Here is a 57,671-nt window from a genome sequence, read left to right as displayed (position 1 = left end):
GAACGGCCGAATCATTTTGCGCTGCGGATGCGGCTTGCGGAGCCTGCCCGCCCGGCGGCGTCCATTCTTTCGGCGTCACTTTTTTCGCCTGCATCATGCCGGCGATAGACATACCGTCCACAATCACTTTGTCGCCCGCTTTCAGGCCGTCTGAAACCAACCAATTGTTGCCATACTGCTGCGCCACCGTTACCTTGCGCGGTTCCATGCCGCCCTGGGCGTTCACAATCATCACAGTATCCTGGTTGCCGCGCGTTACTGCCTGCTGCGGCACCACAAACACATTTTCCATATCGGCCTGCGGCAGGCTCACGCGCACATATAAATTGGGCAGGAGGATATTATCGGGATTGGGCACTTCGGCACGCAGGGTTACTTGGCCGGTGGTTTCATCTACCGTGGGGTCGGCAAACAGCAAACGGCCTTTGTGGCCATAGGTTTGGCCGTTTTCCAGCTTGATATCCACTGCCACCGCGCCGTTTACTGCCTTCATTTTGCCCTCGGCAATATCCTGGCGCAGCTTCATTGCATCGGTTGCGGATTGGGTGAGGTTCACATACATGGGATTGGTTTGCTGGATGGTAGCGAGCTTGGCGGTGCCGCCCGCGCTGACCAGCGCACCTTCCGAAACATAAGATTGGCCGATGTAGCCCGAAATCGGCGCACTGATGCGCGAACGCTCCACATTGATTCGTGCCGATTTAATCGCTGCCTGAGCGGCTTTCACGCCGGCTTCCCCGGAACGTTTGGCCTGCACGGCGGCATCATAATCCTGCCTGCTGATCGCATCGGCCGCCACCAACGGTTTGTAGCGTGCCAAGTCGGCATCGGCTTTGGCCAGTGTTGCCTGCGCTGAAGCCAGCTCGGCGCGCGCACTTTCCAAAGAAGCAAGATAAGCAGCATCGTCCAATTGATAAAGTGCCTGGCCGGCTTTCACATAACTGCCCTCCTGAAACAGGTGCTTTTTAATAATGCCGCCCACCTGCGGCAGAATGTCGGCCGAACGGCGCGACTCCAAGCGGCCGGGCAGATCGGTGCTGACGGTTATCGACTGCGGCTGCACCGTAACCACGCCGACCACAGGCGCAGGTGCCTGTTGCCCTGCCGCCCCCCCGGCCTGCCCGGCCGGCTCCCCGCCCTTGCCGCAGGCAGACAACGCCAACAGCGTGGCAGCGGCCACGGCCGCCAAGCGTAATGTTTTGTTAGTTTTGTTAGAAGGATAGTATTTCATCATCTTAAATCTTTCTGTTAAATGTAATTTCCTTACATATTTTGTATGTTTCAAATCTTTCTCAAACCGTATAGATTTCTTACCGGCATCTGCAAAACCAAGCCATACCGCCCGTATTGCGCCGTAAAGACATCATAAAAACAGGCCGATATTATACATACACACTTGCACGTTAAAAAGTTCTTTCTTATAATTGTGAAACTTTTTTACAAAAAATAACCCGTTTCACAAAATATGCGAAAAACCAAAGCCGAAGCCATGAAAACGCGCGAGTATCTGATACTGGCAGCACTCGACACTTTCTACCAAAAAGGCGTTGCCCGCGCCTCGCTCAACGAAATCGCCCAAAATGCCGGTGTTACACGGGGAGCCTTATACTGGCATTTCAAAAACAAAGAAGATTTGTTCGATGCCCTCTTCCAACGCCTGTGCGATGAGGTTGCCGACAGCTTGGAAGCCGATCTGAACAACGATGATGCCGATATGTGGGAAAATATGCACGTCAGCCTTATCAATATGCTGCACCGCATAGAAAACGACCCCATACACTACAAATTCAGCAGCGTACTGCATTTAAAGTGCGAGCGTACCGATCAAAACCAGGCCATTACCGCCGTTATCGATAAATATGAAAATATGTGGCACGATCTGTTGGATGCCATCTTGAAGCAATGCATCAAACAGCACTCCCTGCCCGCCGACTTAGATACCGCGCTCGCCCGGCTTTATCTGAAATCGGCCATTCACGGCCTGATCTATCAGCGGCTGGTCAATCCCGAGCGCGCCGCCCTGAAGGAAAACGGCCCGCGCTTCGTGCAGGCCGTACTCGGCAGCCTCAGGCAATGCCCCACCCTGCGCAAGCCTCCCGCTTAATCCTGCTTTCAAAAAACTGAAACTTTTATAAAGCTCAAAAACCTATCTGCGGTTGCTCCCACTCCGGCCGCCGCCGGGAAGTTTCAGACGGCCGAACACTGAAAGCCGAGCCTTGTGTTGTTTACAGCATTAAAAAAGCAAAACAACCGGCAATCTCTGTCGCATTCACAAGCACCGCAAAAGTTTCGCTTGCCGTCATTCCCGCGCGGGCAATGCCTGATTCTTCAGCATCCAAACACCTGTTTAACCGGTATTTCAATATTTTCATTCGGATTTCCGCCGGCACGAAACTGATGATACTCAAACCTTTCAGACGGCATTGAAGATACTTTTGCAAAAGTCGGGCCGTCTGAAACAAGGGGACGCGGGCTTTCAGACGGCCTATCATGAATCCGCTTCATTTTCGGCGCAAAACAAAACAAAACCGCAGGCAGCATGAATCATACGGAACAGGTGCTGCTGCCGCTTCACAGGCTAAAAAAACCGCTCTCTCTTTAAGCGGCAGGGGTGGCGCAATGCCTGAACGGAATAGCGGGTTCGCGATACAAAGCGGCGGGCTTGCAGATAGACAAACCGTGTAGCAAAGCTGCCCGATGCTGTCGTTTTAAAGCGGGCAGCCACAACCGCCATTTGCCAAACGGCATTTTCCCAACGCTCTGCCCAAAATACAGTAAAGGCCGTCTGAAACCCTATTTTCAGACGGCCTGGATATTATCCGGCGTTTAACCGCCGATACCGTTTTCTTTCAAGATTTTTTCAATCTGCTCCTGAACTTTCTGCTGCTTAACCTGCTGTGCCAAGAGCGGTTTCACCTGCTCGAACGGCGGGGCTTCGGGATTGCGTTCCAAAGCAGCCAGTTTGAACAGATAAAATTTCCCGTTCATCTCGACAGGCTCGCGGCTGACCTGGCCGCGCGTCATGCCCCCAACCAGTTTCGCCATCTCCGGTGCCAACTGCTGCTGCGGGATAAAATCCGAAAACCCTTGTTCGGAGTTGGGATAACGCTTGATCAACCCGTCAAACGACAAGCCTTTCAGCAATAACTCCTGAGCTTTGCGCGCCTCCTCGGCAGTGGCAAAATACACCTGCTGCAATTTCACTACTCGGGTTTGCCGATCATAGCCTTCGCGCAGCTCTGCCTCGCTGGTTTCAGTGTTCCGCTCCAAGTAAAGTGCATACTGCATGGCATAAAATTGCGCCTCTACATTTTTAAACTGATTCTGCACTTCGGCATCTTTGTGCAAACCTGCTGTGAATGCCTCGTTCTTCAGCACCTCGGCTGTTTGCAGCTGCAAAATCACGTTTTTGCGTATTGCCGCACCATCGGGACGCTGAGTACCGGGCATACCGTCTGCCTGCTGCAACACTTGGGCAACCATACTGTCGATACGCCCCTGGTCGATTTCAGGCACCTTGCCAACAGCCGGCCCGACCGCCGCCAACACCGCCGCAACCGCCAAAGTAGTATATTTTTGTTTCATCTTAGCCGCTCCTTCCACTGTAAACGCACCTGCATACCGTTGTAACGCTGCACCAGCCATGCCTGCAGGCGTTGTTTTTCTTTTTCAGACGGCATTTCTGCCGTTTCCATCGAAACCATCACCACCTGCCTGTTGTTTTCTATGGCGGCTCCATCATTCTTTTCTGCCGTTTCTCCGTCCGCTGCTTCTTTTGCCTGCCCTGCCCTCTCCCACACCATACCGCGTCCGATGATAATGGTGTCGGCCTCCGGATATTGGGCTTGGATTTCTTTCAAAACAGCTTCATCCTCGGAGTGGTTTTTTATTGCTAAAACAGGGTCAATATCTGCCCTGCCCTTCAATTCGGCAATATGATTTTGCGATTTTTCCAATTCCTGTTTCATCTCATTCAAATCAGTATTGCCGCCTGCATACAGAACCTTAATCTGCGGTGATGCCACACCTGCCGCTTCCAGACGCTGCTTAAGCAGTTGGGTAACTCTGTCAGAATTTCCCGTGCCGTTGATAATCAAGCCGACCAGTTTCTCCTTGTGGTTGAATAAACTGCGCAATATATAAAAACCTTCCTGCTGCTGTACTGCCTTAACCGCCGCAGAAGCTTTGGTGTTAAACAGCTCCTGCTTCACCAAACCTGCTGCCAGATAGCCGCTCGGCACCATTACCGCCAATACCACAGCAATCACAATACGGTGCAGCTTTCTCCGGGAATCGGTTACCAGCCCTCTGCGCGGCAGTTTCAGCAATTTGGCAAAAAGCAATGTGGAAAAAGCAATAAACACACAGTTGATGCAAAACAGGTAAAGCGCACCGAAAAAATAATGCCAGTTGCCGTGTGCCAATCCGAAACCGGCAGTGCACAACGGCGGCATCAATGCAGTCGCAATCGCCACGCCCGGAATGGCATTGCCGCCCTCCTTGCGGGTAATCGCCACAATACCCGCACTACCGCCGAAAAAGGCAATCAACACGTCCCAAAGGTTGGGCTGCGTGCGCGCCAACAGCTCGCTTTGCGCTTCTTGCAGGGGCGTAAGCGAAAAATACACGGCGGCCGTAAACAAACTGATGGCCACGAAGATGGCGATATTGCGCAAGGCTTGGCGGATTAATCCCATATCGCCCACTGCCGCACCGTAGCCCATGCCCACAATCGGCCCCATCAGCGGCGAAATCAGCATCGCGCCGATAATCACGGCGGTACTGTTCACATTCAAGCCGATGCTTGCCACCGCGATGGCAAATATCAATACCCACATATTCGTGCCCGACACGCGGACATTGGCACGGATAGCGGCATCGATTTTATCGGGATGCGCCTGATCGTGGCGCAGGCTGAATACGTCTTGCAGCCTAGCCATAGCATTGTCGCCTGGCGGGGTTTCTTGAGTTTCCACTTCTTTACAACCAATTGTTAAATATGAAATTTATTTATATTGTTTAAAAAAAGCGGCAGAAAAAAGGGGATTTCAGCCGCCAAAATTGATGATAGAGATCCCACCGGCTGCTTATCTGACATTCTGAATTTTTGCTTTCCGGTAGAGCGACTCAATCGCACCATCTATACGAACCGCCTGTAATTCGTGTGCAATACCGTTTTTCGCAGCCTCATAACCCGGCACTTTGGCGGCACGTTTGTCATTAATGTAAAACACACCATACAGGCCGTTGCCGTCTTCCAGCGGGGTAGTGGTGTATCCGCCTTTATTCAGGTTTTTCACCGCCGCATAAACAACGGGTGCGCTCTGCTCCAAATCTTTCAGGTTTACATAAGCGGCATTCAAACCGCCGGTTTGTTTGCCGCGCGGATCTACCGTATATTGCCCGGCAACGGCTTTAAAATCTTTCTTGGCTTTTAAATCGGCGATAGCTTTTTGGGCATCTGCCGCATTACGGGTCAAGATTTCGCCCAATTGCACTTCACTGCTGCCCTGATAAAACTTACTGAAATCACCGTAAGCTTTTTTCACATCACTTTCGGCAACAGGATTATTGCGCAACACATAGGCGATATAGGCTTGGTTTTGCAAGGCGGTTTCAAATGCCTGCCACTGCCGGGAAAACCCGGGTTTCTTATCTTCGCCGTTCTGCTTTGCGGCAGCGCGCACCTGCTCCAATGCCTGTTTATATTCGGCAGACTGATCCAATTTCAGACGTTTCGCCTCCTGCGCTGCCAAAGTCATCGTTACCTGGCGTTCGATCAGGCTGCGACGCAACACCTGGTTGTCTTGAACCTGCGGGTTTTGACTCCTCAGCAATTGCACTTGATGGTCGATGTCTTGGCTGTCTATTTTGGTACCGTTTACGGTTACGATAGTTTGCGCCATCAAGCTGCCCGCAGCCAACAACAACGCTGCCGCAGATGCAAAATAAGTTTTCTTCATGATTGCTCTCTGATTATTTTAAAAATAAATCGTTAAATATTAATCGGATTAACCGAAACGTTTTTTAATGAAAATATTCTTCGGGCGTAACTGCTTTAATGCTCAAAGCGTGTATCAGGCCGTCTGAAAACAAATCCTGCAATAAATCTTTAACCATACGCTGGCGGCCGACCCGGCTCACGCCCGCAAACGCCTCTCCTGCCACAACTACAGCATAGTGCCCGCCACCCCGGTTTCCCGCATGGCCGGCATGCAGATGGCTGTCATCGCGAAACGCACACAACTGCAAGCCGAGCTGTTTCAGACGGCCTTCAATGATTGCCTGCATATCCATTATTTAAACACGGCCTTAAACGGTTTGATCAACACTTCCTCATATACACCCGCTTCCACATAAGGATCCTGCTCCGCCCACTCTTGTGCATCATCCAATGATGCAAATTTGGCAACAATCAAACTGCCCGACACCCGTTCGGGATTGTCCGGCAAAGGATTGGGCCCCGCCGTCAGCAAACGGCCTTCTGCCTGCAACGCCTCCAAACGCTTCAAATGGTTCGGACGCGCAGCCATACGCGCATCGTGCATCTCTTGCCCATCCGTAGCCAGCAACATGTAATATTCCATAAAATCAATCCTCCCGAGACAGATGGCGGCTCAAATACACGCCCTGTCCGATAACAAAAAAAACCATCAGGCCCGTTGAACCGAACAATTTATAATTAACCCATTGCGCTTCAGTAAACATATAGGCAACCGCAATATTGGCAATGCCCATAAACACCAAAAAAACTACCCAAATCCAAGCCAGTTTGCGCCATATCCGCCCGTCAAGCTGCAACTCTTTGCCCATCACAGCCTTCAAACCATTTTTACCCAAAAGCTCCCCCAAACCCAAAACCAACGCACCCGCCCAAAACAACACAGTAGGCTTCCACATAATAAAACGCGGATCGCGCAGTAAAATGGTTGCCCCACCGAATACCACAATCAAAACCAAGCCCACCCATTGCATCGTATCGAGCTTTTTATACTTCAGCCAGACAACCCCCGCCTGCAGCACCCCTGCAACCACAGCAGCAGCCGTTGCCCACACAATATTTTTGGTTAATGTGTAAACTGCAAAAAACAGAACCACAGCGATTAAATCGCTTAAAATCTTCATATCTTGCCAAACAAACCTAAGGTAAAATAATGCGCCATGATACAGGCAGACGAACTCTTTTGCATTACTTATGTCAATGGTAACAATAAACCGGCAGGCCGTCTGAAAAACAGGCCGATTATCCGATTTTCCCCCGTTTGCAACAGAAAGTGGTTATAAAGTTGCATACTTTGGTTTATTGTTTACATAAATTATCAATTTTACTTGGCAGAGTAGGCGGTTAGCATATATCATGCTGTCTATAAATATTAGTCTATTTACAGGCAGCTCGGCTGCATACTCGAACAGGGGTCATAATTTGAAGAACAATCACAAAATCAAACTGATTGCTGCCTCTCTCGCGCTAACAACGTCATTTTCGGCAGTTGGCGGGCTGGGCGGCTTGAATGTTCAATCCAATCTAGGCGAACCGTTTTCCGGCACGGTAACGGTAACGGGGGAGGAGGCCCGAATCCTACTGAACGGCGGCCATGCATCGCTTTCAGACAGCAATTTGCGCGCCAGCGTTAGAAAATCCGGCAACAACGCCGTTATCAACATCCGCTCCGGTGCACCGGTAAACAACCCTGTTTTAGTATTCCAGGTAGGTGTCGGCTCACAATCACGCCAATACACCGCCATTATTGACCCTGCCGATTATCCTGCAGAAAGCAGCGGTTCTACCGGCGTGCAACCCGAAAATAGCGTTCAGACGGCCCAAACCCAAACCGATGAAACCGCCGCCCGTGCAGAAATATCCACCTCTGCGGCAACCAAAGCCAAGCTGAAAGCCCAAAAAACACAAGAACAAACCCGCAAGGAGCAACAAAAAGCTGCTGCCGCCGAACGCGGAAAATTGCGCGAACAAGTTGTTGCCGAGCGTAAATCCGAACCGCCCCGGGGCAGTTACAAAGTTACCCGCGGCGAAACACTTACTTCTATCGCCAGCCAAATCCGGCCGGCCGGTTTGAGCATACGCGACACCATTGCCGCCATCATGACGGCCAACCCAGAAATCTTTCCGACCCGCAATGCCAACCAAATTCTTGCCGGTCGTGTATTGAATATTCCTTCACCCGAAGAATTAAAACGCTTGGCCAAACAACCTACCCCCACCCTGAAAGAGCAGGCCGGCCAAGCATCCCAACCTACCGAAGCTTCCACCCCTATCGAAACCGCAGCAGCTTCAGCTCCAGTCTCTCTCCCTTCAACAGACTCAACAACTGCCACAGCATCCGCCCCACAAGCATCGGAACCGGCAATTGCAACTATTGACAGCGTAGTTTCAGAGCCTGCAACTTCTGCAGAATCTACTACTTCTGCATCTATGGCAGCAGCAACAGCCCAACCCACAGAGCCCGCTTCTGAAGAAAACAGCAGCTTATGGCACTGGCTACTATTCGCAGGCTTAGGGGCTATCGCCTTATGGTTGCTACTAAAACTGATAAGCAAGAAAAAAACCACTGCCGGCGGTATAACTGAGAGCGGCAATGATAGCATTGTAACTGACAGCCACACTGATACGGACGGCGAATACAAAGCACCCGACCCCGCACCTGAAACAGAAAACCGTACAGAGCAGCCCAAAACCTACCCCAACGATGAAGCCAAATCATCTGTAGAAACAATCCCAGCAGCCACTACAACAGCTGCCGCAACCCAATCCAAAGCCGAAGATGACAGCTTGGACATGGAAGACGATTTCGATGATATTTTCTTCAGCGAAACCGAAACTGCCCCTGTAGAAAAAACCGAAGGCAACTTCAACTTGGATTTAGGTTCGATTGATCGCGAACAGGCCGGCATTGTATCTGGCGCACTGACTCAAGACGAAGAAACCCAAAAACGAGAATATGCCGATTGGGACAATATTGAATCAACCGAGAGCGTTTATGAGCCTGAAACCGAAAGTGAATACCAACATGTAGCCGTTGAGTTTAATGCCGGCGAAGATGTAACTGAAAACCAGAAAGCCACCACAGCCACAGAGCACGAATCAATCGATTCCGTTATTGAAACAGTTGAAACAACTGTACTAGATACACCGCTTCAGGTTTCTGACGATATCGTTATCGTTACCGACCAAACCGCTGACAACAAAGAACAGCGTTTGGCACCAATCGAAACCATTACAGTTCCAGAATTAGAAGTTAAAACGGCTGGAATTGATGCGTTACCACGCGCAGACAAAACCGATACACCGATATTAGAAGCCCAACTCGAAACCACTACCGAGCAGCTTTCTTCATCCGTTGAAGTTGCAGAGAATAACCAACCTGAGACTATTCATGCTTCTGGGTCTGCTTTCTCCCCAACCAAAGCAGAGCAACCTGAATCTTATACAAGAGAGTCCGCTTGGGCAGCTGTCTCTCTGCAAGAGAATGGTTTTACCTACCAAGACGAAGAAGATTTCGATAACACGGTTAATCTCTCCACCGATGATGAAGAAACTATCGAATGGGAAAGCATCAGTGTAGAAGACAGTTCACGCAGCGATGATGTTTTTATCTCCGAATCGGTTGGCATGACCGCTCCCTTGGAAGCAAAATACGAACTGGCACAAATGTATGTTGAAATCGGCGACCCCGAAGCAGCAAAAGAAACCCTGCAAGAATTGTTAGAAGAATCCAGCGGCATTATTCTGGAAAAAGCTAAAACCATGCTTGCTGAATTAGATAAATAATACCTCCTATTTTAAAATATAGAAAGGCTTACTAGATTATCCCTAAATTTCACACCATTTTCGCAACGTTTTTAGCTGTTTACTTAGTGTAGAATTTAGGGATAATCTAGTACAGATCAAAAATATTTGTCAAACAAAATGATAAACCACGTACACATATTTGCAGGTTTTCAATCCCCTATTAAGAATCACTAGACATTGCTTTTACCATCGCAATGATTTTTTCATTCATTTGCTTTATGATAGACAATAATTGCTATATTGAGGGATTAGCTTATCAAATCGCTCCATAAAAATTCGCCGTTTAGGACGAAACCTGATAAAACTTGCTCACCGTACAAACGATGAATTTTTTCATCTGCTATAACCCAAATTCATCATTTATATCTGTGCTTTGCGCGTGTATATCTGTACTTTGCGCGTGTAGCTTTCTGCTGTTGTCGCTACCGCTCTTCCTGTGGTTTATATCAGCCTCTCCTACCCATGCACTATAGCACACAGGCGGGATAGCCGGCGCCCAAGATACGCGGCCCGTGTGCACCGGTTGCGTGGTAAGGATTGCCGGATACGCGGTTTACCCAAGCGGCGGCCAGCCAACCAAATGCGGCTGCCTCCACCCATTGCGGGTCGAGATTAAGCGCAGCAGTGCTGTGCAAACTAACGCCGGCGGCAGTAAAACGCTTATTCAGGTTTTCCATCAATGCCGTATTGCGGATACCGCCGCCACAAACATAGATATTACGCACAGCTGGCGCGGCAGTGGTTACGGCATTATGAATGCTTTGCACAGTGAATTCAAGTAAGGTTCTCAGCACATCATGCGGGTTGAGGCCGTCTGAAAGCTGTGGCAACAGCCATGGCAGCGAAAACAGCTCGCGGCCGGTGCTTTTCGGATACGGACGGGCAAAATAGGGGTAGGCCAGCCATTGCGCGAGCAAACTGTCCAACACCCTGCCCTGCACGGCTTTTGCGCCGTTTTTATCGAAGGGAAGCTGCCAGATATGGTTTACCCATGCATCCATCAACATATTGCCCGGCCCAGTGTCGAATCCGAAAGCCGCCCCCTGCGGTGGCAGCACGCTGATGTTGGCAATGCCGCCGATATTGAGCACTACGCGGGTTTCGTTCGCGCTGCCGAACACGGTTTCGTGAAAAGCGGGCACCAGTGGCGCCCCCTGCCCGCCCGCCGCCAAATCGCGGCTGCGGAAATTGCCCACGGTCAAGATGCCGCTCTTTTCGGCTAACAAAGCCAAATCGGCCAACTGTATGCTATAACCGCTTTCGGGAGCATGGCGCACAGTTTGACCGTGGCAGCCGAGTGCGGTGATGTTGTGCGGAGGAATACCGGCGCGTTGCAGCAGCTCTGCTGCCGTTTGTGCATACAGAACGGCCAATTCTTGTGCCAGTATTGCGCTTCGGTGCAGCTCGTTGAAACCTATGTTTTGCAGATTGAGCAAATCGTTTTTCAGACGGTCGCTATAGGGAAGAAAAGCATGGGACTCGGCAGCCAGCCAACGGGTTTTATCCATACGCACCAGCACGGCATCCACACCGTCCATGCTGGTGCCGGACATCAGCCCGATATAGAGTTGTTCGTTCATGATTGCTGCAGGCCGTCTGAAAAAATGCCATTGTAACCTATTTGTAGTGCGCCGATAAAACATCTCTGCGCCTGCTTCTGCTGCGCAATACCGCCACACCGAAAAGGGCAGATGCCATGCATCGACATGAATACAACTTCTGAAAACATTTGTTAAGTATTCCATGACGCAGAGTGGCAATGGCTTTATAATGGAATTGAAGATAAAACGCCGCGCCGAAGCACAGCGTTTGGCTTGCCGGCAATCTTTGCAATTTTCCCGTAACCCAAGGTTCAAACAGAATGAACGTATCTTACATTCAAAAAATCAACTTTGCTTTTGCTGCACTGCTCATCGGCATGGTCGGCTATTTTATTTTCTGGGGCTTGGGTTACACCAACCACAACCACGTTATGCTGTTTTTGCTGGCTACGCTGTTTGGGGTGTTTATGGCTTTCAACATCGGCGGCAATGATGTGGCCAATTCGTTCGGCACCAGTGTTGGCGCAGGCACGCTTACCATCCCTCAGGCTCTGTTGATTGCCGCCATCTTCGAAGTGAGCGGCGCGGTGATTGCCGGCGGCGAAGTAACCGACACCATACGCAAAGGAATTGTTGACTTGAGGCAAATGCACCTTGAGCCTATGCAGTTTGTGTATATTATGATGTCGGCACTATTGGCTGCCGCGCTGTGGCTGCTGTTTGCCACCAAAAAAGGTTTCCCTGTATCAACCACCCATGCCATCATTGGCGGCATTGTCGGCAGCGCACTGTGCTTGGGTGCAATCAGCGGCAGCGACACCTTTGCTTTAATCCAATGGGGCAATTTGAGTGAAATTGCAGTTTCTTGGATACTCTCCCCCATGCTCGGCGGCCTGATTTCATATATTTTATTTTCACAAATCAAAAAACACGTTTTAGACTATAACACCGCAGCAGAAGAAAGCCTGAAAACCATCAAGCAGGAGAAAAAAGCCTATAAAGAGCAGCACCGCCAACATTTCGAAAGTCTCGATGAGTCCAGTAAAATCGAACTGGCCTCCGCTATGGCGCGCGATGCCCAGATTTACGGCGAAACCGATTTAGATCCTGCCGAGCTGGAATCTTCCTACTACAAAGGCCTGTATGACATCGATCACCGCAAAAGCAATATCGATGCCTATAAAGCCCTACATTCGTGGGTGCCGATTATTGCCTCACTCGGCGGCATGATGATTGCGGCCATGCTGATTTTCAAAGGCCTGAAAAACCTGCATTTAGGCATGAGCAGCGTCAGCAGCTATCTCACCATCTTCATGATCGGTGCCGCGATTTGGATGGCAACGTTTATCTATGCCAAAACCCTCAAACGCAAAGACTTGGGCAAATCCACTTTTCTGATATTCAGTTGGATGCAGGTGTTTACCGCCGCAGGTTTCGCCTTCAGTCACGGTGCCAATGATATTGCCAATGCTATCGGCCCGTTTGCCGCGATTATGGACGTTTTACGCACCGGCGACATCGGTACCCAAGCTCCCGTCCCGCCCGTGGCCATGCTCACTTTCGGTATTGCCCTGATTGTCGGCCTGTGGTTTATCGGTAAAGAAGTGATTCAAACAGTAGGCACCAGCTTAGCCGAGATGCACCCTTCTTCAGGCTTTGCCGCCGAACTGGCCGCCGCTTCCGTAGTAATGCTGGCTTCGCTAATGGGGCTGCCCGTATCCAGCACACACATTTTGGTTGGAGCCGTTTTAGGCATCGGCCTGGTGAACCGCAACGCCAACTGGGCATTAATGAAACCTATCGGCCTAGCTTGGGTAATTACCCTGCCCGCTTCTGCGGTATTATCTATAGTATGTTTCCTGATTTTGCGCACCCTATTCTGATTTCCGGCACATAAAAAACCGCGTAACCTCATATTTAATCGTTGCGCGGTTTTTTCGGATAACGGTTTTTTTTCAAACAACTGATATACGGCATCAGAATCAGCTCCATACTGTCTATACAGCCTTATCTTGCCTGTATTCCTGTGTTAGCTTTGTCAATGAATCCACTTCATTCCTTTACAGCATTGCTTCAGCCTACTATCTCTATACTCTGTCCTGCACCGAAAACACAGTAGATTCGCCATACAAGAACTTTTATCAGATATAACAAACCCGACCCTCAAACAAGACCCGAACTTGGTATTTGGCAGAGAGGAAGGGATTCGAACCCTCGATACGTTATTCACGTATACACGCTTTCCAGGCGTGCGACTTCAACCACTCATCCACCTCTCTGAGTAAGAAAGAATTATACGGGGTTTGCATTATGCTGGCAATCTCCTGGCGAAGTCTTTTCTCCGGCAGGCCGATACAGGTCTCTGAAAAATACTCTTAAAACTGTCTGAAAGGCTTAAATGCTATTATTTCTACACAGGCGGACATTCTAGATAAAAATATGGAAATATCGATTAAATAAATACCGGGATACTAAATGCTTGGGTTCCGTCCGTGCTGGCATGGCAGAAAATAAACGGGTTGTGTTTTTTGAATTTTGCAAAGATCTCAGGCTCAAGTTTCAGATGGCCGTCTGAAGCTTTAGCCGCCTGAAACTGTGTATGGCCGGCTCAACCTGCGCTGTTTTTCTTGTTTTCCAATATTTCCCAGCGTTCTAGTTTTTCCTGCAGCAGTATTTCGACTGCTTCTGCCCGCGCCTGCAGTAAACCGGCTTTTTCGTAGTTTTTGAACACTTCAGGAGCGGAAAGCTGCTCATTAATTTCGGCCTGTTCGTTTTCCAAAGTGGTGATTTCTTCGGGCAGCGCATCAAGCTCTCGTTGTTCTTTATAGGAAAGTTTTGCCGTACGGTTGGCTTTGCGCCCGTTGTCTATGTTTGCCGGCGGCTTTTCGATTTTGGTATCCGAGGCCGTCTGAAAGCTTTGTTCGCGCTTTTTGGCATCAAGATAATCTTCATAGCCGCCTATATATTCTTTCAGACGGCCTTTACCTTCAAATACAATGCTTTGTGTGATCACATTATCTAAAAACGCTCTGTCGTGGCTAACCAGAAACACTGTGCCCTGATAATCGCGTAAAAGTTCTTCTAAGAGCTCTTGCGTTTCGATGTCCAAATCGTTGGTTGGTTCGTCCAGCACCAGGATGTTGGCGGGCTTGGTGAACAGTTTGGCCAACAGGAGGCGGTTGCGCTCTCCGCCGGAAAGTGAGGAAACGGGGCTTTGTGCGCGGGCCGGATGGAATAAAAAATCTTCGAGATAGCTCATCACGTGCTTTTTCTTGCCGCCGACTTCTACATAATCGTTGCCTTGCCCGAGTGTGTAGAACACGGTGTCGTTTTCGTTGAGTGCGCTTCTGAATTGGTCGAAATAGGCTACTTCCTGTTTGCTGCCGATGCGGATGCGGCCGCAGCTTGGCTGCAATTCGCCCAAAATCAGCCTTAAAAAGGTGGTTTTGCCGATGCCGTTAGGGCCGATTAAACCGATTTTGTCGCCGCGCTGAATCACGGTGGAGAATTTGTCGATGATGATTTTGCCGCCGTATTGAAACGAGGCGTGCTCCAGCTCGGCGATGATTTTGCCGCTTTTTCCGCCGCTGTCGAGCTTGAAATTAACACGCCCCTGCACATTGCGGCGCTCTGCACGCTGGCGGCGCAATTCTTCCAAACGGCGCACGCGGCCTTCGTTGCGGGTGCGGCGCGCTTCGATGCCTTTGCGTATCCAGGCTTCTTCCTGTGCGTGGAATTTGTCGAACAGGCGGTTGTGTTCGGCTTCGACAGCCAATTCTTGCGCTTTCTTCTCGCTGTATTTGGAAAAACTGCCGAAATAGGAACGCAGAATACCGCGGTCGAGTTCGACAATACGCTCTGCAATATTGTCGAGAAAACGGCGGTCGTGTGTGATAACCACGATGCTGCCTTCAAAGGCTTTGAGCAGGTTTTCCAACCATATGATGGCGTTGATGTCGAGATGGTTGGTGGGTTCGTCCAGCAGCAGGATATCGGGCTTCTGCACCCATGCCTGCGCCAGTGCTACACGTTTTTTTTGGCCGCCGGAAAGGTTGCCGATTAATTCGTTTTCAGGCAAACCCAGCTCGCTGACGGCCTGCTTGATGGCGGCATCGAACTGCCAGCCGTTTTGCGCCTCCAGTTCGATCTGCACCTCATGTAGGGCTTTTAATAAAGCATCATTGGTGCCGCTTTCCAGTTCGCGGCTGATGCAGTGGTAGCGGCGCAGAATGCCGCGCAGCCCGCCCAAGCCTTCGGCCACCACATCAAACACACTCTCTGTAGGATTGAAAAACGATTCTTGCGGCACATACACGGTTTTCAGGCCGTTTTGCAGAATCAGCCGCCCCTCATCGGCCTTCTGCACACCTGCCAGAATTTTCAGCAGTGATGATTTGCCTGCTCCGTTGCGGCCGATAAGGCCGACTTTTTCCCCGCTCTCCAGCTGGAACGAGGCTTTATCAAGCAAGGCAACATGGCCAGCGGCGAATGAGAGATTTTCTGCTTGCAGGATGCTCATGGTTTCAAGGTGTGTAAAAAGCCCATATTTTAATAGATGAGGCCGTCTGAAAAAAGCGTTTCAGACGGCCTGACGCCGGGGAGCCGTTATCCGATATAATGGCTGTCTTGATGATTCAAACGTTTTTATTTTATGACCCAACCCGCCGTTTCTATCAAACGCCGCCTGATTGCGCTGCTATACGAAGCACTGCTGGCCGGCGCCGTTGGCGTGCCAGCCATGCTGCTTGCCGGCGTGGCTGCCACTCTGCTTAATACCGTTTCCTATATTTTGGCCAGCTTGGCGGCCATGTTGATTCCGTTAGCGGTGTGGTGGTTTTATTTCAAAGCCAACTGGTATCAAAAAGGACAAACGCTGCCGATGAAAGTATGGGGCATCGGTTTGACCGATGCGGCAGGCGCCCGCCCCCCGCTGCGGCAATTGCGCCTGCGCTTTATGTGGGCGTGTGTGCTGATTATTTTCGTCCCCATGCTGGCTTATTCGGCTTTGCGCCACTTGGGCGGGATACCTCCGAAACCGGCCTTCGGCGCAGCACTGGCTTGGTGGATACTGCCGTGGGGATTCGCTCTGTTCAACCCACAGCGGCAGTTTTTATATGACTATCTGGCCGGAACCCGTTTGGTTGATGCGCGGGGAAAACGCAAAATACAAAATCCCCAAAAATAATATAAAAACAAATCGGTTAAATACGTTATGCCCGGGCTTGATCCGGGCATCTCGCTATCCGGGGCCGAGTTAAATTGGCTCCAATAGAAAAAGCGCACCCAAACAGTACGCTTTTTTAGAAGAAATTTAAATATCTACATCCAAATCAAATGTTACCGCCGGATTGGTTGGCCATATAGGTTACGGCCGCTTTCACTTCATCGTCCGTCAGGCTGGCATTTCCACCTTTTGCCGGCATGAGTGAACCGCTGGGGCCGGTAAAGCCTTCGATTGCGTGCTTGAACAAGATTTCTTTACCCTGCTTGATACGCGGCGCCCATTCATCGTTTTTGGTGATTTTCGGCGCATTGGGAATGGCCGAAGTGGCTCCGTGGCAGGCGGCGCATGAGGTGTCGAACACTTTTTGTCCGTCAGCAGCAGAGACTGCGGTGCCGGCAGAATCCGAAGCGGAGCCTGCGGTATCTTCACCTGATGCAGCAGCACCCGAAGCACCGACTGCAGGCGCCTCCAAGTTGCCCCCCGACTGGTTGGCCATATAGGCGATGGATCGTTTGAGTTCGTCATCGGTCAAATCGGCCTGGCCGCCTTTGGCCGGCATGGCGTTAAAGCCGTTGAGAGCATTATTGAACAGGGTTTCGAAGCCTTTTGCGATACGCGGCGCCCATTCGTTATTATGGGTTACGCGGGGCGCATTGGGAATATTGCCATCGGCAGCGTGGCATTGGATACAGACTTTGTTGAAAATCTGCTCGCCGGTGCGCTGGCCGACAGGCGTGCCGTCTCCCATGGTAACGTTGCCTGCAGGCATGATACGGGTTTGGATGGCAGAGGGCGTTGAAGCCTCCACATCGCTGTAATAGCCGCCGGTAGCCAGCTTGACCAGAAAAAACAATACTGCAAGCAGGATGACGATGCCGCCGATCAGCGGAGTTAACGCAGAGCCTCGGGCTTTGTTGTTGCTTAAGTGGTTCATGTGGTTGAGCCTCGCCGTTTTGGTAGGTTGTGAGGATAAGGGCTTGTAGTGTTTTAAATCTGTTAATTTGCATTAACAATAATTTGCTGGATTATACTGAATTCGCGGCGGCTTTCCAATCGTTAAGTTTAACCTTCCTCAAAAAAATGCCGATTACTACATCAGCCTACACACCCTGCGGGAAAATAGCGCAGCCATTGCAGCTCCTCCCCGCGAAATAATTTTGCCAAATGAGGTGTTTTGCGTTAATCTGTCGGCCTTTACGCACCCATAGCTCAGTTGGAAGAGTGTCAGTTTCCGAAGCTGGAGGTCACAGGTTCGATCCCTGTTGGGTGCGCCAGTTCAACAGTCGGGCAGTGCCGTATTATGCGGTGCTGCCCGATTGGCTTCCAGGCCGTCTGAAAGCAGATTTTCTCTTGATAATGCCGATTTATTCTGTTGTAAATCAAACATTAAACTATATATGAATTTTTTCCGCCCCCACATGAAAGTTTTTGTCTTGATTGGATAGGGTGTTTGGGTTATCTTTTAAGCTCTTTTACTTCGATAAACGCTCAAGCGTCTGAACCAATTGATCGGGCTGCTTGGCTGCTGCTGTTTTTCTGCAGTGCGCGTACCCTAAACCGCTGCCTGCAGAAATTGCATTACAGGTGCTGTGGCGGAGCCGGCTTCCCCTATTGGTTTACACGCAGAAAAAAGAGGCAGATATGCAGTTATCAGGTGCACAAATACTCGTGCAGAGTCTGAAGGCTGAGGGCGTGGAATACGTTTTCGGCTATCCCGGCGGCGCGGTTCTCGAAATCTACGATGCGCTTTTCCAGCTCAATAAATTCAAACATATTTTGGTCCGCCACGAACAGGCGGCAGTTCACGCGGCAGATGCCTATGCGCGCACCAGCGGCAAAGTGGGCGTGGCGCTGGTTACTTCCGGCCCGGGCGCAACCAATGCCCTGACCGGCGTCGCCACTGCTTATTCGGATTCCATTCCCATTGTAGTGATTGCCGGCCAGGTGGCAACACCGGCCATCGGCACCGATGCATTTCAAGAGGTAGACACGGTAGGCATCACCCGCCCCTGCGTGAAACACAATTTTCTGGTAACCGACATCAACGAGCTGACCGTTACCATCAAAAAAGCTTTTCAGATTGCCGCCAGCGGCCGTCCCGGCCCGGTGGTGGTGGATATTCCCAAAGACGTTACCCAGGCGATGGCAAAATTCAGCTATCCGCAGGAAGATATTTTTATCCGCTCCTACCAGCCTGTTACACAGGGCCATACCGGCCAAATCAAAAAAGCCGTGCAGATACTCGCTTCGGCCAAACGCCCGCTGGTGTATTTCGGCGGCGGCGTGGTGCTGGGCAATGCGCATCAAGAGCTTATCGATTTGGTACGTTTAACCGGTGCGCCCTGCACCGGCACGTTGATGGGGCTGGGCGCCTACCCTTCGAGCGACCGCCGGTTTCTCGGCATGCTGGGTATGCACGGCACTTATGAAGCCAATTTGGCGATGCAGAATGCCGATGTGGTGGTAGCCGTGGGCGCACGTTTCGATGACCGCGTGGTATCGGTGCCTGCCAAATTCTTGGAAAAATCCAAAAAAATCATTCATATCGATATCGACCCCTCAAGCATCGCCAAGCGTGTGCGGGTGGATGTACCGATTGTGGGCGATGTGAAAAACGTGCTGTCCGAAATGGTGTGCCTGTGGAAAAAGCAGGAGCTGGCGGTTACGCCCGCTGCCCTTGAAAAATGGTGGCAAACCCTCGAAGCATGGCGCAGCCGCAACTGTTTGTGGTTTGATAACGACTGCGAAATCATCAAACCGCAATATGTGGTGCAGAAACTGGCCGAAGTTACCCGAAATTCGGCCATCATCACTTCGGATGTAGGCCAACACCAAATGTTTACCGCGCAATATTATCCGTTTGAGCGTCCGCGCCAATGGCTCAATTCGGGCGGTTTGGGCACGATGGGCGTGGGGCTGCCCTATGCCATGGGTGCCAAGCTGGCCGCGCCCGATCAAGATGTGTTCTGCATCACCGGCGAAGGCTCTATCCAAATGAATATCCAAGAGCTTTCCACCTGCTTCCAATACCGCATTCCGGTTAACATTGTTACCCTCAACAATGGTTATCTCGGCATGGTGCGCCAATGGCAGGAGCTTTATTACAGCAACCGTGAATCCGAAACCTATTTTGATTCGCTGCCCGACTTTGTCAAACTTTCCGAAGCCTACGGCCATGTGGGTATCCGCGTAGATAAAAAATCCGATGTAGAGGGCGCGCTGCGCGAGGCGGTAAGGCTGAAAGAGCACCTGGTATTTCTCGATTTCATTACCGACAAAAAACAAAACGTGTTCCCGATGGTAGGCAACGGCAAAGGTTTGGACGAAATGGTGCTGCCGCCGCATATGCGCCAAACGCCTGAAGATTCCGATGTAAACGATGTGAGAGACCGTGATTACGACACAAGGAGCGTGCCATAATGCGACATATTTTATCTATCCTGATGGAAAACGAATCAGGCGCGATGAGCCGCGTGGTGGGCTTGTTTTCAGCCCGCGACTACAACATCGATTCATTGGCCGTGGCCGCCACCGAAGACAAAACCCTCTCGCGCATGACCATCGTAACCCACGGCAACGACACTGTTTTGGAGCAGATCACCAAACAGCTCAACAAGCTGGTCGAAGTGGTAAAAGTGGTGGATTTGAACGAAAGCCGCTTCGTAGAGCGCGAGCTGATGCTGGTAAAGCTGCGCGCCTTGGGCAAAGACCGTGATGAATTTCTGCGCCTGGCCGAAATCTACCGCGGCAGCGTGGTGGACGTTACCGACAAAACCTACACAGTCGAAATCACCGGCTCCAGCGACAAATTAGACTCGTTTTTAGAAACCGTAGGCAAAGCCGCGATTCTCGAAACCGTGCGCACCGGTGCCGCAGGCATCGGCAGGGGCGAGCGGATTTTAAGAATTTAAACAGCTTTTTCAGACGGCCTCATGTTCAAAGCAAGGCCGTCTGAAAAACCAAACCCATTTCAAACGGCCGCCAAACCGCGCCGTTTGGAGAGCCGAAAAACTTTTTCAGACGGCCTCTTAAAGCCAATTCAGCCGTCTGAAAAAATAGCGAGGAAACCGCCATGCAGCCCGTTAAAATTGCCGCCACCATTGTGGTCAAACCCGAATACCGCCAAGAGCTTCACGGCGTGTTTGGGCAACTGGTATCGGCCAGCCGCCGAGAAGCGGGCAACCTGCGTTACGACCTGCACCAAGACATCGAAAACCCCGACCGCGTGGTGTTTTTCGAAATCTGGCAATCTCAGGCGGCGGTGGACGAACACGGCCAAAGCGCGCATTTTCAAAATTTTCTCAAAGCCATCGAAGGCAAAACCGAAAGCGTCAGCATTGTGCTGATGAGCGATATTTCCGATAACGCCGACCGATAACTTTTTCAAACATTTATCCCACATTTATCCCAAAGGAAGCAATATGCAAGTTTATTACGACAAAGACGCCGACCTCTCCCTCATCAAAGGCAAAACCGTAGCCGTTATCGGCTACGGCTCGCAAGGCCACGCCCATGCGGCCAACCTGAAAGATTCGGGCGTGAACGTGGTCATCGGCCTGCGCGCAGGCAGCTCATGGAACAAAGCCGTTGCCGCCGGACACGATGTGCGCAGCGTAGCCGATGCCGTCAAAGCCGCCGATGTGGTGATGATTCTGCTGCCGGACGAAACCCAGCCTTTTGTTTATCGAAACGAAATCGCTCCCAACCTGAAAGACGGTGCCGCCCTGGCATTCGCCCACGGCTTCAATATCCACTACAACCAAATCGTGCCGCCCCAAAACATCGATGTGATTATGGTTGCCCCCAAAGGCCCCGGCCACACCGTGCGCAGCGAATACCTCAAAGGCGGCGGCGTGCCCACCCTGATTGCCGTTCACCAAGACCACTCCGGCAAAGCCCGCGACATCGCCCTCTCTTACGCCGCAGCCAACGGCGGCACCAAAGGCGGCGTGATTGAAACCAACTTCCGCGAAGAAACCGAAACCGACCTGTTCGGCGAACAGGCCGTATTGTGCGGCGGCGCGGTAGAGCTGGTGAAATGCGGCTTCGAAACCCTGGTTGAAGCCGGCTATGCCCCCGAAATGGCCTATTTCGAGTGCCTGCACGAGCTGAAACTGATTGTGGATTTGATGTATGAAGGCGGCATTGCCAACATGAACTACTCGATTTCCAACAATGCCGAATACGGCGAATACGTTACCGGCCCCGAAGTGGTTACGCCCGCCACCAAAGAAGCGATGAAAAAAGCACTCTACCGCATCCAAAGCGGCGAATACGCCAAAATGTTCATTCAGGAAGGCGCCGCCAACTACGCCAGCATGACCGCCCGCCGCCGCCTGAATGCCGACCACCCCATCGAAAAAGTGGGCGCGCAACTGCGCAGCATGATGCCGTGGATTGCCAAAAACAAACTGGTGGATCTGGACAAAAACTAAACCGGCATACGGTGCGCCATAACGGTTTTTCCCGCTGCCGCAAAACACAGGCCGTCTGAACCCTTTCAGACGGCCTGAAACTTTCTGCATCATCCAAACAGCCGGTGCCTTCTAAAAATTCTGCCTGAACTGCCTGCCCCCAACCCAACCGCCGGCTTTGCAAAGCTGCCGGGCGGAAACGGCAGTAATGATTTCAGACGGCCTGCGGTTTCTGCAAATTCAAATATGGGCGGCATGTGGATAACGGCCGTTTAGCGAGCCCGTTTTCCCTCCGCCGCAAGAATATAGCCCATCTCTACATTTCCGTTACCGCATGGCTGCACCCCAGCCAGCTCAAAGAAAACAGTTTTATAAGCCCCAGGCGGTACAGAATCAGCTCCGTACTGTCTGCGCGGCCTGCCTTGCACCCAAAGGGTACGATACAGGCCGTCTGAAACCTTTCAGACGGCCTGTATTTGCAATAAGCCAAACCAACATACCATGCTTTTACAGCGGATTCACGATAACGGTTGCAGCAGCGGTATAGATTGAAGGCGAAGCCGCAGGGAGTACACCTGCCCTGCGGCAACCGTTTAGCGGCGGTAGAGCGCCGCCATGGTTTGCGCTGCTTTCACACAGGTTTCCACATCTGCCACCAGCGCGATGCGCACATAGCCTGCACCCGGATTGCCGTGTCCGGTATCCCGCGCCAGAAAGCGGCCGGGCAACACTTGGACGGCGGCCTGCTGCCACAGCGTTTTGGTAAAGGCCAAATCGTCGCCGCCCGGCACTTTCAGCCAAATATAAAACGAAGCATCAGGCAGGCGCACATCAAAAGCGGTTTGCAGGATAGGCAGCACTTTGTCGAATTTTTCCTGATACAGGCGGCGGTTTTCGACAACGTGTGCTTCATCGTTCCAAGCAGCGGTGCTGGCGCGTTGGACGGGAATGCTCATGGCACTGCCGTGATAGGTCCGGTAGAGCAAAAAGGCTTTGAGCAACCCGGCATCGCCCGCCACGAAGCCGGAACGCAGGCCGGGCACGTTGGAGCGTTTGGACAGGCTGGTAAACATCACGATGCCCTTGTTGCTGCGGCCGAGCTGCCGTGCGGCCTGCAAACCACCGATGGGCCGGTTGCCGCCGAAATAGATTTCAGAATAGCATTCGTCAGAAGCAATAACGAAACCGTAGCGCTCCTGCAGGGCGAAGAGTTCCGCCCAATCGCCAAGCTGCATCACGCTGCCGCTTGGGTTGCCGGGCGAACACACAAACACCAGCCTGGTGCGCTGCCAAACGGCTTGCGGCACCTGGCTCCAGTCGGGCAGAAAACGCGGGGCGCGGCAGTTGGCAAAATGAATTTCGCCGCCGCCGAGCAGGGCGGCGCCTTCGTAAATCTGATAAAACGGATTGGGGCAGACCACCACGGGTTTGAGGCCGTCTGAAACATGCTCGAGCACCACTTGGGCAAAGGCAAACAGCGCTTCTCGGCTGCCGAGCACGGGCAGGATTTCGGTTTCGGGGTCGAGCTGCAGGCCGCCGTAGCGGCGTGCCGCCCAATCCGCACAGGCTTGGCGCAGCTCGGGCAGCCCGGCCGACAAAGGGTATTGTTCAAGCTCGGGCAGAGCGGCGGTGAGCGCATCGGTAATCACGGCAGGCGCGGGGTGTTTGGGTTCGCCGATGTGCAGCGGCACGGGCACAACACCGGCGGGAGGATGAATGCCGGCCAGGGCTTCGCGCAAGCGGGCAAACGGGTAAGGTTGCAGGGTGTTAAGTAACGGATTCATAGCATGGGTTTGAACGCATAATATTGAAAATAATGCGTATCTTAACATCAATCACGCAGGGTGTGCGGCTGCAAAAGCGCGGTTTCCACCGCCGTTGCCGGCGCATTACGGCTGCAATAAAGCCCTGCGGTCGGCTGCAGCGTTTGGGCGGTTAATCACGGCACAAACCGCGCAGAACAAGATACCGAGCCTCAGGCACCACCGACGCAATCCGCCTTCTCGGCTTGCCGAACCGGCCTCTTCCGGCTGCCAAAGAGATGCAGCGCTGTATCGCTGCTATCTTTGATGCACTGCATATCTACCTCACCGCGCCCGACACATACCACCCCAACACCGCCAGTGCCGCTGCCAGAAACACCCATGCACTGATTTGCACGATTTCGTGCAGGGCGCGTTTCTGTTTACGGCCAAACAGGCGGTGCACCACCAAAGCAACCAGTGCAATCAAAAACACAATGCGTAAAATGCGGCCTATCATGATATTCCGTTTTCCTGCCAAACTTGCCGCAGCGGCCGTCTGAAAAATCCAGCCCCGCCCTGCCGGGCTGTGTAAAAACAGTGGGCTACCCGCTGCGGCCATACACACACAAACCATAACCAAACCGCTATAATAGCCGCTTTCCCAAACCAGCGCCTGCCGCCATGACCGACAAAACCGATGTTTGGATTGTAACCCCGCAGAAAATCGCGTTTGAAACGCCGCTTGCCCTGCAAAACGGGCAAACCCTGCCGCGCTTCGATCTAATGGTCGAAACCTACGGCACGCTCAATGCAGATAAATCCAACGCCGTATTGGTCTGCCACGCCCTTTCAGGCAACCACCACGTTGCCGGCCGCCACTCGCCCCACGACAAACACCCCGGCTGGTGGGACACCATGGTCGGCCCCGGCAAGCCCATCGATACCGGCCGCTTTTTTGTGGTGGGGGTAAACAACCTCGGCGGCTGCCACGGCAGCACCGGCCCCTTGAGTACCAACCCTGAAACCGGCGGAGAATACGGTGCCGATTTCCCCGTGGTAACGGTAAAAGACTGGGTGCAGAGCCAAGCCCTTTTGGCCGACCGGTTCGGCATCAGGCAATGGGCGGCGGTTGCAGGCGGCAGCTTGGGCGGAATGCAGGCCCTGCAATGGGCGGTAGACTTTCCCCGGCGCGTGCGCCATGCGCTGGTGATTGCCTCGGCTACCCGTCTTTCTGCCCAAAATATCGCCTTCAACGACATCGCCCGCCAAGCCATCATCACTGACCCCGATTTCCACAACGGCCACTACCGCCGCCACGGCACCATTCCCCGCCGCGGCCTGCGCATTGCCCGCATGATGGGGCACATCACCTATCTGGCCGAACAAAGCCTGGGCAGAAAATTCGGCCGCAACATGCACGCCGAAGGCTATCGATACAGCTACGATGTTGAATTCGAAGTCGAATCCTACCTGCGCTATCAGGGCGACAAATTTGCCGAGCGCTTCGATGCCAACACCTATCTGCGCATGACCAAAGCGTTGGACTATTTCGCCCCCGCCGCCGAGTTCGGCAACGATTTGACCGCCGCCCTCAAAACCGTGCAGGCCAAATTTTTCGTGGCCGGCTTCAGCAGCGACTGGCGTTTTGCCCCCGCCCGCTCGCGCGCGCTGGTGAAACATTTGGTGAAGGCCGGCAAAAACGTGCAGTATATCGAAATAGAATCGCACCACGGCCACGATGCCTTTCTGATGGCAGACGAGCCTTATCTTTGCGCCGTGCGCACCTATATGGACAACATAGCCCGGGAGTGCTGCCGTGATTGAACTGCGCGATGATCTGCAATTGATTTACGACTGGATTCCCGCCGGCAGCCGCGTGCTGGATTTGGGCTGCGGCAGCGGCGAGCTGCTTTCTGCGCTGATGCGGCAGAAAAACTGCACCGGCTACGGCGTGGAAATCGACACCGAAGGCGTGATTGCCTCGATGTCGCGCGGCATCAACGTGATACAGGCCGATTTGGAGCAGGGGTTGCGCGATTTCGACAGCGGCAGCTTCGATGTTTTGGTACTGAGCCAAACCATACAGGCCATGCAGAACACCGAAACCATCCTGCAAGACCTCACCCGCGTGGCCCGGCAGGCCATCGTGTCGTTTCCCAATTTCGGCTACTGGAAAAACCGCCTGCAAATCGGCCTATCCGGGCATATGCCGGTGAGCGAACGCATGCCCTACCAATGGTATAACACGCCCAATATCCACTGGTGTACGCTGCACGATTTCGACCGCCTGTGCGCCAAAAACCATATCCGCGTGCTCGAGCGCACAGTGATGACCGCCGGCAGGCGCATCAATATCCTGCCCAACCTGCTCGGCAGCCTGGCGTTTTACCGGGTGGGTTAGTTTATGACAAACAATCAAACAGAGGCCGTCTGAAACATTTCAGACGGCCTGAAGTGTCTTTATCACAGTATGAAACCTTTGCCCCCAGATGTGGATGCAGTTCAAGGCGCAGCAGCGCAGCGGGCGCAAACATATCAGACAGACAGGCAGGCGAGCGGGCAGTAACCCCAAAGGGCAGAAACGCACAACACAGAAATGCGCCGCAGATGGGAGCAGGTGCAAAGGCTCCGGCATGGCTGCGTTCCGTTTTCAGCGGAATAACTGCACCGTTGCCAAGCCCAAAGCGGCCAGCAGCAGCGAGCCGAGCAAATGCAGCAAAACCACTGCCAGCACAGCACCCCACCGCTGCGCTTGCAACATACCGATAATTTCCAGCGAAAACCCAGAAAAAGTAGTGAGACTGCCGAGAAAACCGGTGATCAGCAGCAAACGCCAATTGGGGCTGAGCGCAGGGAAACAGTCCAGCAATGCGGCAATCAGGCCGATTAAATAAGCACCCGTCCAGTTTGCCGCCAGCGTGCCGAACGCAAACCACGAAGCCGTGCCCGCAAACCATAGGCCGAACGCGTAGCGCAGCAATGCGCCGAATGCGGCGCCTGCAACGATGGCGGAAAAATTGGCAAACATGGTGCTATCCTGTCAAACCGAAAAGGCGGCCGGTGCCGGAAAAGGTTTTCAGACGGCCTGAAATCTTGGCAAAACTCATTAAAGCCGTCTGAAATGTTGGATTCCGTCATGCTCGGGCTTGAAAGGTGGATATTTCAGAAGTATCCGGCGCCGGATTGCCGGGTCAAGCCCGGCAATGGCGGGCTGTGCTACCGCAAACCGTGTATCCGCATAAGTTTTCAGATGGCCAGAAGCCAGTGCCGCAAAGGTTTTGGTCTGAAACCTTTACAGTGGATTCAATTAATTTTCAGTAGTAAGGCAACAAGCCGCAGCAACGTTGTAATGGAGTAAGCAGATTCACTATAGCAGGCCGTTTAGGCCGTCTGAACATTATACTCGGATCAAGCCCGGGGGTATGGCGGGAAGCCGACAACCGGCTATCCGGCAAAAGCTACGGCATTTATTCCGCTGCAGGCAGCTCCATCGCCAGCACGGCGGCCTGCTGACGGCGGCGGAAGGCTTCGAGTTGTTCGGCCAGCCCGGGGCTTTCGTTGGCCAGCATGGCCACGGCAAACAAAGCTGCGTTGGCAGCACCGGCCTCACCGATGGCAAACGTGGCCACAGGAATGCCTTTGGGCATCTGCACGATAGACAGCAACGAATCTTTTCCGCTCAGATATCTGCCCGGCACGGGCACACCCAACACCGGCACGGTGGTTTTGGCCGCCACCATGCCGGGCAGATGGGCTGCTCCGCCCGCGCCGGCAATAATGGCTTTGATGCCGCGCGCACGCGCGTTTTCGGCGTATTCAAACATTAAATCGGGAGTGCGGTGCGCGGAAACCACGCGGGCTTCATAAGCTACGCCGAACGCTTCCAAAATCTTTGCGGCCTGCTGCATCACCGGCCAGTCGCTGCTGCTGCCCATGATAATGCCGATTTGAATCATTGCTGCTCCTTAAAATAGGGTTGGGGGGACGGGAAACCGCTGTCTGCCCGGCGCCGCCGGGGGCGCAACGGCAGCAGAACCGGCTTCATTTTTGCTGCGCCGCTGCCGCGCCCTGCCCCGCTGCTTTATGGTTTGTTTATGGTTTGCGGCCGATTACCCTGAGTCGGAAAACGGGCAGCCCATTATACACAAGGGCATGCCCCGAAGCGGGATACAGCCGTCTGAAAAAGCTTTCAGACGGCCTGAGATCTTTGCAAAAATACCTTTAATAATGCCGTCTGAAATGCTTAAATCCGTTATTCCCGCCTACACGGGGGAGCGCACAGCGGACGTGCAAAGCTCATGACGATTATTGAATATTTCAGACGGCCTGAATGAGTTTTGGCAAAGGTTTCGGCCTGTCAGCGTTTTTTCAATTCGGCATAAGCGCGCTTGGCCGCCGGGCTGTCGGGATAGGTTTGAATCAGTTTGCGCCAAGTGTCGCGGGCGATGTCCTGCTGCTGCATACGGTATTGGCACGAGCCGACACCGAACAGGGCTTCAGATGCCTGGGGGCTGTTGCGGAAACGTTTGGCAAAGCGGTTGCCGATATTGATCACCGATTCGCAGTTACCCATGCGCTGGTGGCTTTGCAGCAGCAGATACATTTGCTCGCGGGCATCATCGCTGCCGTTGCCGCCGCTGTCGGCACCGCGCAACAGCGCAATGGCGGCGGCGTAATTGCCGCTGCGGTATTGCCTGAGGGCATGGTCGTATCCGCCGGCAACGGGGCTGGCGGAGTCTGCCGGGGCGGCTGCACCGCTGCCGCTGCGTGTGGCTGTGCGGGCGGCAGGGCGGCGTTCCAATTGACGCACACGGGTTTGCAGGCTTTCTATCTGCTGCTCCAAACGGGCCGTCTGAATGCCCAGTTTATGGATTTGCGCCTGCATATCGGGTTCGGGATAGGGAATACGCGCTTGGGGCGGACGACTTTGGGTTGCCGGAGCCGGAGAAGCGGCCATATCGGCGCAGGCATTGAGCAGAAAAACGCAAAACAGCAGGGCGGGAAATTTGGAAGGCATGATGTTCTCACGGTTATTTTTTCAACAACAGGGTAAGGCCGTCGCCCACGGGCAGCGTGATGGGAATAATGCGGTTATCGTGCGGCAGGTTGCGGTTGAATGCCTGTAAAACGGCATGGGCATCGGGGCTGTCGGCGGTAGCAGGCTGCAGCACGCGTGAACCGAGCAATACATTGTCGATAGCGATGATGCCGCCGCTGCGCACCAGTTGCAGACAACGCTCGTAATATTGCGGGGTGGGCGGTTTGTCGGCATCAATCAAGGCGATGTCGTAGCTGCCGCTGCGGCCTGCGGCGATTAAATCATCGAGCGTGAGCAGCGCGGGTTGCAGGTGCAGGGTGATTTTGTGCGCCACGCCTGCGGCCTGCCAAGTTTCGCGGGCGGTGTCGGTGAAAGTAACGTTGATGTCGCAGGCGGTAACGGTGCCTTCGGGCGGCAGCACCAAAGCCATAGCGGTGCTGCTGTAGCCGGTAAACACGCCCACTTCGAGATAATGTTCGGCGCGAATCAGCCGCGCCAGCCATGTGAGCAGCGCGGCCTGCTCGGGCGCAACGGCCATTTTGCCCAAGCGGTGTCCGGACATGCGGCGGCGCAGGGCGGCCAAAACGGGCGGCTCGGGCTCGCCGATGCTGTTCAGATAGCCGGCAAGCTGCGGGGAAATATGGTGTTTGTGGGTTGCCATGGCTGCAAAGGCCGTCTGAACGGCATCAGTCGGGCTGGTAGGCGTAGGGCTTTTTCGGCAGTTTGGCCGCTTCATAGCCCGCCTGTTCTTCGGGGTTGAGTTCCACATCCCACAAAAGGGCGCGGTTTTTCAGGCGTTGCTGAGCCTCTTGCGGGTGTTTTTCGATGTAGTCGTTAAGAAAACGGGTGGCCTCGGATTGGTAGTGATACATGGGGTGTTCTCTTTCGGTTTGATGCATTTATGTTGCTCAATACGCGCAATTATAGCCGAAAAAACGGCATATGCGGCGCAGTGATGGGGTATAATGCGCCGTTTTGCCGGCAGTGCGGCGGATTTGGCAGACAAGCCTGCCTGTCGGGTAACGCAGGCCGTCTGAAACCTTTTGCAGCAAGGTTTGCATTCAGGTTTTTCTGCAAAGGTTTCGGGTGTCGGAAAAGCCGGGGTGTTGCGCTTTCCATGCGCAAACGGCGTGTGTTTTGCCGCAATCACGGCTTCGTGATTTTTTGGGTATGCTCAAAAACCATGCGGCTCCGCCGTGCCTTTCGGCATCACTCTCTCCGAAAATCCCAAAACGGGCGTTCGGATAAAAGTGATAAAGTGTAAACAACACTAGAATTTTCTACATTTCAGGCATTTCAGACGGCCCGGTATTTGTTTTATGGTTGGATCAATATGTTGAAAAAATGGCTGCGCAAAGTGCTGCCCGGCAAATCGGGCAGGCTGCGTGCGCACAAAGAAACGGTTGCATTTGCCGAACACCGAATCAGCGCCGATATGCTCAGCTTCGCCGCCGAAAAAGTGGTGCGCCGCCTGCACAACGAAGGTTTCGAAGCCTATGTGGTGGGCGGTGCGGTGCGCGATCTGCTGCTGGGCATCGAGCCGAAAGATTTCGATGTGGCCACCGATGCCACGCCCGAGCAGGTGCGCAAAATATTCCGCCGCAGCCGCATCATCGGCCGGCGTTTCCAGATCGTGCACGTGATGGTGGGGCCGGAAACCATCGAAGTTACCACATTCCGCGGCGGCGGCAAGGTGCAGCACAACGAACACGGCCGCATCATGAAAGACAACACCTACGGCAGCATGGAAGAAGATGCCGTGCGCCGCGATTTCACCTGCAATGCGCTGTATTACGACCCGATACGCCAACAGATCATCGATTTCCATCACGGCGTGGCCGACATCCGCGCGCGCAGGCTGGTGATGATCGGCGACCCAGGCTCGCGCTATCAGGAAGACCCTGTGCGCGTGTTGCGCGCCGTGCGCCTGTCGGCCAAGCTCGGCTTTGAAGTGGAGCGGGAAACTGCCGCTCCGATTGCCGAGTATGCCGGCCGTCTGAAACAGGAGCCGGCGGCGCGCCTGTTTGACGAAATCATGAAGCTGCTGTTTTCCGGCCACGCCCTGCAATGCCTGGCACAATTCGAGCGTTTGGGCGTGGCGGCCGGCATCCACCCGATTCTCACCGCCCTGCAACAGGCGGGAAAAAACGGGCAGGGCATGATTACGCACGCCCTGCGCAACACCGATGAGCGTTTGCTCGCCGGCAAATCGGTGTCGGTAGGTTTCGTGCTGGCCGCCGTGATGTGGCCGCAGCTCGAAAGCTGTTGGCAACGCAATCTCGCCGCCGGCCAAAAGCCTGCACCCGCGCTCACCCAAGCCGTTAATGAGCTGCGCGACATCGGAAAAGGCTGGGGTGTGCCGCAGCGGTTTTCCGCCACCATGCGCGAAATCTGGCAGCTCCAACCACAGTTTGCCAACCGCCGGGGCGCACGCCCGCACCGCCTGATTGCCCACCCGCGCTTTCGCGCTGCCTACGATTTTCTGCTGCTGCGCGCCGAAACCGGCAGTGCCGACCCCGGGCTGGCGCAATGGTGGACGGCCTTCCAACACGCCGGTGATGAAACCCGCCTGCTGATGAGTGCAGGGCAGGAAAAGGAAAACGGCGGCGCAGGCGGAGAAAAACGCAAACGCCGCCGCAGGCCGCGCAAAAAGAAAGAAGGAAGCAGCCATGCCGTCTGAAAACCGTTTGGCTTTAACACTGCTGTTCCGCGAATATTGCAGCCTGTGCCGCAAAATGCGCAATGCCCTGCTGCCCTATCAAGCCGAATACGGATTTGATTTGGAAATCATCGATGTGGACAGCCACCCGCAGCTGGAAGAAAAATACAACGAACTCGTGCCCGTTTTGCTGCACGGCCACACCGAAATCTGCCATTGGTTTTTAGACGAACCCAAATTGCAGGCTTTTTTGCACGCCTGCCGCCAGAGTTAAACCACTTATTTGACAACCGCTCCCTGCAAATTTCAGGCCGTCTGAAAACAATTCGTTCAGACGGCCTGATATCTTTGTGCCGCGCCGCAAAAACCCTTACACTACCCGCTTTCACCGCCACAAAAAGCAACCACCATGAGAAGCCGCCGTTTACGCGAACTGCTTGAATTGCTGCAACCCTATTGGTCGAAAGACCCCGAGCTGAACCTCACGCAGGTTTTGCAGAAAATCGCCGCCGAAGCGGGCTTTCACAAACCCCTTGCCGAGCTGACAGACGAAGTGGTTATCTACCACCTGAAAATGAGCAGCCTCGGCAGACACGAACCCGTTCCGGGCGTGCAGAAAGATTATGAAGAAGACTTCAAAACCGCCCTACTCAAAGCGCGCGGCATCATCAAAGAATAAAACAGAGAGCGGAATCCAAAACCATTTGCGTGCGCCCATGCCCGCACACGATACCGGCGCAGCAAACACCGGCATGAATCTGCAAACGCTTCAGGCCGTCTGAATCATCAAAACCGCCCTACTTCCAACCTATTTTCCAACCCGCCATGCACGCACAGCCGTTTGACCCGCTCGCCATTGCCGTTGAAGGCACCAACCTGATTGAAGCCTCGGCCGGCACAGGCAAAACCTACAATATCGCCGCCCTCTTCACCCGCCTGATTGTGCTCGAAAAAATGCCGGTGGAAAGCATATTGGTGGTTACGTTTACCAAAGCTGCCACCGCCGAGCTGAAAACCCGCCTGCGCGCGCGCTTGGACGATGCCTTGTCGGCGTTGGAACACGGCGGCACTTCAGACGGCCTGCAAAACCACTGCCTCAGCCGCCACCCCGGCGACGGCTTTATCCTGCCGCTGCTGCAGCAAGCCCTGCAGCACGAAAGCCGCGAAAGGCTGATGGTTCGCCTGCAGGCCGCCATCAGTCGATTCGACAATGCCTCGATTTACACCATACACGGCTTCTGCCAGCGGCTGCTGCGCGACTATGCCTTTTTGTGCCAAGTGCCGTTCGATGTCTCGCTCACCGGCGACACCCGCGAACGCCTGCTCACACCCGCGCAGGATTTCTGGCGCGAAAAAGTGTCGCCCGACCCGTTGTTGGCGCAATTGGTGTTCAAAAACCGGCAAACCCCGCAAACCGCGCTGGCGGCCGTCAAACACTTTACCGGCCGCCCCTATTTGGTTTTCAGACGGCCTGAGAGCGATTTAGCCGCAAGCTACGCTGCGGCGGAACAAAGCTGGCAGGAAATCCGCACCGCCCTGCCCGCTTTGGAAGAAAAATTCTGGGCGCTGTTTGCCACCGTTTTAAACGGCACCTATTTCAAAAAGCCTTCCTATCAAGAACTCTTCGCCACCCTGCAACAGGCCGCCGCACACAACCGCCTGCCCGAGGTGCCGCAAGAAGCCAAGAAAAAGGAAGATTTTTTCAAACGCTTGGAAAACCTTTCTGCCGAAACCCTGCCCGGCAAAATCAAAAAAGGCAAAACGCTAGATGCCCAAACGCAGGCCGGGTTCGACAAACTGGCCGCGTTCGGCCGCCAACTGGCCGGCATTGCCCAAACCGAACAAAACGCCCTTGCCGCCCTTTATTTCGATCTGCTCGACTATCTTGCCGCCGCGCTGGCCGAACACAAAAAAAACCACCGCGAGCGGGTGTTTGACGATTTACTGCTCGATGTTTACCACGCCCTCGCCACCGGCGCACACGCCGATGCGCTGGCGCAAGCTGCCGCAGCCGACTGGCAGGCCGCACTGATAGACGAATTCCAAGACACCGACCCGCTGCAATACACCATCTTCAGCCGTCTGTTTGCCGGGCAAAACCGCCCGCTGTTTTTGGTGGGCGACCCCAAACAGGCCATTTACAGCTTTCGCGGCGCCGATATCCACGCCTATCTGCAGGCCGCGCACGATGCCGGCAAACGCTACACGCTGGCAGTCAACCACCGCAGCCACGGCAGGCTGATACGCGGCATCAACGCCCTTTTCCGGCTAAAAAACCGCCCGTTCGTCATCGACCATATCGGCTATGCCGATGTGGGTGCCTCACGCGAAACCTGCCGTCTGAACGCCGGCGGCAGCGCCATACAGGTGCGCTGGCTCAACCGCCCCGATGAAAACAGTAACAAAGATATGCTGCGCAACCGTGCCGCCGCATACTGCGCCGATGAAATCGCCGGCCTGCTCAACCAAGCCGCAGCAGGCCGTCTGAACTACCGCAAACATCCCGATGATGCCGGAAAACCGCTGCAGTCGGGGCAGATTGCCGTATTGGTGCGCACCTACAACGAAGGGCGGATGGCGGCCGCCGAATTGAAAAAACGCGGCATTCAAAGCGTGTTGTTAAGCCGCGAATCGGTGTTTGCCACCGAAGAAGCCGCAGCCGTTGCCGCCCTGCTCGGCTTTTGGCTGCAGCCGCACGACACCGGGCCGCTGCGTTTCGTGCTCGGCGGCGTGCTGTTCAACCAAACAGCCGCCGAACTCTACGCCCTCAACCGTGATGAAAACAGCCTGCTCGAATGGATGGCATCGGCACACGATGCTGCCGAAACCTGGCAGCAATACGGCATTTACGCCGCCATGCAGCAGTTTGCCGCGCGCCACGGCATTGAAGAGCGGCTGCTGGCCGAAGGCAACGAACGCAGCCTCACCAACTATCACCAGATTATCGAAAGGCTGGCCGAAGAAAGCGGACACAACCTCGGCCCCGCCCCGCTGCACCAATGGCTGCTCTCACAAATTCAGACGGCCGCCGACAACACCGCCCACCCCGACAACAACCTGCTGCGGCTGGAAAGCGATGAAAACCTGGTGCAAATCGTAACCATGCACGCCGCCAAAGGCTTGCAGTATCCCGTGGTATTCTGCCCGTTTGTGTGGGACAGCAAAAAGCCCGAAAACCACTGGCAGATTCTCCACCGCAACGGACAGGCCGAACTGCTCGCCCCCCACCAGCCCGATGAAGCCGACAGCAGCCGCCTTGCCGATGAAAACCTCAGCGAAAACCTTCGCCTGCTCTACGTTGCCCTTACCCGTGCCGAAGAGCGCCTGACCGTGTATGCCGCCCATTGCAGCGACACCCCCCGCAACCCGCTGGCCTATCTGCTCGAAGGCGGCACAGACGCAGGCCGCGCCGAAACCGAAGCTGCCTATACCGCCGCCGCAAAAACCGAGCGGGCCGCCAAATTGAAGCGCAACTGGCAGCAGTTTATTGCAAACGCCCCCCCCAACACCGATTTTGCGTTCACCGAAGACATACCGCCGGCGGCAAACTACCGGCCGCCGGCGGCTTCAGACGGCCGCTATCTGGCGCAAAACCTGCCTGTCCGGCTGTTTGAAACCATAAACCACACCAGCTTCACCGGTTTAAGCCGCCAAACCCGCCACCGCAGCGGAGATAGGGAGCAGGCCGGCGAAGAGCTGCAACCTGCCGTCGATCTGGCCGAAACCGGTGATGCGCCCGTATTCAGGCCGTCTGAAAACCCACCAAGCCCGGGCGGGCGCGATATCCATGCTTTTGCGCGCGGAGCCGATGCCGGCGTTTGCCTGCACGAAATTTTAGAGCAGTTTGACTTTTCCACCCCCGCATCCGACCAAAGCGATCTCGTGCGCACCGTCCTTGAACGCTACGGCTTCGAGCCGCATTGGCAGCAGGCCGTTGAAACCATGCTCGACCACACCCGTTCTGCACCGCTGGGCAGCGGCACGCTCGCCGACACGCCCACAAAACGCCGCCGCGCCGAAATGGCATTCACGCTGCATATGCACGACTTCACGCTCAAACACCTGCAGCAATGGTTTGCCCGCCCCGATAACGGCCTGCCTGCCGAGTGTGCCGCTGCCGCCCAACTCTTGGATTTTAACGATGTAAAAGGCTTTCTCAACGGCTTTATCGATATGGTGTGCCTGCATTCAGACGGCCTCGTTACCCTAATCGATTATAAGTCCAACCATCTCGGGCCAACCGCCGCCGATTACCACCAGGCGGCCATGAACGAAGCGGTGGCACACCACCACTATTACCTGCAGGCCTTGATTTACGCCATTGCCGCCGCACGCTATTTCCGTTCACGGCAACAGCCTGTGCAGAAAATCGCCGTACGCTATCTCTTTCTGCGCGGCCTTAACGGCAGCGGCAACGGCATTTGGGCTTGGGATTTCGATATCGGGCTGCTGTCCGGCTGGCTGGAAAACGGCTGAGTCTGTTACGTTTATTTTATGGTTCAGCCAAAATACAAACGATACCGCCCTTCCGTGCCGCCCATAGTGAGCCCGCTTTATTTGGATTGCGGCTCTGCTGCGCCCCAGCCCAAAGAGCACGGTTTTGCCGGCCGCTAAAGCGGCAGTGTAGCCGGCTCCATATTGTCTGTGCGGCCTGCAGCCCTGCTCCGTATCGAAAACAAAGCGGATTCACCATACGCTGTATCGGTTCGGCATCTGTTTCGTTTTATTTCGATTCCACATCAAAACCTTGATGCTGCCACACACCAAACTGCACACCAAAAACGCAGCCCCATAAACACCTGAAGCCGTCTGAAAACAAGGCGCAAATAAAACGGCATACCCTTAAGTATGCCGTTTGTTGGCCGGTACTCAATAAGACTGCTGTATTTGGCAGTGGTTTGTGTGTCAGTCCTCTTGCGTCCCGGTTTGCAGATAATTGTGCAGACCCATGCCGGCAATCAGCTCCTGCTGGGTTTCCAGCCAATCAATATGCTCTTCGTTGATGTCTTTCAGTTTTTCGAGCAAATCGCGCGAAACATAATCCTGCTTCTCTTCGCACAATGCAATTGCCTCCACCAACGCGGTGTGCTTTTTCTGCTCTTGGGTCAAATCGCACTCAATGATTTCTTCAGCACTCTCGCCAATCAACAGCTTGCCCAAATCCTGCAGATTGGGCAGCCCTTCAAGCAGCAAAACACGCCCGATGATATCATCGGCAGCTTTCATTTCCACGATAGACTGCTTGTAGAAATGTTCGCCCAACTCCTCAAGCCCCCAGTTTTTCAAAATGCGGGCATGCAGGAAATATTGGTTGATGGTTACCAGCAGCAAACCCAAGTTTTTGTTTAGCTCGCGGATAACCAAACGGTCGCCTTGCATGACAATCTCCTTTCAGACGGCCTGTTACAGCTGGCTTTGCAGGTAGTTTTGAATACCCACCAAATCAATCAGGCGCAATTGTTGTTCGAGCCAGTGGGCGTGATCCTCTTCAGTGTCTTTCAATTGCGCGACCATCAGTTCGCGGGTAACGTAGTCCTGCTTTTCTTCGCACAATTTGATGCCTTTTTTCAGCGCATCGCGCACTTCGTATTCGGTATTCAAATCTGCTTTAAGCGCAGATGCCACATCTTCGCCCACGTTGATTTCGGCAGGAACCATTTTCGGCGTGCCGCCCAACATCAGGATACGGCGGATAAAATCCTCCGCATGCTGGGTTTCTTCTTCCATTTCGTGATTCAAACGCTCAAACAATTTGCTGTAGCCCCATTCGGCATACATGCGTGAGTGAATGAAATATTGGTCGCGCGCGGCCAATTCTCCCGCCAGCAATTCATTCATATAATCAATAATAGCTTTATCGCCTTGCATGATGTGTCCTTTCGTTTGTGTTTCGGTTTTGCATGTCTGCTTGGTTAAAATTGTAAGCAACAAACCTGGTTTACACAAACTTTCCATTTAAAATACAAACAATTATCAAAGGTAATAACTGCTCGGAAAAACCGTTTGAAAAACTAATGGCTTGTTTCCGTTTGATTTTTGTTGCACTTAATATTAATAATTTATTGCAACGCGGCTTTTTATTTACAAAATTTAACTTTAAAAAATCAACCAAACCGCAACAATCACTTTCCACTCCGCCCCATTCAGCTTGGATCGTGTTTTTATCTTTATTTTCAACCATGTTATAAATTATTTCTTTTCACTTATTAAAATAATTTATCGCTGCTGCCACATAGATGACTGAAAGAAACCAAACGAATACCATGTTATAATGCGGGGTTATTTTTAGCTATCAGACTGTTTGAAACCATGAAACAAATCCGCAACATCGCCATCATCGCCCACGTCGATCACGGCAAAACCACACTGGTCGATCAACTTCTGCGGCAATCCGGCACGTTCCGCGCCAACCAGCAGGTTGACGAGCGCGTGATGGACAGCAACGACATCGAAAAAGAACGCGGCATCACCATTCTCGCCAAAAACACCGCCATCGAATACGAAGGCTACCACATCAACATTGTCGATACTCCCGGACACGCCGATTTCGGCGGCGAAGTGGAGCGTGTTTTAGGCATGGTCGATTGCGTAGTGCTGTTGGTCGATGCACAGGAAGGCCCGATGCCGCAAACCCGTTTCGTAACCAAAAAAGCCTTGGCGCTCGGCCTGCGCCCGATTGTGGTCATTAACAAAATCGACAAACCCTCCGCCCGCCCGAGCTGGGTAATCGATCAAACTTTCGAGCTTTTCGACAAACTCGGCGCCACCGATGAACAGCTTGATTTCCCCATTGTTTACGCATCCGGCCTTTCCGGTTTTGCCAAACTGGAAGAAAGCGATGAAAGCAGCGATATGCGCCCGCTGTTTGAAACCATTCTGAAACACACCCCGCCCCCTTCCGGCAGTGCCGGCGAAACCCTGCAATTGCAGATTTCCCAACTCGACTACGACAACTACACCGGCCGTCTCGGCATCGGCCGCATTCTCAACGGCCGCATCAAACCCGGCCAAGCGGTCGCGGTGATGAACCACGAAAAACAGGTAGCGCAAGGCCGCATCAACCAGCTGCTGGGCTTCAAAGGCTTGGAGCGTGTGCCGCTTGAAGAAGCAGAGGCCGGCGACATCGTGATTATCTCCGGCCTTGACAACATCGGTATCGGCGTAACCATTTCCGATAAAGACAACCCAGTCGGCCTGCCCATGCTCAGCGTGGACGAGCCCACCCTCACCATGGACTTTATGGTCAACACCAGCCCGCTGGCCGGCACTGAAGGAAAGTTTGTAACCAGCCGCCAAATCCGCGACCGCCTCAACAAAGAATTGCTTACCAACGTAGCCCTGCGCGTGGAAGACACCGCAGATGCCGATATTTTCCGCGTATCCGGTCGCGGCGAGCTGCACCTGACCATTCTGTTGGAAAACATGCGCCGTGAAGGTTACGAATTGGCCGTAGGCAAACCACGCGTGGTGTACCGCGAAATCAACGGTCAAAAATGCGAGCCGTATGAAAACCTCACCGTCGACGTACCCGATGACAACCAAGGCGCAGTAATGGAAGAGCTCGGCCGCCGCCGTGGCGAATTAACCAATATGGAAAGCGATGGCAACGGCCGCACCCGCCTCGAATACCATATCCCCGCCCGCGGCCTGATCGGCTTCCAAGGCGAATTCATGACACTCACCCGGGGCATCGGCCTGATGAGCCACGTTTTTGACGACTACGCTCCCGTAAAGCCCGATATGCCCGGCCGCCACAACGGTGTGCTGGTATCACAGGAACAAGGTGAGGCCGTTGCCTACGCCCTGTGGAACCTCGAAGACCGCGGCCGCATGTTTGTGTCGCCCGGCGAAAAAATCTACGAAGGCATGATTATCGGCATCCACAGCCGCGACAATGATTTGGTGGTCAATCCGCTCAAAGGCAAAAAACTCACCAACGTGCGCGCCAGCGGCACCGATGAAGCCGTGCGCCTGACCACGCCGATCAAGCTCACACTGGAGAACGCGGTCGAGTTTATCGATGATGACGAGCTGGTGGAAATCACTCCTCAATCCATCCGCCTGCGCAAGCGTTATCTGCAGGAACACGAACGCCGCAAGCATTTCAAAAAACCAGATTAATCCCACCGTTTAAATGCCAGGCCGTCTGAAAATGTTTTTCAGACGGCCTGGCGTTGATAAACATACCGCGCCCCGCCACAACCGCCCCGCGCATACCGGAAAACCCGTATCAGCAGTATAACCACCCCGCTTTAATACTCATTACAACATTGACACAACATTGACCCGCCTTTACCCCGCCCGTTAAACAACCGCACTCCATTTCTGCTGCCGCCTTGCCATGCCATATGCGAAAGCCTGCGGCCCGCTGCTTTATGTTGTAAATGTACAACCCGCCATAACGGATTCTTTTTATCCCGTAACCGCCCAGGCCGTCTGAACACAAATTCCGGCAGGTAAATACCCCGTGCCGAATATTTCCCTACGGCCAATCTGCAAAAATCAAGCACAAACCGACCGCAGGCAATACCGGCCGCACAACAAGGCAGACCAAATATGGCAGTGATATTAAAATGCCGGAAAAGGCCGGACTTTTACGCCTGCCACGCCAAACAGCTTGTATTTTTCCTGCAACAATGGCTTTCCGGTTTTTGCCTATTCTCAAAAATCAGGCCGCTTCAGCGTGCCTTTAGGCATTCTCGGTTTCTTTAAAACAACCCAAAATGAGCCGCCAAGCAACAACAGAAAGTGTAAAAAACGACTCAGTCGGATTGCTCCCTGCCTATCCTTATTGCAGCCCAGATCAGCTATACTGCCCGCCTTTCCACACACCGGGCCGTCTGAAAAATGCACACACCCGATTGCGCCATACTCGGCATGGGTTATTTGGGCAAGCCGCTGGCCGAAAAAATGTTTGAAAACGGCAGCCGCATATCGGCACTCAAGCGGCAGTCCGTCTCTGCCAACCTGCCGGTGAATCTGCACACCGCCGATTTAAACCACCCGCGGGTTTTTGAGGCGGATTTTTGGCAAACATGGGCAGACAAACCACTGTGGTTCTGCCTGCTGCCGCCCTCCGCCGTTGCCGACTATCCTGCCCTACTGGCCGGCTGGCTGCAACTTGCACGCAATTTCGGCATCAAGCACATCGTTTATGCGGGCAGCACTTCAGTTTACGGAGATGCGGCCCGCCCGTGCAGCGAACACACCGCTCCCGAACCGCAAACCGAAAGTGCCTGCAAAATCTACCGGGTTGAAAAACTGCTGCGGGAGAGCGGCATCCCCAATATTGATATTTTGCGTTTGGGCGGCCTCTATTGTGCAAAGCGCCATCCTTTACACAGCCTGCTCAAGTGCAGCAATCTTACCGGGGCACACCGGCCCGTAAATATGCTGCACCGCAACCGTGCCGTGGCAGCCCTGCACCGCGCCGCCGTTACACCCGCCGGTTTGCGGATACGCAACATCGTTGAAGCGCAACACCCGACACAATACAATTTCTACCGCACCGAAGCCGCCAAACTCGGCCTGCCCGAACCTGCATTCAACCTCGGAGACCAAAGCGGCGGTAAAACCGTATATACAGTTTATGGTGATTTCGCCGACCTATTATTGTGATACAGAGGCCGTCTGAAAAATTTATCAGATGAGTGAACCCTATAGCGCCAAGCGGCTCAGTATCTGAAACTTAAATGTGTATTAACCCATAAAAAACCACCCCGGTAAGCTGGCAGATGTCCAGCTTTTGAGGGGGTGGCTTCATTTTTCAGACGGCTTTTTTCTATTGGAATACTTTGCACTGTTGATCTACTTTTGCCCCACCGGCAAAAAAACTATCATTATCCGAACAGGCACTGTCGCTGCTTTCACATATCACGGTGATTAACGATTCGTTGATTTTGATCACGCGCAGTTCACCGCTTTTATCGAACGCAACAGCTTTCAAGGTAAATTTACCATCGTGCGCACCACGGGCGTTGCCCTGCGGGCGGATACAGAAATGCTCGGTTTCCGCATACGGCAGCGCGGGCCAAGTAGTAGAAGTTTGTTTGAATGAGCGGCGCTGCTGGTAAAAACGCTCCATGAAATGAGCATTTTGCAAAAGCACCGCACGGACATGGTTCAATCGGGCATCGCGGATATATTTTTGATAGGACGGAACGGCAATCATAACCAAGACGGACAATACCGCTACGGCAGCGAGCAACTCAATCAGCGTAAAGCCTTTTTGACTAGCGTCTTGCATAATTTTCCCTATATATTTTTGATTTATAGAAAAATTATGCTCATCCGCCATAAGGCTGTAAAGAAAAAGCGTGTGTTTTTTAGTTTTGTGTGTGATTATTTATACATATAACATGTATCGGCATGGTTTGCTGAAGCATTTCCGGCCTTAGGCTTGCATAAAGTGACCACGCCGTTGCCGTCTATCTGCATATACCGTTCCTCCCCGGGGTTGGTTGTTTTGTTTGCGTTTGCAACGATAACATAATTATCTTCTATGGGATTTGCCGCACTATTGCCGGCAGGCTCCCGATAGGAAATATCAAAATACGGATTCTTTTCAAGGGCATTTGTAATTTTTTGCCGCTCGGCTTTGTCTGCATCAGTAGAATGGTTGGGAAAGCGCTTGTTTTGCGCATAATAGCGCTCCATGATCTGCGCATTGAGCATTAAATCGGCGCGCACGTTTTCCAAGCGCGTTTGGCGGATATAGGTTTCGTAAGACGGGTAAGCGATGGTGGCCAAAATAGCCAGCGTCAGCACCACAATCATCAGCTCGACCAGCGTAAAGCCTTGTTGTTGCGTTTTCATATCGGATTGGTATCAGGTAAGTGAGTCAGCAGTTGTTTTCAAAGAGGCGGGCGTATCCTTATCCGCCTCCTAAGCCGAAATGCGTATAGTGTAAATCTTATAGATTTACCTTTTCGATTTGTAAAGTATAAATTGATTTTGCGTTCTTGGTGTGCAAAGGCGATATTTGGTATCGTAAATATACTAAGCGGAATAATTAACTTTCGAAACTGTTGTATTTTGTGTGTATAAATAAGCATCACAAGCGGGAAAATGTGTAAAATTTCCTCCCGGCCCGTGTAAAAATAAATCATAAAATATATTAAAAAATAATAATTTATGATTTATTTTTTTATGCTTTACGCTTGGCGGCACGTTTTTTTTACAGTAAACTCACGCCCGTTTTTCAGTTTGTTTTCCAAAAATATCCGTAATGGATAATGTTTACATCGAGGCATTATGGCAAAAGCGATTAAATGGATCGGGACAGCAGCCGTTGCAGTTGTATTGGGTTTTGCAGCATGGGTTTATTTCAAACCGAAAGAACAAATCAACTATCTCACCCAAACAGTAAGCCGCATCGACATCAACCAAACGGTCAATGCCACCGGCGAGATTTCGGCAGCCCAATTGGTAACGGTAGGTTCGCAGGCCTCAGGCCAAATTAAAAAGCTGCACGTTAAAATCGGACAACAGGTTAAAAAAGGCGATTTAATCGCCGAAATCGATTCAACAACACAATTAAACGAGCTAAACACCAATAAAGCCAAACTCGACACTTATCAAGCCCAACTGGTTTCTGCCGGAATCAAGCAACGCACTGCCGATAAAAAGTACAAACGCGAAAAAGCCTTATGGGCTGAAGATGCCACCTCCAAACAAGAGCTTGAAGATGCGGAAGACGCGCTGGCCGCAGCCAAAGCATCGGTAGCCGAGTTGAAATCATTAATCAGACAAACCCAAATTTCCATCAACACCTCAGAGGCCGACTTGGGCTACACCCGTATTTCGGCAACAATGGACGGCACAATAGTATCGATCCCCGTAGAAGAAGGCCAAACCGTGAACGCCAACCAAGCCACGCCCACCATTGTGCAGCTTGCCGATTTGAGCAAAATGCTGAACAAAATGCAGATTGCCGAAGGCGATGCCGGCAAGGTAAAAGCCGGCCAGGCATTAACCTTCACCATTCTTTCGCAGCCCGACAACACCCGCTCTGCCATAATCGACACAGTCGATCCGGGCTTAACCACCATGTCGCAAGGCTCCTACACCACCAGCACCGACACCACCGACACCGCGATTTACTACTATGCCCGCTCCTTAGTGTCCAATGAAGACGGCTCGCTGCACATCGGCATGACCACCGAAAACACCATCACCATCAACCAGGCAAAAAACGTTTTGAGCGTACCGAATCTGGCGGTTAAAAACCAAAAAGGCAAAAAAGTGGTGCGCGTGTTAAACGATAAAAACCAACCACAGGAGCGTGAAATCAAAACCGGCCTGAGCGACGGCACCAACACACAAGTACTCTCCGGCTTGAAAGAGGGTGAAAAAGTGATTATTTCGGAAGCAACTGCCGCCGATGCGCAAAAAGAGCTCCGGGGCGGCCCCATGGGCCCGATGTAACGGAGCCCCCTCATGAGTTTGATCGAATGCAAAAACATCAACCGTTATTTCGGCAGCGGCAACAACCGCGTACATGTGCTGAAAAACATCAGCCTGAGCATAGAAAAAGGCGACTTTGTGGCGATTATCGGCCAATCCGGCTCGGGTAAGTCCACCCTGATGAACATCATCGGCTGCCTAGACTCCGCCTCTTCAGGCTCCTACACCATAGACGGCGTGGAAACCTCCCAGATGGATGCCGACCAACTGGCCGGTTTGCGCCGCAAACGCTTCGGCTTTATCTTCCAGCGTTACAACCTGTTGAGCACGCTCAGTGCCCGCGACAATGTCGCCCTGCCTGCCGTTTACGCCGGCATGGAACACGCCGGCCGCAACCTGCGCGCCGACAAACTGCTGCACGATTTAGGCTTGGAAAACAAAGAAGGCAACAAACCCAGCGAACTTTCAGGCGGCCAACAGCAGCGCGTGAGCATCGCACGCGCATTGATGAACGGCGGCGAGATTATTTTGGCCGACGAGCCCACCGGCGCACTGGACACCCAATCGGGCGAAAACGTGATGGAGATCATCCACAGCCTGCACAAACAGGGGCATACCGTCATTTTGGTTACGCACGACCCCGGCATCGCCGCCAACGCCAACCGCGTGATTGAAATCCGCGATGGCGAAATCATTGCCGACACCAGCAAAAACACCGAAATCCCGCCCAGCAAAGTAGAAAGCGTCAAAGAAAACACCTCGTGGCTGTTTTTCAAAGACCAATTTATAGAATCATTCCGCATGTCGGTGCAGGCCCTTATGGCGCACAAAATGCGCTCGCTGTTAACCATGCTCGGCATCATCATCGGCATTGCCTCGGTAGTGTCGGTGGTGGCTTTGGGGCGCGGTTCGCAAGAGAAAATCCTGTCGGATATCAGCGCCATCGGCACCAACACCATCAGCGTTTACCCCGGGCGCGGGTTCGGAGACCGCCGCTCGGGCAGGGTGCGCACACTGACCATCGGAGATGCCCAAGCAATTGCCAAACAAAGCTATGTGGACAGCGTTACCCCTATGGTTGCCTCCAACGCCACCGTTACCTACCGCAACACCGATGCCACCGCCCAGCTTTACGGTGCGGGCGAACAATATTTCGATGTGCGCGGCATTAAAATCGAAGAAGGCCGTCTGTATGATGCCGATGATGTCAAAAACAACGCCCAAGTAGCGGTTATCGATCAAAACACCAAAAACAAACTGTTTTCAGACGGCACCAACCCCATCGGCAAAACCATTTTATTTAAAAAACGCCCGCTGCAGATTATCGGCGTAACCGAAAAAGACACAAGCGGCTTCGGAAGCAGCGAAAACCTGCAAATCTGGACACCCTACACCACCGTCATCAACCGGATAAGCGGCCAGCGCCATATCAATTCGATTACCGTCAAAATCAAAGACGAGGCAAACTCGCAGGCAGCCGAAAAAAGCCTGAACGAGCTTTTGCTCTCGCGCCACGGCGTAAAAGACTTTTTCATGCAAAACAGCGACAGCATCAAACAAACCATCGAAAGCGCCACCGGCACCATGACGCTGCTGATTTCGTCTATCGCCTTTATTTCACTGTTTGTGGGCGGCATCGGCGTGATGAACATCATGCTGGTTTCCGTAACCGAACGCACCAAAGAAATCGGCGTGCGCATGGCCATCGGCGCACGGCAGAGCAATATTCTGCAACAGTTTCTGATTGAGTCCGTGCTGATCTGCCTGATCGGCGGCTTGGCCGGCGTACTGGTTTCGTTCGGCATCAGCACCCTGTTCAACTATTTCGTTCAAGACTTCGCCATGTCGTTTTCCACGCTCTCCATCGCAGCTGCCGTAACCTGCTCCACCGTGATCGGCGTGGTATTCGGCTTTATGCCCGCCAAACGCGCCTCGCAACTGAACCCCATTGATGCTTTGGCACATGACTAATCTGCTTTCAGACGGCCTAAAGCCCGTTTAGGCCGTCTGAAAAAGGAACCTGCCCCATGAAACGCACAACATTTTTTCAGACGGCCTCAAGCATCGGCATTATGCTCGCACTGAGCGGCTGCGCCGTCAAACACACCGCCGACCCCCGCTTCACACTCGAAGCCGCCGGCAGCGTGATTTCCGCCGAAGAAACCGCCCAACGCTACAACATCAACAGCCAATGGTGGAGCATCTATAACAGCAGCCCACTCAACAGCCTGATTAACCAGGCGTTTGAAAACAACATCGACTTAAAGCAAGCCGCCGTCAGCATCAACAAAGCGCTTTATCAGGCCAATATTCTCGGTGCAGAACGGGTGCCGGGCTTTAACGGCTCGCTTGGCGCATCCGGCTCTAAAAACCTGAAAAGCGGCGCAACCGGCCAATCGTTCAGCAGCCAGCTCGGCCTGAGCTACGAAATCGACCTATGGCAGAAACTCAACGCCCAAGCCGATGCACAAATGTGGGAATACAAAGCCACCCGGCAAGACCTGGCCGCCACCCGCCTCACACTCGCCAACAACGTGGCCGATGCTTATTTCAATATCGCCTATCTCAACGAAGCCGTTGCCCTCACCGAAAAATCAGTAAAACAATACCAACACATCAACCGCATCGCCTCAGCCAAATACCGATACGGCAAAGCCGATGCCGCCGAATCGCGCCAAGCACAGCAGTCTTTATTGTCGGCACAAAACAGCCTGGTGCAGCTCAAAAACAGCCGTGAAACAACAGAAGAAACCCTGCGCAACCTGCTGAATCTCAAGCCCGGCCAAAACATGGCCGCCGAACCGCCGGGCTTCCGCCTGCCCGATGCAAAAGGCGTAGATTTGAACGTGCCCGTATCCGCCCTCGCCAACCGCCCCGACCTGCGCGCTGCCGAATACCGTTTGCAGTCTTCCCTACGCAGCGTAGATGCACAGAAACGGAGTTGGTATCCGAGCATTACCGTGGGCGCTACCGTCAGCACGTCTTCCAACAAAGCCAAAACCGCTTTCGATATTCCCTTGCTCGGCGGCTCGGTGCAGGTGAACCTGCCTTTCTTAAACTGGAAAACCCTGAAATGGGAAAACAAAACCGCCGAAGCCAACTTTGAAACCGCACGGTTGAATTTCGAGCAAACACTCACCACCGCCCTGAACGAAGTGTTCGGCAACTACCAAAAATACGCACGCGCCGAAGAAAGCTTAAAAAACCAGCGCCAAAAATACGCGCTCGACCAAAAAAACAGCCGCTATTACGAAGTGCGCTACCAACACGGCAAAAACGAACTGAAAGACTGGCTTGACGCACTCAACACTGAATACAGCTCCGCCCAAAGCCTGCTAAGCCAACGTTACGAAGTACTGAAATATGAAAACATGGTGTATAAAACCATGGCCGGACGCTACACACTAAAAGATGGAAGATGAACCTGCCGTCTGCCCGATCACCGGCTTAGACAGTTTAATCAAGCGGCTTCCAAGGGATGAACCCTGCATCGAATAGGGGTTCCTGTTGTAGAAAATCCCAGCCTGTTTACAGTATCCCAAAGAAAATACTATATGAACATCCATAAAAACACCCATAAAAACACTCGGTTCACTCCACATAATTACCAAGCTATTTGACATGTTCATACCCAAAACAAAATCAGTATGACCCACTGTCCAAGCCATAAAACATCAGCATAATCACCCCATTTAACACATATTAAAAGCTGCCCGGTTGCAACTACTCATCCCTCAGAAAAGCACTAACAACCGCTTTAAGCAAATAAAATACGGTATAAAGTGTTTGACCAAGCGGGATCGGGAAATCAAGGGGAACTCAGGGAAAAAGCCAAGCACTATAACAAGTTTTACCCTGGTGAAACGGTGCATATCAATATCAAACGACTGCCGTTGCTGCAAAGCTAAAAAACAGTCAATCAATGGGATTATCTATTTGTTGCCATTTAAGATTTCCCACGCGAATTGCATTATTCATTTTGCCTGCTCCTACCACAAGTACCGTCAAGCTTCTGCTGTGCAACGTGGTTAACTGCTTCGATACGATAGAGTACGTTTATTCCGATTAATGATGTTGAGTACAAAGGTGGTACCAATTACCGTTCAGCAATGCACATACTTTAGAAAGCATATAAGCTGTACAGATATCCTGATTTCTTACCCAACACTGGCTGCTCTGCCCGTTCGGTCATCGTTTCCCGCAAAGCGTCCAAACCCAGATTTTCGGTAACTGAAACACTCACCGCCACCACCCTACCCTGTTTGTCGCGCAATATGCCGGCAGGGCGTTGGCTGTCGGGCAATAGATCTATTTTGTTATACACCACCAGCTGCGGTATTTCATGGGCGCCGATTTCTTCGAGTACGGCATTCACAGCGTCCATCTGCCGCTCGAAATCAGGGTGGGCCGCATCGACAACGTGCAACAGCACATCGGCCAATGCGGTTTCCTCAAGCGTGGCCGAAAAAGCCGACACCAGCTTGTGCGGCAAATCGCGCACAAAACCTACCGTGTCGGTGAGAACCACGCTGGTTTGGTGGTTGAGATACAGACGGCGGGCGGTGGTGTCGAGTGTGGCGAAAAGCTGGTCTTTCGCCAATACATCGGCTTTGGTCAGCCGGTTGAACAGGCTGGACTTGCCGGCATTGGTGTAACCCACCAGCGCAAAAGTTTTGATATTGCCCTGCATGCGCGCTTTGCGGCGGGTGGCGCGCTGCTTCTGGACATTGCATAACTGCTTTTTCAGCGCGGTGATTTTTTGGCTGATGAAGCGGCGGTCGGTTTCAAGCCGGGTTTCGCCCGGCCCTTTCAGGCCGATACCGCCTTTTTGGCTTTTCAGATGGCCGTAGCCGCGCACCAAGCGTCCGCTCAGGTGGCTGAGCTGCGCCAGCTCTACCTGCAGTTTGCCTTCCTGCGACTGTGCGCGTTTGGCAAAAATCGCCAGAATCAGGCCCACACGGTCGAGCACGCGGCATTGCAGTGCCTGCTCCAAATTGCGCTCCTGCGTGGGGCTGAGTTCGTGGTTGAACACCACCAGCTCGATATTGTGCCGCCGCACGGCTTCGGCCAGCTCTTGTGCCTTGCCGGTTCCCACAAATAAAGCAGTGTGCGCTTTGCTGCGCCTGGCGGTTTCGGTGCACACCAAATCGCCGCCTGCGGCCCTCACCAGCTCTGCTGCTTCGTTTAAGGCCGTCTGAAACGCTTGAATGCGCAACTCGTTGGCACCGGTATAGCCGGCTTCGAGCATCACGCCCGCCAACATCACGCGCTCGGGATTTTCAAGGGATTTGTCGATTTGAAACAGGGTGGGTTTGCTCACGGCGCAGGCTCCATCGGGCGGTTTTTTCAGACGGCCTGGAAGCTAGGCCGTTCTCGGCACTTTGTTAAACAGCCGGTAAAAATTTTCGGTGGTGGTTTCGGCGATGCGCTCCGGCGTTTCACCGCGCAGCTGCGCCACGAAATCGGCGGTATGTTTCACATAGGCCGGCTCATTGGGTTTGCCGCGCTTGGGCACGGGAGCAAGAAACGGCGCATCGGTTTCGAGCAAGATGCGGTCGGCGGGCACATATTTGGCCGACGCCTGAATATCGGGAGCGTTTTTAAAGGTAACGATGCCGGAAAACGAAATATAAAAGCCCAAATCCAGTGCGGCTTTGGCCACTTCAACGTTTTCGGTAAAGCAATGGATAACGCCCGCATGCGCCTGATGTTCGCGCAACAGGCGCATGGTGTCGGCAGCCGCATCGCGGGTATGCACCACCAGCGGCAGGCCGCTTTGGTTGGCGGCAAGGATATGGCAGGCAAAACGCCGGTGCTGCCAGGCCAAATCGCCTTTGCACCAATGGTAATCCAAGCCGGTTTCGCCGATGCCGGCAACTTTCGGGTGTTGCGCATGGCGCACCAGTTCTTCAAGCGTAAATTCTTCGGCGTCTTCCCGGTCGGGGTGTATGCCCACAGTGGCAAAAATATGGGCGTTGGCCTCGGCAATCGCCAACACTTCGGCAAAACTCTGTTTGCTCACGCTGATGGCCAGTGCCTGTCTGACTTGGTTTTCCGCCATATTGGCAAACACTTCGGGCAGGCGGCTGCTTAAGCTGTCGAAATTGAGATGGCAGTGGGAATCGATTAAATACATGATATTGTTTGCTGTATTTGGATAAATTTAAGCCGCTTTGGCGGGTTCGCGTTATTTCTGTTACGGCATTGCTGCGTTTCAGCACAAAGAGAACGATCGCGTAAGCCGACCGGGCGGCAGCAGAACCGATTTTATGCTGTCCGTACTGCCCTGTGCAATTGCAGATGAAATGCCCGTGGGCGGCACAGAGCCGGTTTCATGCTGCCCGTACTGCCTGCCTCCCTGCGCTGAAAAACGATACCAACCCTATAACAGTGCCAAAATCCAAAAACCGTCTGAAAAAACATAGGGCTGCCGAACAGCGCATTTTTTCAGACGGCACCAAGCCTTTGCAAAAATACCCTGAGTGCCGTCTGAAATGCTTAACTCCCCTCATCCCCGCGCGGGTGGGAATCCGGCCTTAAAGCCATCAATTATTTTATTTCAATGATTTAAAAAACACACGGATTCCCGCTTACGCAGGAATAACGATGGTTGAATATTTCAGACGGCCTAAATGAATTTACCAAGATCTCTCGGCCTTTGAATATTCGGTTATTCGTAATAAGTGAATTTCGCCCGCTTCACATGGCAGAGCAGTTCGTAGGCAATGGTGCCGGCGGCCTTGGCCACTTCGTTTACGTTTACCGTATCGCCCCACAGTTCGACTTCGCTGCCTATGCCCTCTTGCGACACATCCAGCTCCACCGTCATCATATCCATCGACACACGGCCGATCACCCGGCTGCGGTGGCTGCCGATGGCAACAGGCGTGCCGCTGGGAGCGTGGCGCGGATAACCGTCTGCATAACCGCAGGCAATCAAGCCCACGCGGGTGGATTTTTCGGTATAAAACGCCGCGCCGTAGCCCACCGGCGAGTGCGGCTGTAACACCCGCTCGCCAAACACACGCGTACTCAGCCGCATCACAGGCTTCAAGCGGCTGTCGGCGTGGCCGAGCGGGCAGGCACCGTAAAGCGCAATGCCCGCCCTGCCCCAGTCGCGGCGGGCGGCGGGATAGCGCAGCATGGCGGCAGAGTTGGCCAGGCTCTCTTCCCCTTCCAACCCCCCGCAGCCTGAATCAAATGCCTCCATCTGCATTGCGGTCATGGCGTCATCCACTTCGTCTGCGCAGGAAAAATGGCTGAATTTCACAATACTTTCAATATTTTGACTCTGCTTCAATGCGGTGTAGGCGGCTGCATAATTGTGCGGAAAAAAGCCCGAACGATGCATACCCGAATCCATTTTCAGCCACACTTTCACAGGCTGCTGCCATTGGTGGTGCAGCAGGGCTTCAAGCTGCCATTGACTGCACACGGCAGGCCACAGGCGGTAGTGGTCGGCCGGCCGGTATTCTCCGGCCTCAAACACGCCTCCCAGCAGCAGAATCGGGTTTTCAATGCCGTGTTCGCGCAACTGCACCGCCTCTTCCACGCTTGCCACGGCAAAACCATCGGCCATATCGGCCAGCGCGTGCGCACACCGCACCGCGCCGTGGCCGTAGGCATCGGCTTTCACCACCGCCAACAGTTTGCCGCCGTGGATATTTTTCAATATGCGGTAATTGTGGCGCAGGTTTTCAAGGCGGATTTGGGCGTTTAACGGGCGCATTTTTTGAAATATCCTCTACGGCAGGGTTGGCAGAATCGGTTAAAGGCCGTCTGAAAACGCAGTTTCCGAAGGGAAACAAGTTTCTGCGGAGCTAAAACGCAGTTTCCGAAGGGAAACAAGTTTCTGCGGAGCTAAAACGCAGTTTCCGGAAGGAAACAAGTTTCTGCGGAGCCAAAACGGCGTTTTTCAGACGGCCTGTTTGAAAAAAGAATTATAGGCCGATTGGTGCGGTTTTTAAATATATGCCGGTATCGAAAGCGTTAGTCTTTCAAGCGCAATTCGGCCGCGCGCGCGTGGGCGGTGAGCATTTCACCGTGCGCCAGCGTGGCGGCGGTTTTGCCGAGCTTTTGCGCCCCCGCTTCAGAAACCTGAATCAGGCTGGAGCGTTTTTGGAAATCATAGGTGCCCAACGGCGAGGAAAAACGGGCGGTTCGGCTGGTGGGCAGCACATGGTTGGGGCCGGCGCAATAATCACCCAAGCTCTCGCTGGTGTAGCTGCCCATGAAAATCGCGCCGGCGTGGCGGATTTTTTGCGCCCATTGCTGCGGGTTTTCTACTGATAATTCCAAATGCTCGGGCGCGATATAGTTGGCGATTTCGCAGGCTTCGTTTAAATCTTCCGCCAGAATAAACGCCCCACGGTTGCGCAGCGAGGCCTCGATAATGGCGCGGCGGGGCATTTCGCCAATCAGCCTGTTCATAGCCGTCTGAACATCATCGAGATAGGCTTGCGAAGTGGCAATCAGAATGGCTTGGGCGATTTCATCGTGTTCGGCTTGGCTGAACAAATCGATCGCCACCCAATCGGCAGGCGTGCTGCCGTCTGCAATCACCAGAATTTCAGACGGCCCGGCCACCATGTCGATGCCCACCACGCCGAACACGCGGCGTTTGGCGGCGGCCACAAAGGCATTGCCCGGGCCGGTGATTTTATCGACTTGAGGCACGGTTTCGGTGCCGTAAGCCAGCGCGGCCACTGCCTGCGCGCCGCCGATGGTAAACACTTTGGTTACGCCGGCAATATAAGCCGCCGCCAACACGATGTCGTTGCGCCCGCCTTTCGGGGTCGGCACCACCATAATGATTTCCTGCACGCCGGCTACATGCGCCGGCATGGCGTTCATAATCACCGAGCTGGGATAGGCCGCCTTGCCGCCGGGCACATAAATGCCAACCCGGTCGAGCGCGGTAATTTGCTGGCCGAGCAGCGTGCCGTCTGCATCGGTGTAGGTCCACGATTCCAGTTTTTGGCGCAGGTGGTAACGTTCTACGCGCTCGGCTGCGGTTTTCAAGGCCGTCTGAACATCGGCGGGCAAACGCTCGAATGCGTTTTGCAACTCGGCTTGGGTGAGCGTTAAATCGGCCATGCTTTGCGCCGCCATGCCGTCAAAGCGGTTGGTGTATTCAACCACGGCCGCATCGCCGCGTTGCTGCACATCGGCGCAGATGCCGGCTACGATTTGGTCGATTTTCGGATCCTGCGCGGTTTCAAAAGCCAGCAGTGCTTTGAGTTCGGCTTGGAAATCTGGGGATTGGGTGTTGAGGTGTTTCACGGTTTCACTCTTTCGTGTTTTAAAATTTCAGCGCAAGTTTTTCAGACGGCCCGTGTTAATGCGAAGCTGCCGTCCAGCAAGGTTTTAACGGTGGCTTCATTTACCGAACCATCGAGCCGCACGCTCAGCCAGTGCGTTTTGTTCATGTGGTAGGCGGGCAGAAAACCCGTCTGCACGCGCAGGAGCTGCACCAAATCGGGCGCGGCTTTGATATTGGCCAACGGCACATTTGCGCTGCCTGCCAAGCCGAGTTTGGCGGCGGGCACATCCATTAAAACCGCATACCATCTGCCGTTGCCCGTGTGGCGGAGCACAGCATAATCGGGATGCCTCCGCCACGGATATTCGGGTACGGTAAGGTAGTGTTGGGCAGCATAATCGAGCAGGGTTCGGCGGCTCATTGCGCGTGTTCCTTGCGGTTTTCAGACGGCCTTATACGACAGGCCGTCTGAAATCATCTTTTCAACAAGCCTTTTCCCCGCAAAAAAACCAGCATATGCGGGCGCACGGGGTTGCCTAAAGTTTTCGCCAGCGACTGCTTCCACGGCACGGTTTTGCCTTTGCGCCGCACATAATAATCCGCCACCGCCTGATTATAGCTTTCAACTGCTTCGGCGTTCAGCGCCGGGCAGGCGTTTTCGGCATATACCATGGCTTTGGGCAGGCGCGGTTTAAACGGCGGATCTTGGTCTGGATAGCCCAGGCACAGGCCGATCAGCGGAATGCAGTATTCGGGCAGGTTTAATATGTCCGACACTTTTTGCGCATCGTTGCGCAGCGCGCCGATATACACGCCGCTCAGCCCCAACGATTCGGCAGCGAGCAGCACGTTTTGCGCCAAAATGCCGGCATCAACTGCGCCGATGAGGCTGATTTCCGCCCAATCGAGCTGGGCATCGGGAAAGATTTGCCTGTGCTTGGAAAAGTCGATGCAGAACAGCAGAAATTCGGCGCAATCAACAATATACGGCGCGCTGCCGGCGGCCTCGCGTATGCCCTGTCTCAAGGCGGGGTCGGAAACGCGGATAATGGAAACACATTGCAGATTGTTGGAAGTAGAAGCCTGCTGCCCGGCGCGGACCAGCGTGTCGAGTATTTCGTCAGAAACCGGCTGTTGCGTAAATTGGCGGATAGAGCGGTGGGCAAAAATGGTTTCTAAAGTGGGTTTGCTCTTCAGCATGGGCGGCCTTTGAGGTTGGGAGTTTTCAGACGGCATCAATCTTTGCTGACAAAGCGTTTATTGACGCGCACCCGTTCGCCCCTGCCGGCTTTTTTGATTTCCAGCCAGTCGCTGTAAATGGCGTGTATCAGGGCACGGTCGGTATCGAAGCCGTATTGGTGCGGGTTCACGGCGGGAGCAAGCTGCTTGAGCACATCACCCAACCGCGCCCAGCCGCCCTCGTCTGCCGCCGCGTCCACAGCCTGCTGCACCACCGGAATCAGCTTGGTAAAGGTGGGTTTGCCGCTGCTTTTGGGCTTGGCGGCATTTTCTGCGGCGGCAGGCTCCTCCGGCGGCGTTTCAGACGGCATGGTTTTAGACGGTACACCGGTTTGCGGCACCCGCGCCTTACGGGCGGGTTTGCGCCCGGGGGCAGGCGGAGTATCGGGCTTGGCGGCTTCGGCCGGGGCATTGCCCGGCTGCGCAGCCTTGTTGCCGCGTGCAGTTTCGCCGGTTTCGCCCGGGCGGGGTTCGTGCTGCCCGTTTTCAGACGGCCTGCCGTTTTTTTCGGCAACGGTGCGGCGCCGCACTTGGATTTGGTTGTTGTCGGTGCGCCATTCAAAAATATCGAACGATTTGATTAATTCGGAAAGCTTGCTGAAGCCGTAAAGGCGCGGGTCGAAATCGGGGTTGATTTTGTTGAGGTAGCTGCCGATGGGGCCGAGGTTGGCCCAGCCCAAATCATCGGCGTTTTCGCGCACCGCGCGTTTGATGAGCGTGGCGGCATCGGGCGCAGACGGGCCGGCTTCGGCAGCAGGTTTGGCTTTGCCGCTGCTTTTGTTTTTATCGGCACCGTTTTTTTCGGGGCGGAAGATTTCGGTGTGGATGAATTTGTCGCAGGCCTTGCGGAAGGCTTCGGGGGTTTTCTTTTCGCCAAAACCGTAAACGGTAAGGCCGCTTTCGCGCAGACGGCTGGCCAGGCGGGTGAAGTCGCTGTCGCTGGACACGATGCAGAAACCGTCAAAATTACCGCTGTAGAGCAGATCCATCGCATCGATAACCAGCGCCATATCGGTGGCGTTTTTGCCTTTGGTATAGGCAAACTGCTGCACGGGAATGATGGCGTGCGGCAGCAGGGCGGCCTTCCATTTGTTGAGGCCGTGGCTCCAGTCGCCATAGATGCGCTTGACGCTGGCGATGCCGTATTTGGCGATTTCTTCCAACAGGCGGTCGATGATGTCGGCGGGGGCGTTGTCGGCATCGATTAAAACGGCGAGTTTTTTGTCGGCAATATTCATGGTTTGTTCTTCTTTTAGGTTATCTTTGTCGGTTGTCTTTTTCAGACGGCCTCTGCGCCAACGGTGTCTGCAAAGGCATCGATTACCGGCCGGATAAGCGCATATTTCACCTTCAGCGCCGCCTTGTTCACCACCAAGCAGCTGGAAATATCGCAAATATGCTCCACCGCCTCGAGGTTGTTGGCTTTCAGCGTGCCTCCGCTGGAAACCAGATCGACAATGGCATCGCTCAGCCCCACCAGCGGGGCAAGCTCCATCGAGCCGTAGAGTTTGATGATGTCCACATGCACACCTTTAGCGGCAAAATGTTCGGCAGCAATATCGGGATATTTGGTAGCCACCCGCAGGCGGCAGCCGGGTTGCGAGGCTGCGGCGTAATCAAAGCCGCGGGGCACAGCCACCATCATACGGCATTTGGCAATCTGCAAATCCAACGGTTGATAAAGGCCGCTGCCGCCGTGTTCGATCAATACGTCTTTGCCGCCAATACCGAAATCGGCCGCACCATACTGAACATAAGTGGGCACATCGCCTGCGCGCACAATCACCAGGCGGATATTGGCGCGGTTGGTTTCGATAACCAGCTTGCGCGATTTGGCCGGATCTTCTGCAGGCGTGATGCCTGCGGCGGCCAAAAGCGGCAGGGTTTCTTCAAAAATACGGCCTTTCGATAAGGCGATGGTCAATTGGTTTGCCTGCATGTTTCGAAAACTCATAGGTGAGATTATGCAAGCCGTCTGAAACTGTTTTCAGACGGCTTGATTCAAAAGGCTAAGATTTTAACAAGAGGCGGATATCGTCTGCAATCTGCTGCGCCGTATTGCCGTAAGGCTCAAACACGGCCACTTCCGAATTTTTATCAAGCAGATAAGTGCCCGCAGAGTGATCCACCAGATAAACCTTGTCGGACTGCTGCTGCTCCTTAGACGAAACCACCCGGTATTGCTGCTTGACCAGCGGCAAATCCTGCCCGCCAACAGCCGTCAGGCCGATAAAGCCGGGGTTGAACTGGCGCACATATTTTCCTATCAGCTCCGGAGTGTCGCGCTCCGGATCTACACTCACAAACACCACCGCCACATCATCTGCATCACTGCCGAGCTGTTTGAGTGCATCGCTGTATGTCAGCAATTCGGTCGGGCACACATCGGGGCAATGGGTGTAGCCGAACGACAAAATCACGGCTTTCCCTTTCAAGCTGCTCAGGCTGAAAGGTTTGCCGCTGCCGTCAGTGAGCGTGAAATCGCCGCCGATATCTTCTTTACGCATATCCATGCCGTGCAAACCGGCAGCCGCAACAGCTGCCTCCGATGCAGGTGCCGAAGCCGAAGGCACAGCTTCCTGCGGCTTACAGCCCGGCAGCGCAAGCGGCGCAGCCAACGCCAACAACAGATAAAAATAACCCGGTTTCAACATGCCGCCCTCCTTGAAATAACATAAAACGGGGATATTATCTTAACGCCAAACAGGCCGTATGAAAACCTTTCAGACGGCCTGAGCAAATTTATTATGCCGCCCCACCCCCTCCCCGCAAAAGCAGCGCCTGCTCCTACTGCATCCCACCCTCACCGGTTCAGACTGTTTCCACGCCCCTACCGAAACCGAAACCGCCCGCCGGATAACCACCGGCACCGCAGCCCTCCAAACCCTACCCACCCGGCAACTTCGGCATTACAGACCCTGCTTCAAGCAAAGAATAATTTAATCGGCACACGATTGAATACCCCCAACAACGCCATACACACATCCAAGCAAAGCCGCAACTCACACACACTTCTAAAAATTTTCATTTAATATTATTTACTTACAACAAAGAAAAAAACTATTTACAAAAAATCAGGCTGCCGTACTTTACAATATTTTTTTTAATACTATAATAAGCAATCTTACACCTGCCCAGGTGGCGAAATTGGTAGACGCAGGGGACTCAAAATCCCCCGCCGAAAGGTGTGTCGGTTCGAGTCCGACCCTGGGCACCACAAACCGCTTTCCAGCGGTTGTTTTTTGTCCGATATTATCCAAACAAACCAATCAAGCCATTATATTTAAAAGGTTTTCTTCCATCTTCGGTTTGCTTTTTCACCCAATTTCACCCCGT

The 57,671-nt window shown here is 53.5% G+C and carries 53 protein-coding genes and 3 tRNA genes (1 of these 56 running past the window's edge); 21 read left to right on the top strand and 35 right to left on the bottom strand.

Features of this window, described 5'->3' with window-relative positions:
• Positions 1–1,231: the 5' portion of an efflux RND transporter periplasmic adaptor subunit gene (locus IR141_RS00275; protein WP_135033748.1), read on the bottom strand. The gene continues 50 nt to the left of window position 1, outside the view; the window shows 1,231 of its 1,281 coding nt (coding positions 1–1,231); the start codon lies at positions 1,229–1,231; its stop codon lies beyond the left edge, outside the window.
• A gap of 234 nt (positions 1,232–1,465) precedes the next feature.
• Here IR141_RS00275 and IR141_RS00270 point away from each other — a divergent pair, with 234 nt between their 5' ends.
• Positions 1,466–2,104, top strand: coding sequence for a TetR family transcriptional regulator (locus IR141_RS00270; protein ID WP_135033666.1), 639 nt, complete (start codon positions 1,466–1,468; stop codon positions 2,102–2,104).
• A 121-nt stretch (positions 2,105–2,225) separates the two neighbouring features.
• Here IR141_RS00270 and IR141_RS00265 read toward each other — a convergent pair whose 3' ends face one another.
• From IR141_RS00265 to IR141_RS00235, 7 genes are all read right to left on the bottom strand, one after another.
• On the bottom strand, positions 2,226–2,372 hold the full coding sequence (locus IR141_RS00265; RefSeq protein ID WP_167742950.1) for a hypothetical protein: 147 nt from the start codon (positions 2,370–2,372) through the stop codon (positions 2,226–2,228).
• 454 nt (positions 2,373–2,826) lie between these two features.
• Positions 2,827–3,585, bottom strand: a complete 759-nt coding sequence (locus IR141_RS00260) for a peptidyl-prolyl cis-trans isomerase (RefSeq protein ID WP_135033665.1) — start codon at positions 3,583–3,585, stop codon at positions 2,827–2,829.
• Entirely contained in the window at positions 3,582–4,940 is a 1,359-nt protein-coding gene (locus IR141_RS00255; protein WP_135033664.1) for a DUF389 domain-containing protein, read from the bottom strand. Before IR141_RS00255 ends, IR141_RS00260 begins: the two co-directional genes overlap by 4 nt.
• A gap of 147 nt (positions 4,941–5,087) precedes the next feature.
• Positions 5,088–5,963, bottom strand: a complete 876-nt coding sequence (locus IR141_RS00250) for a peptidyl-prolyl cis-trans isomerase (protein WP_135033663.1) — start codon at positions 5,961–5,963, stop codon at positions 5,088–5,090.
• Positions 5,964–6,027: 64 nt separating this feature from the next.
• On the bottom strand, positions 6,028–6,297 hold the full coding sequence (locus IR141_RS00245) for a BolA family transcriptional regulator (RefSeq protein WP_135033662.1): 270 nt from the start codon (positions 6,295–6,297) through the stop codon (positions 6,028–6,030).
• Positions 6,297–6,587: a YciI family protein gene (locus IR141_RS00240; RefSeq protein ID WP_135033661.1), complete on the bottom strand. Its 291-nt coding sequence runs from the start codon at positions 6,585–6,587 to the stop codon at positions 6,297–6,299. Before IR141_RS00240 ends, IR141_RS00245 begins: the two co-directional genes overlap by 1 nt.
• 4 nt (positions 6,588–6,591) lie before the next feature.
• Positions 6,592–7,125, bottom strand: a complete 534-nt coding sequence (locus IR141_RS00235) for a septation protein A (RefSeq protein WP_135033660.1) — start codon at positions 7,123–7,125, stop codon at positions 6,592–6,594.
• Between the two features lie 232 nt (positions 7,126–7,357).
• Between IR141_RS00235 and IR141_RS00230 the strand changes: the two genes are divergently transcribed.
• Positions 7,358–9,787, top strand: a complete 2,430-nt coding sequence (locus tag IR141_RS00230) for a FimV/HubP family polar landmark protein (RefSeq protein ID WP_135033659.1) — start codon at positions 7,358–7,360, stop codon at positions 9,785–9,787.
• A 488-nt stretch (positions 9,788–10,275) separates the two neighbouring features.
• Here the strand turns inward: IR141_RS00230 and IR141_RS00225 are convergent, their stop codons facing one another.
• Positions 10,276–11,388 carry an anhydro-N-acetylmuramic acid kinase gene (locus IR141_RS00225; RefSeq protein ID WP_135033658.1) on the bottom strand — a complete coding sequence of 371 codons (1,113 nt, stop codon included), beginning with the start codon at positions 11,386–11,388 and terminating at the stop codon, positions 10,276–10,278.
• 281 nt (positions 11,389–11,669) lie between these two features.
• Between IR141_RS00225 and IR141_RS00220 the strand changes: the two genes are divergently transcribed.
• Positions 11,670–13,232 (top strand): inorganic phosphate transporter, encoded by a 1,563-nt coding sequence (locus tag IR141_RS00220; protein WP_135033657.1) that lies wholly within the window; start codon positions 11,670–11,672, stop codon positions 13,230–13,232.
• Positions 13,233–13,537: 305 nt separating this feature from the next.
• Here the strand turns inward: IR141_RS00220 and IR141_RS00215 are convergent.
• Positions 13,538–13,628, bottom strand: a tRNA-Ser gene (locus IR141_RS00215).
• 329 nt (positions 13,629–13,957) lie between these two features.
• Positions 13,958–15,868, bottom strand: coding sequence for an ATP-binding cassette domain-containing protein (locus IR141_RS00210; protein WP_135033656.1), 1,911 nt, complete (start codon positions 15,866–15,868; stop codon positions 13,958–13,960).
• A 132-nt stretch (positions 15,869–16,000) separates the two neighbouring features.
• Here IR141_RS00210 and IR141_RS00205 point away from each other — a divergent pair, with 132 nt between their 5' ends.
• Entirely contained in the window at positions 16,001–16,534 is a 534-nt protein-coding gene (locus tag IR141_RS00205) for an RDD family protein (protein ID WP_135033654.1), read from the top strand.
• 145 nt (positions 16,535–16,679) lie between these two features.
• On the opposite strand, the gene IR141_RS00200 is transcribed toward IR141_RS00205, so the two are convergent.
• Positions 16,680–17,507, bottom strand: coding sequence for a cytochrome c5 family protein (locus IR141_RS00200; protein ID WP_135033652.1), 828 nt, complete (start codon positions 17,505–17,507; stop codon positions 16,680–16,682).
• Between the two features lie 264 nt (positions 17,508–17,771).
• Here IR141_RS00200 and IR141_RS00195 point away from each other — a divergent pair.
• The 3 genes from IR141_RS00195 (at position 17,772) to ilvN (ending at position 20,484) form a co-directional block, all read left to right on the top strand.
• A tRNA-Arg gene (locus IR141_RS00195) sits at positions 17,772–17,847 on the top strand.
• 367 nt (positions 17,848–18,214) lie between these two features.
• The gene (ilvB, locus tag IR141_RS00190) at positions 18,215–19,993 is read left to right on the top strand and encodes a biosynthetic-type acetolactate synthase large subunit (protein ID WP_135033650.1); all 1,779 of its coding nucleotides are present in this window, start codon (positions 18,215–18,217) and stop codon (positions 19,991–19,993) included.
• Positions 19,993–20,484, top strand: a complete 492-nt coding sequence (gene ilvN / locus IR141_RS00185) for an acetolactate synthase small subunit (protein WP_135033648.1) — start codon at positions 19,993–19,995, stop codon at positions 20,482–20,484. Before ilvB ends, ilvN begins: the two co-directional genes overlap by 1 nt.
• A 25-nt stretch (positions 20,485–20,509) precedes the next feature.
• Here the strand turns inward: ilvN and IR141_RS00180 are convergent, their stop codons facing one another.
• Positions 20,510–20,647: a hypothetical protein gene (locus tag IR141_RS00180; RefSeq protein WP_167742948.1), complete on the bottom strand. Its 138-nt coding sequence runs from the start codon at positions 20,645–20,647 to the stop codon at positions 20,510–20,512.
• Between IR141_RS00180 and IR141_RS00175 the strand changes: the two genes are divergently transcribed.
• On the top strand, positions 20,646–20,951 hold the full coding sequence (locus tag IR141_RS00175; protein ID WP_135033646.1) for a putative quinol monooxygenase: 306 nt from the start codon (positions 20,646–20,648) through the stop codon (positions 20,949–20,951). The two genes, IR141_RS00180 and IR141_RS00175, sit on opposite strands and share 2 nt — an antisense overlap.
• Before the next feature lie 43 nt (positions 20,952–20,994).
• Positions 20,995–22,008, top strand: a complete 1,014-nt coding sequence (ilvC, locus tag IR141_RS00170) for a ketol-acid reductoisomerase (protein WP_135033644.1) — start codon at positions 20,995–20,997, stop codon at positions 22,006–22,008.
• A 572-nt stretch (positions 22,009–22,580) separates the two neighbouring features.
• Here ilvC and dapC read toward each other — a convergent pair.
• Together dapC and IR141_RS00160 are read right to left on the bottom strand one after the other, a co-directional pair.
• Positions 22,581–23,771 (bottom strand): succinyldiaminopimelate transaminase, encoded by a 1,191-nt coding sequence (gene dapC, locus IR141_RS00165; protein ID WP_135033642.1) that lies wholly within the window; start codon positions 23,769–23,771, stop codon positions 22,581–22,583.
• Positions 23,772–24,069: 298 nt separating this feature from the next.
• Positions 24,070–24,249 (bottom strand): hypothetical protein, encoded by a 180-nt coding sequence (locus tag IR141_RS00160; RefSeq protein WP_135033387.1) that lies wholly within the window; start codon positions 24,247–24,249, stop codon positions 24,070–24,072.
• Between the two features lie 164 nt (positions 24,250–24,413).
• On the opposite strand from IR141_RS00160, the gene IR141_RS00155 reads away from it, so the two are divergent.
• Together IR141_RS00155 and metW are read left to right on the top strand one after the other, a co-directional pair.
• Positions 24,414–25,556 (top strand): homoserine O-acetyltransferase, encoded by a 1,143-nt coding sequence (locus IR141_RS00155; RefSeq protein ID WP_135033640.1) that lies wholly within the window; start codon positions 24,414–24,416, stop codon positions 25,554–25,556.
• On the top strand, positions 25,552–26,133 hold the full coding sequence (gene metW / locus IR141_RS00150; RefSeq protein WP_135033746.1) for a methionine biosynthesis protein MetW: 582 nt from the start codon (positions 25,552–25,554) through the stop codon (positions 26,131–26,133). The genes IR141_RS00155 and metW overlap by 5 nt, the downstream gene beginning before the upstream one ends.
• Position 26,134: 1 nt before the next feature.
• On the opposite strand, the gene IR141_RS13260 is transcribed toward metW, so the two are convergent.
• The 6 genes from IR141_RS13260 to IR141_RS00125 all read right to left on the bottom strand — a co-directional run bounded on the left by IR141_RS13260 (position 26,135) and on the right by IR141_RS00125 (position 29,642).
• Positions 26,135–26,326 (bottom strand): hypothetical protein, encoded by a 192-nt coding sequence (locus IR141_RS13260; protein WP_228068096.1) that lies wholly within the window; start codon positions 26,324–26,326, stop codon positions 26,135–26,137.
• 56 nt (positions 26,327–26,382) lie between these two features.
• The gene (crcB, locus tag IR141_RS00145) at positions 26,383–26,760 is read right to left on the bottom strand and encodes a fluoride efflux transporter CrcB (protein WP_135033638.1); all 378 of its coding nucleotides are present in this window, start codon (positions 26,758–26,760) and stop codon (positions 26,383–26,385) included.
• Between the two features lie 439 nt (positions 26,761–27,199).
• Positions 27,200–27,688, bottom strand: coding sequence for a 5-(carboxyamino)imidazole ribonucleotide mutase (gene purE, locus IR141_RS00140; protein ID WP_135033636.1), 489 nt, complete (start codon positions 27,686–27,688; stop codon positions 27,200–27,202).
• A gap of 401 nt (positions 27,689–28,089) precedes the next feature.
• Positions 28,090–28,749: a tol-pal system YbgF family protein gene (locus IR141_RS00135; RefSeq protein ID WP_135033634.1), complete on the bottom strand. Its 660-nt coding sequence runs from the start codon at positions 28,747–28,749 to the stop codon at positions 28,090–28,092.
• Between the two features lie 13 nt (positions 28,750–28,762).
• On the bottom strand, positions 28,763–29,431 hold the full coding sequence (locus IR141_RS00130; protein WP_135033632.1) for a class I SAM-dependent methyltransferase: 669 nt from the start codon (positions 29,429–29,431) through the stop codon (positions 28,763–28,765).
• Between the two features lie 25 nt (positions 29,432–29,456).
• Complete coding sequence (locus IR141_RS00125; RefSeq protein WP_135033744.1) at positions 29,457–29,642, bottom strand: DUF3460 family protein; 186 nt, start codon at positions 29,640–29,642, stop codon at positions 29,457–29,459.
• A 461-nt stretch (positions 29,643–30,103) separates the two neighbouring features.
• Here IR141_RS00125 and pcnB point away from each other — a divergent pair, with 461 nt between their 5' ends.
• The 4 genes from pcnB (at position 30,104) to recB (ending at position 35,905) form a co-directional block, all read left to right on the top strand.
• Entirely contained in the window at positions 30,104–31,450 is a 1,347-nt protein-coding gene (gene pcnB / locus IR141_RS00120; protein WP_135033630.1) for a polynucleotide adenylyltransferase PcnB, read from the top strand.
• Positions 31,451–31,457: 7 nt separating this feature from the next.
• Complete coding sequence (locus IR141_RS00115) at positions 31,458–31,703, top strand: glutaredoxin family protein (protein WP_228068095.1); 246 nt, start codon at positions 31,458–31,460, stop codon at positions 31,701–31,703.
• A gap of 135 nt (positions 31,704–31,838) precedes the next feature.
• A complete protein-coding gene (locus tag IR141_RS00110; protein WP_135033626.1) occupies positions 31,839–32,108 on the top strand; it encodes a DUF1040 family protein in 270 nt (89 codons plus the stop codon).
• 146 nt (positions 32,109–32,254) lie between these two features.
• Positions 32,255–35,905: an exodeoxyribonuclease V subunit beta gene (recB, locus tag IR141_RS00105; protein WP_135033624.1), complete on the top strand. Its 3,651-nt coding sequence runs from the start codon at positions 32,255–32,257 to the stop codon at positions 35,903–35,905.
• 429 nt (positions 35,906–36,334) lie between these two features.
• Here recB and bfr (IR141_RS00100) read toward each other — a convergent pair whose 3' ends face one another.
• The 3 genes from bfr (IR141_RS00100) to IR141_RS00090 form a co-directional block, all read right to left on the bottom strand.
• Positions 36,335–36,808, bottom strand: coding sequence for a bacterioferritin (gene bfr, locus IR141_RS00100; protein ID WP_135033621.1), 474 nt, complete (start codon positions 36,806–36,808; stop codon positions 36,335–36,337).
• Positions 36,809–36,832: 24 nt separating this feature from the next.
• Complete coding sequence (gene bfr, locus IR141_RS00095) at positions 36,833–37,297, bottom strand: bacterioferritin (RefSeq protein WP_135033619.1); 465 nt, start codon at positions 37,295–37,297, stop codon at positions 36,833–36,835.
• 70 nt (positions 37,298–37,367) lie between these two features.
• Positions 37,368–37,610: a hypothetical protein gene (locus IR141_RS00090; RefSeq protein WP_135033618.1), complete on the bottom strand. Its 243-nt coding sequence runs from the start codon at positions 37,608–37,610 to the stop codon at positions 37,368–37,370.
• A 128-nt stretch (positions 37,611–37,738) separates the two neighbouring features.
• On the opposite strand from IR141_RS00090, the gene typA reads away from it, so the two are divergent.
• Both typA and IR141_RS00080 read left to right on the top strand, forming a co-directional pair.
• Entirely contained in the window at positions 37,739–39,550 is a 1,812-nt protein-coding gene (typA, locus tag IR141_RS00085; protein WP_135033616.1) for a translational GTPase TypA, read from the top strand.
• A 726-nt stretch (positions 39,551–40,276) separates the two neighbouring features.
• Positions 40,277–41,047 (top strand): SDR family NAD(P)-dependent oxidoreductase, encoded by a 771-nt coding sequence (locus IR141_RS00080; protein ID WP_167742946.1) that lies wholly within the window; start codon positions 40,277–40,279, stop codon positions 41,045–41,047.
• A 163-nt stretch (positions 41,048–41,210) separates the two neighbouring features.
• On the opposite strand, the gene IR141_RS00075 is transcribed toward IR141_RS00080, so the two are convergent.
• Together IR141_RS00075 and IR141_RS00070 are read right to left on the bottom strand one after the other, a co-directional pair.
• Entirely contained in the window at positions 41,211–41,675 is a 465-nt protein-coding gene (locus IR141_RS00075) for a type IV pilin protein (protein ID WP_135033740.1), read from the bottom strand.
• Positions 41,676–41,770: 95 nt separating this feature from the next.
• Positions 41,771–42,244, bottom strand: coding sequence for a type IV pilin protein (locus IR141_RS00070; protein WP_135033614.1), 474 nt, complete (start codon positions 42,242–42,244; stop codon positions 41,771–41,773).
• 438 nt (positions 42,245–42,682) lie between these two features.
• On the opposite strand from IR141_RS00070, the gene IR141_RS00065 reads away from it, so the two are divergent.
• The 3 genes from IR141_RS00065 to IR141_RS00055 are packed head-to-tail and all read left to right on the top strand — an operon-like array spanning position 42,683 to position 47,256.
• Entirely contained in the window at positions 42,683–43,855 is a 1,173-nt protein-coding gene (locus IR141_RS00065; protein WP_135033612.1) for an efflux RND transporter periplasmic adaptor subunit, read from the top strand.
• A 12-nt stretch (positions 43,856–43,867) separates the two neighbouring features.
• Complete coding sequence (locus tag IR141_RS00060; protein ID WP_135033610.1) at positions 43,868–45,805, top strand: MacB family efflux pump subunit; 1,938 nt, start codon at positions 43,868–43,870, stop codon at positions 45,803–45,805.
• A gap of 56 nt (positions 45,806–45,861) precedes the next feature.
• The gene (locus IR141_RS00055) at positions 45,862–47,256 is read left to right on the top strand and encodes a TolC family protein (protein ID WP_135033608.1); all 1,395 of its coding nucleotides are present in this window, start codon (positions 45,862–45,864) and stop codon (positions 47,254–47,256) included.
• A 698-nt stretch (positions 47,257–47,954) separates the two neighbouring features.
• Here IR141_RS00055 and hflX read toward each other — a convergent pair.
• The 9 genes from hflX to IR141_RS00010 form a co-directional block, all read right to left on the bottom strand.
• Positions 47,955–49,154, bottom strand: a complete 1,200-nt coding sequence (gene hflX / locus IR141_RS00050) for a GTPase HflX (RefSeq protein ID WP_135033606.1) — start codon at positions 49,152–49,154, stop codon at positions 47,955–47,957.
• A 42-nt stretch (positions 49,155–49,196) separates the two neighbouring features.
• Positions 49,197–49,970 (bottom strand): TatD family hydrolase, encoded by a 774-nt coding sequence (locus IR141_RS00045; protein WP_135033604.1) that lies wholly within the window; start codon positions 49,968–49,970, stop codon positions 49,197–49,199.
• A 534-nt stretch (positions 49,971–50,504) separates the two neighbouring features.
• Positions 50,505–51,563 carry an alanine racemase gene (gene alr, locus IR141_RS00040; protein WP_135033603.1) on the bottom strand — a complete coding sequence of 353 codons (1,059 nt, stop codon included), beginning with the start codon at positions 51,561–51,563 and terminating at the stop codon, positions 50,505–50,507.
• A gap of 260 nt (positions 51,564–51,823) precedes the next feature.
• A complete protein-coding gene (gene hisD / locus IR141_RS00035) occupies positions 51,824–53,116 on the bottom strand; it encodes a histidinol dehydrogenase (protein ID WP_135033602.1) in 1,293 nt (430 codons plus the stop codon).
• Positions 53,117–53,157: 41 nt separating this feature from the next.
• The gene (locus IR141_RS00030; protein ID WP_135033601.1) at positions 53,158–53,517 is read right to left on the bottom strand and encodes an MmcQ/YjbR family DNA-binding protein; all 360 of its coding nucleotides are present in this window, start codon (positions 53,515–53,517) and stop codon (positions 53,158–53,160) included.
• A gap of 53 nt (positions 53,518–53,570) precedes the next feature.
• On the bottom strand, positions 53,571–54,296 hold the full coding sequence (gene nfsA, locus IR141_RS00025) for an oxygen-insensitive NADPH nitroreductase (protein ID WP_135033600.1): 726 nt from the start codon (positions 54,294–54,296) through the stop codon (positions 53,571–53,573).
• Positions 54,297–54,331: 35 nt separating this feature from the next.
• Positions 54,332–55,573 (bottom strand): NYN domain-containing protein, encoded by a 1,242-nt coding sequence (locus tag IR141_RS00020; protein ID WP_135033599.1) that lies wholly within the window; start codon positions 55,571–55,573, stop codon positions 54,332–54,334.
• 41 nt (positions 55,574–55,614) lie between these two features.
• Positions 55,615–56,274 (bottom strand): ATP phosphoribosyltransferase, encoded by a 660-nt coding sequence (hisG, locus tag IR141_RS00015; RefSeq protein WP_135033738.1) that lies wholly within the window; start codon positions 56,272–56,274, stop codon positions 55,615–55,617.
• A gap of 70 nt (positions 56,275–56,344) precedes the next feature.
• The gene (locus IR141_RS00010; RefSeq protein ID WP_135033598.1) at positions 56,345–56,989 is read right to left on the bottom strand and encodes an SCO family protein; all 645 of its coding nucleotides are present in this window, start codon (positions 56,987–56,989) and stop codon (positions 56,345–56,347) included.
• 478 nt (positions 56,990–57,467) lie between these two features.
• On the opposite strand from IR141_RS00010, the gene IR141_RS00005 reads away from it, so the two are divergent.
• A tRNA-Leu gene (locus IR141_RS00005) sits at positions 57,468–57,552 on the top strand.
• Positions 57,553–57,671: the final 119 nt, after the last annotated feature.

This window comes from Neisseria sp. 19428wB4_WF04, from assembly GCF_015235335.1.
GTDB classification, from domain to species: Bacteria; Pseudomonadota; Gammaproteobacteria; order Burkholderiales; family Neisseriaceae; genus Neisseria; species Neisseria musculi.
The sequence above is the reverse complement of the archived record's forward strand: the minus strand, read 5'-3'. Positions and strand labels throughout refer to the sequence as shown.

Excerpts from the sequence above, each read along its gene's own strand:
- alr (WP_135033603.1), bottom strand. The coding sequence starts at position 51,563 with ATGCGCCCGTTAAACGCCCAAATCCGCCTTGAAAACCTGCGCCACAAT.
- ilvB (WP_135033650.1), top strand. The coding sequence starts at position 18,215 with ATGCAGTTATCAGGTGCACAAATACTCGTGCAGAGTCTGAAGGCTGAG.
- purE (WP_135033636.1), bottom strand. The coding sequence starts at position 27,688 with ATGATTCAAATCGGCATTATCATGGGCAGCAGCAGCGACTGGCCGGTG.
- IR141_RS00020 (WP_135033599.1), bottom strand. The coding sequence starts at position 55,573 with ATGAATATTGCCGACAAAAAACTCGCCGTTTTAATCGATGCCGACAAC.
- IR141_RS00265 (WP_167742950.1), bottom strand. The coding sequence starts at position 2,372 with ATGAAAATATTGAAATACCGGTTAAACAGGTGTTTGGATGCTGAAGAA.
- IR141_RS00180 (WP_167742948.1), bottom strand. The coding sequence starts at position 20,647 with ATGGCGGTTTCCTCGCTATTTTTTCAGACGGCTGAATTGGCTTTAAGA.
- IR141_RS00250 (WP_135033663.1), bottom strand. The coding sequence starts at position 5,963 with ATGAAGAAAACTTATTTTGCATCTGCGGCAGCGTTGTTGTTGGCTGCG.
- IR141_RS00070 (WP_135033614.1), bottom strand. The coding sequence starts at position 42,244 with ATGAAAACGCAACAACAAGGCTTTACGCTGGTCGAGCTGATGATTGTG.
- IR141_RS00260 (WP_135033665.1), bottom strand. The coding sequence starts at position 3,585 with ATGAAACAAAAATATACTACTTTGGCGGTTGCGGCGGTGTTGGCGGCG.
- nfsA (WP_135033600.1), bottom strand. The coding sequence starts at position 54,296 with ATGCTGAAGAGCAAACCCACTTTAGAAACCATTTTTGCCCACCGCTCT.
- typA (WP_135033616.1), top strand. The coding sequence starts at position 37,739 with ATGAAACAAATCCGCAACATCGCCATCATCGCCCACGTCGATCACGGC.
- hisG (WP_135033738.1), bottom strand. The coding sequence starts at position 56,274 with ATGCAGGCAAACCAATTGACCATCGCCTTATCGAAAGGCCGTATTTTT.
- IR141_RS00230 (WP_135033659.1), top strand. The coding sequence starts at position 7,358 with ATGCTGTCTATAAATATTAGTCTATTTACAGGCAGCTCGGCTGCATAC.
- IR141_RS00245 (WP_135033662.1), bottom strand. The coding sequence starts at position 6,297 with ATGGATATGCAGGCAATCATTGAAGGCCGTCTGAAACAGCTCGGCTTG.
- IR141_RS00235 (WP_135033660.1), bottom strand. The coding sequence starts at position 7,125 with ATGAAGATTTTAAGCGATTTAATCGCTGTGGTTCTGTTTTTTGCAGTT.
- IR141_RS00220 (WP_135033657.1), top strand. The coding sequence starts at position 11,670 with ATGAACGTATCTTACATTCAAAAAATCAACTTTGCTTTTGCTGCACTG.
- IR141_RS00125 (WP_135033744.1), bottom strand. The coding sequence starts at position 29,642 with ATGTATCACTACCAATCCGAGGCCACCCGTTTTCTTAACGACTACATC.
- IR141_RS00255 (WP_135033664.1), bottom strand. The coding sequence starts at position 4,940 with ATGGCTAGGCTGCAAGACGTATTCAGCCTGCGCCACGATCAGGCGCAT.
- IR141_RS00045 (WP_135033604.1), bottom strand. The coding sequence starts at position 49,970 with ATGTATTTAATCGATTCCCACTGCCATCTCAATTTCGACAGCTTAAGC.
- IR141_RS00010 (WP_135033598.1), bottom strand. The coding sequence starts at position 56,989 with ATGTTGAAACCGGGTTATTTTTATCTGTTGTTGGCGTTGGCTGCGCCG.
- IR141_RS00090 (WP_135033618.1), bottom strand. The coding sequence starts at position 37,610 with ATGGTTGAAAATAAAGATAAAAACACGATCCAAGCTGAATGGGGCGGA.
- IR141_RS00075 (WP_135033740.1), bottom strand. The coding sequence starts at position 41,675 with ATGCAAGACGCTAGTCAAAAAGGCTTTACGCTGATTGAGTTGCTCGCT.
- dapC (WP_135033642.1), bottom strand. The coding sequence starts at position 23,771 with ATGAATCCGTTACTTAACACCCTGCAACCTTACCCGTTTGCCCGCTTG.
- IR141_RS00030 (WP_135033601.1), bottom strand. The coding sequence starts at position 53,517 with ATGAGCCGCCGAACCCTGCTCGATTATGCTGCCCAACACTACCTTACC.
- IR141_RS00060 (WP_135033610.1), top strand. The coding sequence starts at position 43,868 with ATGAGTTTGATCGAATGCAAAAACATCAACCGTTATTTCGGCAGCGGC.
- IR141_RS00065 (WP_135033612.1), top strand. The coding sequence starts at position 42,683 with ATGGCAAAAGCGATTAAATGGATCGGGACAGCAGCCGTTGCAGTTGTA.
- crcB (WP_135033638.1), bottom strand. The coding sequence starts at position 26,760 with ATGTTTGCCAATTTTTCCGCCATCGTTGCAGGCGCCGCATTCGGCGCA.
- IR141_RS00270 (WP_135033666.1), top strand. The coding sequence starts at position 1,466 with ATGCGAAAAACCAAAGCCGAAGCCATGAAAACGCGCGAGTATCTGATA.
- recB (WP_135033624.1), top strand. The coding sequence starts at position 32,255 with ATGCACGCACAGCCGTTTGACCCGCTCGCCATTGCCGTTGAAGGCACC.
- IR141_RS00225 (WP_135033658.1), bottom strand. The coding sequence starts at position 11,388 with ATGAACGAACAACTCTATATCGGGCTGATGTCCGGCACCAGCATGGAC.
- pcnB (WP_135033630.1), top strand. The coding sequence starts at position 30,104 with ATGTTGAAAAAATGGCTGCGCAAAGTGCTGCCCGGCAAATCGGGCAGG.
- IR141_RS00135 (WP_135033634.1), bottom strand. The coding sequence starts at position 28,749 with ATGCCTTCCAAATTTCCCGCCCTGCTGTTTTGCGTTTTTCTGCTCAAT.
- IR141_RS00130 (WP_135033632.1), bottom strand. The coding sequence starts at position 29,431 with ATGGCAACCCACAAACACCATATTTCCCCGCAGCTTGCCGGCTATCTG.
- ilvC (WP_135033644.1), top strand. The coding sequence starts at position 20,995 with ATGCAAGTTTATTACGACAAAGACGCCGACCTCTCCCTCATCAAAGGC.
- bfr (WP_135033621.1), bottom strand. The coding sequence starts at position 36,808 with ATGCAAGGCGACCGTTTGGTTATCCGCGAGCTAAACAAAAACTTGGGT.
- IR141_RS00155 (WP_135033640.1), top strand. The coding sequence starts at position 24,414 with ATGACCGACAAAACCGATGTTTGGATTGTAACCCCGCAGAAAATCGCG.
- IR141_RS00055 (WP_135033608.1), top strand. The coding sequence starts at position 45,862 with ATGAAACGCACAACATTTTTTCAGACGGCCTCAAGCATCGGCATTATG.
- IR141_RS00240 (WP_135033661.1), bottom strand. The coding sequence starts at position 6,587 with ATGGAATATTACATGTTGCTGGCTACGGATGGGCAAGAGATGCACGAT.
- IR141_RS00080 (WP_167742946.1), top strand. The coding sequence starts at position 40,277 with ATGCACACACCCGATTGCGCCATACTCGGCATGGGTTATTTGGGCAAG.
- IR141_RS00110 (WP_135033626.1), top strand. The coding sequence starts at position 31,839 with ATGAGAAGCCGCCGTTTACGCGAACTGCTTGAATTGCTGCAACCCTAT.
- IR141_RS00175 (WP_135033646.1), top strand. The coding sequence starts at position 20,646 with ATGCAGCCCGTTAAAATTGCCGCCACCATTGTGGTCAAACCCGAATAC.
- IR141_RS00205 (WP_135033654.1), top strand. The coding sequence starts at position 16,001 with ATGACCCAACCCGCCGTTTCTATCAAACGCCGCCTGATTGCGCTGCTA.
- bfr (WP_135033619.1), bottom strand. The coding sequence starts at position 37,297 with ATGCAAGGCGATAAAGCTATTATTGATTATATGAATGAATTGCTGGCG.
- ilvN (WP_135033648.1), top strand. The coding sequence starts at position 19,993 with ATGCGACATATTTTATCTATCCTGATGGAAAACGAATCAGGCGCGATG.
- IR141_RS00200 (WP_135033652.1), bottom strand. The coding sequence starts at position 17,507 with ATGAACCACTTAAGCAACAACAAAGCCCGAGGCTCTGCGTTAACTCCG.
- IR141_RS00160 (WP_135033387.1), bottom strand. The coding sequence starts at position 24,249 with ATGATAGGCCGCATTTTACGCATTGTGTTTTTGATTGCACTGGTTGCT.
- IR141_RS00210 (WP_135033656.1), bottom strand. The coding sequence starts at position 15,868 with ATGAGCATCCTGCAAGCAGAAAATCTCTCATTCGCCGCTGGCCATGTT.